Source organism: Janthinobacterium aquaticum, from assembly GCF_009208565.1.
Lineage (GTDB): Bacteria > Pseudomonadota > Gammaproteobacteria > Burkholderiales > Burkholderiaceae_D > Janthinobacterium.
Genome location: NZ_WFLK01000011.1, coordinates 1 through 57,671 on the forward strand (window position 1 = coordinate 1; position 57,671 = coordinate 57,671).

At 62.6% G+C, this 57,671-nt stretch carries 51 protein-coding genes (1 of these 51 running past the window's edge); 29 read left to right on the forward strand and 22 right to left on the reverse strand.

Annotation, left to right across the window (positions count from 1 at the left end; genetic code table 11):
- The coding region (locus GCM43_RS25855) for a transketolase-like TK C-terminal-containing protein (RefSeq protein WP_193315653.1) at positions 1-963 on the forward strand (963 nt) is incomplete at its 5' end.
- Here GCM43_RS25855 and GCM43_RS16985 read toward each other — a convergent pair.
- Positions 960-1,424, reverse strand: coding sequence for a MarR family winged helix-turn-helix transcriptional regulator (locus GCM43_RS16985; RefSeq protein ID WP_152246413.1), 465 nt, complete (start codon positions 1,422-1,424; stop codon positions 960-962). The two genes, GCM43_RS25855 and GCM43_RS16985, sit on opposite strands and share 4 nt — an antisense overlap.
- Before the next feature lie 134 nt (positions 1,425-1,558).
- Here GCM43_RS16985 and aceE point away from each other — a divergent pair, with 134 nt between their 5' ends.
- Together aceE and gstA are read left to right on the forward strand one after the other, a co-directional pair.
- Positions 1,559-4,225: a pyruvate dehydrogenase (acetyl-transferring), homodimeric type gene (gene aceE / locus GCM43_RS16990; protein WP_152246415.1), complete on the forward strand. Its 2,667-nt coding sequence runs from the start codon at positions 1,559-1,561 to the stop codon at positions 4,223-4,225.
- A gap of 18 nt (positions 4,226-4,243) precedes the next feature.
- Positions 4,244-4,870: a glutathione transferase GstA gene (gene gstA, locus GCM43_RS16995; protein WP_152246417.1), complete on the forward strand. Its 627-nt coding sequence runs from the start codon at positions 4,244-4,246 to the stop codon at positions 4,868-4,870.
- A 341-nt stretch (positions 4,871-5,211) separates the two neighbouring features.
- Here the strand turns inward: gstA and metE are convergent, their stop codons facing one another.
- Positions 5,212-7,497 carry a 5-methyltetrahydropteroyltriglutamate--homocysteine S-methyltransferase gene (gene metE / locus GCM43_RS17000; protein ID WP_152246419.1) on the reverse strand — a complete coding sequence of 762 codons (2,286 nt, stop codon included), beginning with the start codon at positions 7,495-7,497 and terminating at the stop codon, positions 5,212-5,214.
- A gap of 98 nt (positions 7,498-7,595) precedes the next feature.
- On the opposite strand from metE, the gene GCM43_RS17005 reads away from it, so the two are divergent.
- From GCM43_RS17005 to GCM43_RS17030, 6 genes are all read left to right on the forward strand, one after another.
- On the forward strand, positions 7,596-8,492 hold the full coding sequence (locus GCM43_RS17005; RefSeq protein ID WP_152246421.1) for a LysR family transcriptional regulator: 897 nt from the start codon (positions 7,596-7,598) through the stop codon (positions 8,490-8,492).
- Positions 8,493-8,674: 182 nt separating this feature from the next.
- Complete coding sequence (locus tag GCM43_RS17010) at positions 8,675-9,103, forward strand: DUF2061 domain-containing protein (RefSeq protein WP_152246423.1); 429 nt, start codon at positions 8,675-8,677, stop codon at positions 9,101-9,103.
- Positions 9,104-9,268: 165 nt separating this feature from the next.
- Positions 9,269-10,402 (forward strand): catalase family protein, encoded by a 1,134-nt coding sequence (locus GCM43_RS17015; protein ID WP_152246425.1) that lies wholly within the window; start codon positions 9,269-9,271, stop codon positions 10,400-10,402.
- 54 nt (positions 10,403-10,456) lie between these two features.
- The gene (locus GCM43_RS17020) at positions 10,457-11,152 is read left to right on the forward strand and encodes an SMI1/KNR4 family protein (RefSeq protein ID WP_152246427.1); all 696 of its coding nucleotides are present in this window, start codon (positions 10,457-10,459) and stop codon (positions 11,150-11,152) included.
- 71 nt (positions 11,153-11,223) lie between these two features.
- The gene (locus tag GCM43_RS17025; protein ID WP_152246429.1) at positions 11,224-11,775 is read left to right on the forward strand and encodes a DUF4142 domain-containing protein; all 552 of its coding nucleotides are present in this window, start codon (positions 11,224-11,226) and stop codon (positions 11,773-11,775) included.
- 100 nt (positions 11,776-11,875) lie between these two features.
- The gene (locus GCM43_RS17030) at positions 11,876-12,253 is read left to right on the forward strand and encodes a hypothetical protein (RefSeq protein ID WP_152246431.1); all 378 of its coding nucleotides are present in this window, start codon (positions 11,876-11,878) and stop codon (positions 12,251-12,253) included.
- A gap of 15 nt (positions 12,254-12,268) precedes the next feature.
- Here GCM43_RS17030 and cadR read toward each other — a convergent pair whose 3' ends face one another.
- Positions 12,269-12,700 carry a Cd(II)/Pb(II)-responsive transcriptional regulator gene (gene cadR / locus GCM43_RS17035; protein WP_152246433.1) on the reverse strand — a complete coding sequence of 144 codons (432 nt, stop codon included), beginning with the start codon at positions 12,698-12,700 and terminating at the stop codon, positions 12,269-12,271.
- Between the two features lie 89 nt (positions 12,701-12,789).
- Here cadR and GCM43_RS17040 point away from each other — a divergent pair, with 89 nt between their 5' ends.
- Positions 12,790-15,057: a heavy metal translocating P-type ATPase gene (locus tag GCM43_RS17040; protein ID WP_152246435.1), complete on the forward strand. Its 2,268-nt coding sequence runs from the start codon at positions 12,790-12,792 to the stop codon at positions 15,055-15,057.
- A 77-nt stretch (positions 15,058-15,134) separates the two neighbouring features.
- Positions 15,135-16,568: an alpha/beta hydrolase gene (locus GCM43_RS17045; protein WP_152246437.1), complete on the forward strand. Its 1,434-nt coding sequence runs from the start codon at positions 15,135-15,137 to the stop codon at positions 16,566-16,568.
- Between the two features lie 32 nt (positions 16,569-16,600).
- Here the strand turns inward: GCM43_RS17045 and GCM43_RS17050 are convergent, their stop codons facing one another.
- Entirely contained in the window at positions 16,601-18,097 is a 1,497-nt protein-coding gene (locus GCM43_RS17050) for an MFS transporter (RefSeq protein WP_152246439.1), read from the reverse strand.
- A 47-nt stretch (positions 18,098-18,144) separates the two neighbouring features.
- Positions 18,145-18,693 (reverse strand): GNAT family N-acetyltransferase, encoded by a 549-nt coding sequence (locus GCM43_RS17055; protein ID WP_152246441.1) that lies wholly within the window; start codon positions 18,691-18,693, stop codon positions 18,145-18,147.
- A 98-nt stretch (positions 18,694-18,791) separates the two neighbouring features.
- Here GCM43_RS17055 and GCM43_RS17060 point away from each other — a divergent pair, with 98 nt between their 5' ends.
- Entirely contained in the window at positions 18,792-19,670 is an 879-nt protein-coding gene (locus GCM43_RS17060) for a LysR family transcriptional regulator (protein WP_152246443.1), read from the forward strand.
- A 92-nt stretch (positions 19,671-19,762) separates the two neighbouring features.
- Positions 19,763-20,296: a hypothetical protein gene (locus tag GCM43_RS17065; protein ID WP_152246446.1), complete on the forward strand. Its 534-nt coding sequence runs from the start codon at positions 19,763-19,765 to the stop codon at positions 20,294-20,296.
- Positions 20,297-20,372: 76 nt separating this feature from the next.
- On the opposite strand, the gene GCM43_RS26190 is transcribed toward GCM43_RS17065, so the two are convergent.
- The 4 genes from GCM43_RS26190 to GCM43_RS25860 form a co-directional block, all read right to left on the reverse strand.
- On the reverse strand, positions 20,373-20,897 hold the full coding sequence (locus GCM43_RS26190; protein WP_226929529.1) for a hypothetical protein: 525 nt from the start codon (positions 20,895-20,897) through the stop codon (positions 20,373-20,375).
- Positions 20,898-20,988: 91 nt separating this feature from the next.
- Positions 20,989-21,753, reverse strand: coding sequence for an alpha/beta fold hydrolase (locus tag GCM43_RS17075; RefSeq protein ID WP_152246448.1), 765 nt, complete (start codon positions 21,751-21,753; stop codon positions 20,989-20,991).
- Positions 21,754-21,815: 62 nt separating this feature from the next.
- Positions 21,816-22,247 (reverse strand): ACT domain-containing protein, encoded by a 432-nt coding sequence (locus tag GCM43_RS17080; RefSeq protein WP_152246450.1) that lies wholly within the window; start codon positions 22,245-22,247, stop codon positions 21,816-21,818.
- Between the two features lie 7 nt (positions 22,248-22,254).
- Positions 22,255-22,452 carry a hypothetical protein gene (locus tag GCM43_RS25860; protein ID WP_193315654.1) on the reverse strand — a complete coding sequence of 66 codons (198 nt, stop codon included), beginning with the start codon at positions 22,450-22,452 and terminating at the stop codon, positions 22,255-22,257.
- Between GCM43_RS25860 and GCM43_RS17090 the strand changes: the two genes are divergently transcribed.
- Positions 22,438-23,349 (forward strand): LysR family transcriptional regulator ArgP, encoded by a 912-nt coding sequence (locus tag GCM43_RS17090; RefSeq protein WP_152246452.1) that lies wholly within the window; start codon positions 22,438-22,440, stop codon positions 23,347-23,349. The genes GCM43_RS25860 and GCM43_RS17090 overlap by 15 nt on opposite strands.
- Positions 23,350-23,433: 84 nt before the next feature.
- Positions 23,434-24,537 (forward strand): hypothetical protein, encoded by a 1,104-nt coding sequence (locus GCM43_RS17095; protein ID WP_226929530.1) that lies wholly within the window; start codon positions 23,434-23,436, stop codon positions 24,535-24,537.
- A gap of 91 nt (positions 24,538-24,628) precedes the next feature.
- Here the strand turns inward: GCM43_RS17095 and GCM43_RS17100 are convergent, their stop codons facing one another.
- The gene (locus GCM43_RS17100; protein ID WP_226929531.1) at positions 24,629-25,654 is read right to left on the reverse strand and encodes a site-specific integrase; all 1,026 of its coding nucleotides are present in this window, start codon (positions 25,652-25,654) and stop codon (positions 24,629-24,631) included.
- Between the two features lie 220 nt (positions 25,655-25,874).
- On the opposite strand from GCM43_RS17100, the gene GCM43_RS17105 reads away from it, so the two are divergent.
- Entirely contained in the window at positions 25,875-26,912 is a 1,038-nt protein-coding gene (locus GCM43_RS17105; RefSeq protein ID WP_193315655.1) for a DNA-binding protein, read from the forward strand.
- Between the two features lie 217 nt (positions 26,913-27,129).
- Positions 27,130-28,485, forward strand: a complete 1,356-nt coding sequence (locus GCM43_RS17110; protein WP_152246456.1) for a serine hydrolase — start codon at positions 27,130-27,132, stop codon at positions 28,483-28,485.
- Here the strand turns inward: GCM43_RS17110 and GCM43_RS17115 are convergent.
- From GCM43_RS17115 to GCM43_RS17130, 4 genes are all read right to left on the reverse strand, one after another.
- Entirely contained in the window at positions 28,482-28,841 is a 360-nt protein-coding gene (locus GCM43_RS17115) for a hypothetical protein (RefSeq protein ID WP_152246458.1), read from the reverse strand. The genes GCM43_RS17110 and GCM43_RS17115 overlap by 4 nt on opposite strands.
- 9 nt (positions 28,842-28,850) lie before the next feature.
- A complete protein-coding gene (locus GCM43_RS17120) occupies positions 28,851-30,041 on the reverse strand; it encodes a low temperature requirement protein A (RefSeq protein ID WP_152246460.1) in 1,191 nt (396 codons plus the stop codon).
- Positions 30,042-30,102: 61 nt separating this feature from the next.
- Entirely contained in the window at positions 30,103-31,065 is a 963-nt protein-coding gene (locus tag GCM43_RS17125) for a 2-hydroxyacid dehydrogenase (RefSeq protein ID WP_152246462.1), read from the reverse strand.
- Between the two features lie 91 nt (positions 31,066-31,156).
- On the reverse strand, positions 31,157-31,819 hold the full coding sequence (locus tag GCM43_RS17130; RefSeq protein ID WP_152246464.1) for a hypothetical protein: 663 nt from the start codon (positions 31,817-31,819) through the stop codon (positions 31,157-31,159).
- 242 nt (positions 31,820-32,061) lie between these two features.
- On the opposite strand from GCM43_RS17130, the gene GCM43_RS17135 reads away from it, so the two are divergent.
- The 7 genes from GCM43_RS17135 (at position 32,062) to GCM43_RS17165 (ending at position 40,798) form a co-directional block, all read left to right on the forward strand.
- Positions 32,062-34,269, forward strand: a complete 2,208-nt coding sequence (locus tag GCM43_RS17135) for a TonB-dependent receptor (RefSeq protein WP_152246466.1) — start codon at positions 32,062-32,064, stop codon at positions 34,267-34,269.
- A 332-nt stretch (positions 34,270-34,601) separates the two neighbouring features.
- Complete coding sequence (locus GCM43_RS17140) at positions 34,602-36,050, forward strand: circularly permuted type 2 ATP-grasp protein (RefSeq protein WP_152246468.1); 1,449 nt, start codon at positions 34,602-34,604, stop codon at positions 36,048-36,050.
- Positions 36,051-36,995 (forward strand): alpha-E domain-containing protein, encoded by a 945-nt coding sequence (locus GCM43_RS17145; protein ID WP_152246470.1) that lies wholly within the window; start codon positions 36,051-36,053, stop codon positions 36,993-36,995. It begins immediately after the preceding gene.
- The gene (locus GCM43_RS17150; RefSeq protein WP_152246472.1) at positions 36,995-37,804 is read left to right on the forward strand and encodes a transglutaminase family protein; all 810 of its coding nucleotides are present in this window, start codon (positions 36,995-36,997) and stop codon (positions 37,802-37,804) included. The genes GCM43_RS17145 and GCM43_RS17150 overlap by 1 nt, the downstream gene beginning before the upstream one ends.
- A 58-nt stretch (positions 37,805-37,862) precedes the next feature.
- Positions 37,863-38,741, forward strand: a complete 879-nt coding sequence (locus tag GCM43_RS17155) for a proteasome-type protease (RefSeq protein ID WP_152246474.1) — start codon at positions 37,863-37,865, stop codon at positions 38,739-38,741.
- A gap of 117 nt (positions 38,742-38,858) precedes the next feature.
- Positions 38,859-40,244, forward strand: a complete 1,386-nt coding sequence (locus GCM43_RS17160) for an alpha/beta hydrolase (protein ID WP_152246476.1) — start codon at positions 38,859-38,861, stop codon at positions 40,242-40,244.
- A gap of 131 nt (positions 40,245-40,375) precedes the next feature.
- Positions 40,376-40,798 (forward strand): Fur family transcriptional regulator, encoded by a 423-nt coding sequence (locus tag GCM43_RS17165; RefSeq protein ID WP_152246478.1) that lies wholly within the window; start codon positions 40,376-40,378, stop codon positions 40,796-40,798.
- Here the strand turns inward: GCM43_RS17165 and GCM43_RS17170 are convergent.
- On the reverse strand, positions 40,770-41,816 hold the full coding sequence (locus GCM43_RS17170; protein ID WP_152246480.1) for a CobW family GTP-binding protein: 1,047 nt from the start codon (positions 41,814-41,816) through the stop codon (positions 40,770-40,772). The two genes, GCM43_RS17165 and GCM43_RS17170, sit on opposite strands and share 29 nt — an antisense overlap.
- Positions 41,813-43,063, reverse strand: coding sequence for a zinc metallochaperone GTPase ZigA (zigA, locus tag GCM43_RS17175; protein ID WP_152246482.1), 1,251 nt, complete (start codon positions 43,061-43,063; stop codon positions 41,813-41,815). The genes GCM43_RS17170 and zigA overlap by 4 nt, the downstream gene beginning before the upstream one ends.
- Positions 43,064-43,366: 303 nt before the next feature.
- Between zigA and GCM43_RS17180 the strand changes: the two genes are divergently transcribed.
- Both GCM43_RS17180 and GCM43_RS17185 read left to right on the forward strand, forming a co-directional pair.
- On the forward strand, positions 43,367-44,068 hold the full coding sequence (locus tag GCM43_RS17180) for a tetratricopeptide repeat protein (RefSeq protein WP_152246484.1): 702 nt from the start codon (positions 43,367-43,369) through the stop codon (positions 44,066-44,068).
- A gap of 302 nt (positions 44,069-44,370) precedes the next feature.
- Positions 44,371-45,807: a catalase gene (locus GCM43_RS17185; RefSeq protein WP_152246486.1), complete on the forward strand. Its 1,437-nt coding sequence runs from the start codon at positions 44,371-44,373 to the stop codon at positions 45,805-45,807.
- Between the two features lie 75 nt (positions 45,808-45,882).
- Here the strand turns inward: GCM43_RS17185 and GCM43_RS17190 are convergent, their stop codons facing one another.
- The 4 genes from GCM43_RS17190 to GCM43_RS17205 form a co-directional block, all read right to left on the reverse strand.
- Positions 45,883-46,203, reverse strand: a complete 321-nt coding sequence (locus GCM43_RS17190; RefSeq protein WP_152246488.1) for a hypothetical protein — start codon at positions 46,201-46,203, stop codon at positions 45,883-45,885.
- 186 nt (positions 46,204-46,389) lie between these two features.
- Positions 46,390-47,568: a chymotrypsin family serine protease gene (locus GCM43_RS17195; protein ID WP_152246490.1), complete on the reverse strand. Its 1,179-nt coding sequence runs from the start codon at positions 47,566-47,568 to the stop codon at positions 46,390-46,392.
- A 46-nt stretch (positions 47,569-47,614) separates the two neighbouring features.
- Entirely contained in the window at positions 47,615-48,709 is a 1,095-nt protein-coding gene (locus GCM43_RS17200; RefSeq protein WP_152246492.1) for an NAD-dependent epimerase/dehydratase family protein, read from the reverse strand.
- Positions 48,706-49,992 carry a nucleotide sugar dehydrogenase gene (locus GCM43_RS17205; RefSeq protein WP_152246494.1) on the reverse strand — a complete coding sequence of 429 codons (1,287 nt, stop codon included), beginning with the start codon at positions 49,990-49,992 and terminating at the stop codon, positions 48,706-48,708. The genes GCM43_RS17200 and GCM43_RS17205 overlap by 4 nt, the downstream gene beginning before the upstream one ends.
- Before the next feature lie 185 nt (positions 49,993-50,177).
- On the opposite strand from GCM43_RS17205, the gene prsT reads away from it, so the two are divergent.
- Together prsT and GCM43_RS17215 are read left to right on the forward strand one after the other, a co-directional pair.
- Entirely contained in the window at positions 50,178-52,943 is a 2,766-nt protein-coding gene (prsT, locus tag GCM43_RS17210) for an XrtA/PEP-CTERM system TPR-repeat protein PrsT (protein ID WP_152246496.1), read from the forward strand.
- 3 nt (positions 52,944-52,946) lie between these two features.
- Positions 52,947-55,520 (forward strand): hypothetical protein, encoded by a 2,574-nt coding sequence (locus tag GCM43_RS17215; protein WP_152246498.1) that lies wholly within the window; start codon positions 52,947-52,949, stop codon positions 55,518-55,520.
- Here GCM43_RS17215 and GCM43_RS17220 read toward each other — a convergent pair.
- Together GCM43_RS17220 and GCM43_RS17225 are read right to left on the reverse strand one after the other, a co-directional pair.
- On the reverse strand, positions 55,451-56,140 hold the full coding sequence (locus GCM43_RS17220) for an N-acyl amino acid synthase FeeM domain-containing protein (RefSeq protein WP_226929532.1): 690 nt from the start codon (positions 56,138-56,140) through the stop codon (positions 55,451-55,453). The two genes, GCM43_RS17215 and GCM43_RS17220, sit on opposite strands and share 70 nt — an antisense overlap.
- Positions 56,141-56,399: 259 nt before the next feature.
- Entirely contained in the window at positions 56,400-57,029 is a 630-nt protein-coding gene (locus tag GCM43_RS17225) for an XrtA/PEP-CTERM system exopolysaccharide export protein (protein ID WP_152246502.1), read from the reverse strand.
- Between the two features lie 191 nt (positions 57,030-57,220).
- Between GCM43_RS17225 and GCM43_RS17230 the strand changes: the two genes are divergently transcribed.
- On the forward strand, positions 57,221-57,671 hold the start of the coding sequence (locus tag GCM43_RS17230) for an XrtA system polysaccharide chain length determinant (protein WP_152246504.1). It continues 1,079 nt past the right edge of the window; 451 of the gene's 1,530 nt are visible here — the first part of the coding sequence; its start codon is at positions 57,221-57,223; its stop codon lies beyond the right edge, outside the window.

Below are 57,671 nucleotides of genomic sequence, written 5' to 3' on the forward strand. Positions count from 1 at the left end.
CTGGGCGCCATGGCGGGCCGCCTGAAGCAGGACGGCGCCTTTGTGGCACGCAGCACGGGCGCGGCGGCCGCGCCCGTAGCGGACGGCGACGCGTGGGAAGTGGGCGCGTCGGCGGGCGCCTGGGCTAGGCGCTACCGCGAAGGCGCCAGGAAGGCGGAAAGACCGCTACTCTATCTGTGCAACCCCGTCTCGCTCCCGGCCCTGCGCGGTGTGCTGGTCGACTCCGGCGAGCGCGGCATCGTCTGCAATGATGCGGAAACGCAAGCCTCGCGCTGGCCGAAAGGCGTGCAGCCGAGCCTGCCCGCCTGGCTGGCGGCCCAGCACAATTGCACGCCCTTCGATCCCGCGACGGCCGGGGAAGTGCGTGCCATCCTGCGCGTGGCGCTGGAAACGCTGTATGTGCAGCAGCAGCCAGGTTATTTCTACCTGGCCACGCATGATGAAGAGGCGGTGGCGGCGCCCCTGTCGGCCGACGATGCAGCCGCGGCCGGCCTGGGCATGTACCGCTTGCCGTCGCCGGGCCATGCGCCATACCGGGTGCGCTTGTGCGGGGCAGGGCGGATGCTGGCCGTCGTCGCCGATGCCGCCCGCCTGCTGCAGGAAGACTGGGATATTGCCGCGCAAGTGTGGAGTTGTCCCAGCTATACGCGCCTGGCGCGCGATGCCCAGTCTGCCGAGCAGCAGAACCTGCGCCACCCACGCGCCGTCCCGAAACTGGCCCATGTGCGGCGTTGCCTCGACGACAGCACCACGCCCCTCATCGCTGTCACCGGTTATGGGCAGCACATTGCGGGCCAGATCGGCGGCTATGTGCGCGGGCGTTTCATCGCCGTCGGCGCCGATGCCGGGAGGGAAGTCACCGCGCCGTGGCTGGCCGTCACCGCGCTGAAAGCCCTGGCCGACAACGGTGCGCTGCCGGCGCAGTTCATCGATGACGCGCTGCGGCGCTATGCCTTGCTCTAGGCGCCGCGCGCTGCCTCGGCGGCGCGCACGAGGGCGGCGCTGAAGTCGCGCTGCTGGCCGCCGTCAAATTGTGCGAGGAACAGGTCGGCTACCGTGGACTGGTAGACGGCCCACATTTGCCTGCGCAGGATTTTTCCGTCTTCCGTGATGGAGACAAAGGCGGCGCGCCCGTCTTCCATCGAACGCGTGCGCGTCACCAGGCGGTCGGTTTCCAGCTTGTCCACCAGGCGCGTGAGGTTGTAGCGTTCGATGGCCAGCGCGTCGGCCAGTTCGTGCATGCGGCGCGAACCGTCCTGGCCGCTTTCCAGGCCCCACAGTACGTCATACCACGCATACACGGGCAGGTCGGCCGCCGCCAGGCGACGTTCAATCTCCCGGATCATCACACGGTGCGTGCGTACGAACGAAAACCACAGGTCGGGCGCGGATGCCGATCCAGTTTCAGGCGCAGTTTCAGACATCGGTATTCCTCCAAATCGATCACAGTTGCAAATGCAATTATAGCGCTATACAATGGCCGATGTAACGATTGCAAATGCAACTATTGTATTTGCAATCGATCACGACGATGTATGCCCACCCTCAGGAGACTGCCATGACCCCACCCTTCGCCATAACCGATATCGATCCGCAGGAAACACAAGAATGGCTGGACGCGATGCACGCCGTCACCGCCGTGGAAGGTCGGCGGCGCACCCATTACCTGATCGACCAGCTCGTCGATTCCGATGCGGCGCAGTACGGCGGCATGCCCGGCCGCGTCACCACCGCCTATACCAACAGCATCTCCACGGCGCGCCAGCCCGCCTATCCGGGCGACCTGGCCATCGAGCGCCGCCTGAACGCCTACATCCGCTGGAACGCCATGGTGATGGTGCTGCGCGCGGCAAAACACTCGAACGTGGGAGGCCACATCGCCACCTACCAGTCAGCGGCCGTGCTGTACGACGTAGGATTCAGCCATTTCTTCCGCGGCCAAACCGAGCAGTTCGCCGGCGACCTGGTCTACATCCAGGGCCATTCCGCACCCGGCATCTATGGCCGCGCCTACCTGGAAGGGCGCATCTCGGAAGCACAGCTGGACAATTACCGCCGCGAAGCAGGCCGCGAGGGTCTGTCTTCCTACCCGCACCCCCGCCTGATGCCCGATTTCTGGCAATTTCCCACGGTATCGATGGGACTGGGGCCGCTGACCGCCGCCTACCAGGCCCGTTTCATGCGCTACCTCGAGTATCGCGACTTGAAACCGCATCAGGGCCGCAAGGTGTGGGCTTTCCTCGGCGATGGCGAGATGGACCAGCCGGAATCGTTGGCCGCCATTTCCCTGGGCGGCCGCGAGCGCCTGGACAACCTGATTTTCGTGGTGAACTGCAACCTGCAGCGCCTCGACGGTCCCGTGCGCGGTAACAGCAAGGTCATCCAGGAGCTGGAAGGCAATTTCCGCGCGGCGGGCTGGCATGTCATCAAGGTCATCTGGGGTAGCGGCTGGGACGCTTTGCTGCAAAGCGACACGAGCGGCTTGTTGCGCCAGCGCATGATGGAATGCGTGGACGGCGATTACCAGACCTTCAAATCGCATAACGGCGCGTATGTGCGCGAGCATTTCTTCGGCAAGTACCCGGAACTACTGGCAATGGTGGCGCACATGACGGATGACGATCTCTGGCAGTTGACGCGCGGCGGACACGACCCAGAGAAAGTCCATGCAGCCTATGCGGAAGCCGTGCGCACGACGGGCCGTCCCACCGTGATCCTGGCAAAGACCGTCAAGGGCTTCGGCATGGGCGAGGCGGGCGAAGGGCAGAATATCAACCACCAGCTGAAAAAGATGAGCGCTGACGCCGTGCGCGCCTTCCGCGACCGCTTCGCGCTGCCCGTCAGCGACGCGCAACTGGAAGAGATGCCCTATTTGAAGCCGGCGCCGGACAGCGAGGAAGGGCGCTACTTCGCTGCGCGCCGGGCCCAGCTGGGCGGTTATATTCCGGCCCGCGTCGGCAAGGTGGCTCCCTTGGCAATACCGGCGCTGTCCGCATTCGCCACCCAGCTCAAGGACAGCGGTGAGCGTGCCTCGTCGACGACGATGGCCTTCGTGCGCATTCTTGGCACGCTGCTGAAAGATCCCGCCTTGAGCAAGGTCATCGTGCCCATCGTGCCGGACGAATCGCGTACCTTCGGCATGGAAGGGTTGTTCCGCCAGATCGGCATCCATTCCTACCTGGGCCAGCTGTACACGCCTCAGGATGCGGGCCAGCTCAGCTATTACAAGGAAGCGAAGGATGGGCAGATCTTGCAGGAGGGAATCAACGAATCTGGCGCGATTGCCTCCTGGATCGCCGCCGGCACGTCCTACAGCAATCATGGCCTGGCCACGATCCCGTTCTACATCTTCTATTCGATGTTCGGTTTGCAACGCGTAGGCGACCTGGCGTGGGCTGCGGCCGATGCCCGCACGCGGGGCTTCCTGCTGGGTGCCACTTCGGGACGCACAACGCTGATGGGGGAGGGCTTGCAGCATGACGATGGCCACAGCCACGTGCTGTCGTCCGTGATTCCCAACTGCATCTCCTACGATCCCACCTATGCCTATGAGCTGGCCGTGATCATCCACGACGGCATGCGCCGCATGTTTACCGAGCAGGAAGATATTTTTTACTACATCACCTTGCTCAACGAAAATTATCCGCACCCGGCCATGCCAGAGGGGGCCGAAGCGGGCATCCTGAAGGGCCTGTACCTGCTGCAGGCAAGCCCGGAAGGCGCCGCGCCGCGCGTGCAGCTGATGGGCAGCGGTTCCATTCTGCGCGAAGTGCTTGCCGCCAGCGTGCTGCTGCAGCAAGATTTCGGCGTGGCGGCCGATGTGTGGAGCGCCACCAGCCTGACGGAATTACGGCGTGACGGCCTGGCCGCGCAGCGCTGGAACATGCTGCACCCGGACAGCGCGCCCCGCGTGCCGTACATCGAGCAATGCCTGGATGGCCGGCAAGGGCCACTGGTGGTGGCAACCGACTACATGAAAATCGTCGGCGACCAGATCCGCCCCTTCGTGCTTGACCGGCGCCTCATCACCCTGGGCACGGATGGCTTTGGCCGCTCCGACACGCGTGAATCGCTGCGTATTTTCTTTGAAGTGGACCGCCATTTCATCGTGCTGGCGGCGCTGACGGCGCTGGCGGATGCAGGGCAGGTGCAGCGCAGCAAGGTCGGCGAGGCTATTGCCAAATATGGCATCGATGTGGAAAAACTCGACCCCGCGTCCGTCTGAACTTTTAAGGAGCCCACCATGAAACTGTATTACGCAACGGGAACGTGTTCCTTGTCTCCGCACATCGTGGCCATCGAGGCGGGCATCGCGCTGGCGCTCGAACGCGTCGATATCCGCAAGATCCCCCGCGTCACGGAAACGGGCGCCGATTATGCGCGTATCAATCCGAATCTGTACGTGCCCGCGCTGGAACTCGACGACGGCACCATCTTGCTCGAAGGCACGGCCATCGTGCAATACCTGGCCGATCTGGCGCCGGACAGCGGCCTGGCGCCGCCGCCCGGCACGCTGGCGCGCGTGCAGTTGCAGTCGTGGCTGGGTTTCATTGCCACCGAGCTGCACAAGGTGTTCAGCCCATGGCTGTTTCATCCGGAATACGGCACGCAGGCGCAGGACGTAGCCCGTTCGCGCCTGGCTGCGCGGCTCGACTATGTGGAACGGCAACTGGCGGCCGGTGGGCCGTACCTGCTGGGTGCGCGCTACTCCATTGCGGACGCCTATCTATATACCATCCTCAGCTGGTCGGCGCCCACCGGGGTGGATCTTTCGGCCTTCCCGCAAGTGAGGAATCTGATCGATCGCGTCGGCGCACGCCCCGCTGTGCATCAGGCATTGCGCATGGAGGGCGGGCGGCAAGTAGGCTGAGCGGGGGCCGCCGAACTCGGAGGAAATAGTTTCAGCCCGCTCCCGCAGCGGGCTTTTTTTGTACTTCACGGTTTTTCGGGAGGGCCTTTTAAAGACAAGAAAGCGGAAGAGACGAGTGCGACCAACAACAAACAGACGGCCTTTGATTCTTAACTGTTTTAGCTATTTTACATAATATAAATTATGCGAAGTTTTATCTGAAATGGAAAAATTCTCATTTTTGCCAATAAGCCATTCGCATATGCGATTTTGCCGCTTCAACCAAACGGCCAGCCATGCCAGCATTACCGCTTGCCTGGCTGGCCCGTTTCCACCAGCTTTTCATCGACTGTTGCCCGAGCTTACGCCTGCTGCGCACTGCGCAAGGTTTTTGCTGCCGCCACCATATTGGCCAGCGCCGGAATCACCTCCTGCCAGCCGCGCGTTTTCAGGCCGCAGTCAGGGTTGACCCACAGGCGCTCTGGCGGGATGCGCTCTGCGGCTTTTTGCATCAGCTGCACGATCTGTTGCTGGCTCGGGATATTTGGCGAGTGGATGTCGTAGACGCCGGGGCCGATCTGGTTCGGGTAGTTGAAGCTGTCGAAGGCGTCCAGCAGCTCCATGTCGGAGCGCGAGGTTTCGATGGTGATCACGTCGGCGTCCATGCCGGCGATGTCGGCGATGATGTCGTTGAACTCCGAATAGCACATATGGGTGTGGATCTGGGTCTCGTCGGCCACGCCGTTGGCGGTAATACGGAACGATTCGATGGCCCAGTGCAGGTATTGTGCCCATTGGGCTTTGCGCAGCGGCAAGCCTTCGCGCAGTGCCGCTTCGTCGATCTGGATGATGCGGATGCCGGCTTGTTCCAGGTCAAGCACTTCGGCGCGGATCGCCAGGGCCAGTTGATAGCATGACACCGAGCGCGGCTGGTCGTCGCGTACAAACGACCAGTTCAGGATGGTGACCGGGCCGGTCAGCATGCCTTTCATCGGTTTGGCGGTCAGCGATTGCGCATAGGTGCTCCATTCGACTGTCATGGCGCGTGGCCGGCTGATGTCGCCAAACAGGATGGGCGGCTTGACGCAGCGTGAGCCGTATGACTGGACCCAGCCGAACTGGCTGAAGGCGTAGCCGTCGAGCTGCTCGCCAAAATACTCGACCATGTCGTTGCGTTCGGCTTCGCCATGCACCAGCACATCGAGGCCCAGGGCTTCCTGTTCAGTGACGCAACGGGCAATTTCCGCCTGCATCAGTTGCCTGTAGGCCGCTTCGTCGAGCGCGCCGCTGCGCAACTGGCTGCGCGCCTGGCGGATGTGCGCCGTTTGCGGGAACGAGCCGATGGTGGTGGTCGGATACGCCGGCAGGTTCAGCAGCGCAGCCTGCTTGATGGCGCGCTCGGCATAGTTGCCGGTGCGCTGGCCCAGACTTGCTTCGATACCTTCGACGGCCGCCTTGAGCTGCTGGTTATGCACGCGCGGCGACTGGCGGCGCGCATTGATGGCGGCCTGGTTGGCGTCAAGCGCGGCCTGGACCGAGGCGCGGCCATGGTTCAGGGCACTGGCCAGCAGCTGGACTTCGTCGAGTTTCTGGCGCGCAAAGGCCAGCCAGGACAGGATTTCCGGGTCCAGCTTTTGCTCGCTGGCCAGGTCGACCGGCACGTGCAGCAACGAGCACGATGGCGCGATCCACAGGCGCGACTGCAGCTGGGCATGGATGGGTTCGAGCCAGTCCAGCGTGGCGTTCAGGTCGGCTTTCCAGATATTGCGTCCGTTGACTACCCCCAGCGACAGCACGCTCGACGCTGGCAGCGCGGCGATGACCTGCCCTGCTTCGTCGCGGGCGTTGATGGCGTCCAAGTGCAGGCCCTGCACTGGCAGGCTGCAGGCCAGCGGCAGGTTGTCTTGCAACTGGCCGAAATATGTTGCCAGCAGCAGCTTGGCATGGCCGCCCTGGCCCAGTGCTTCGTAGGCGGTGCGCAGGGCTTGCTGCCAGGCGCTGTCGAGTTCGGTTACCAGGATGGGTTCGTCGATCTGCACCCACTCCACGCCCTGCCCGGCCAGTTGCTGCAGCAGCTGCACATAGACCGGCAGCAGGCGGCTTAACAGGGACAGCTTATCGGAATCGTCCTTGGCCTTGCCCAGCCACAGATAAGTAACCGGGCCGATCAGCACCGGTTTGGCTTTGACGCCCAGCTGACGGGCCTGGGCCAACTGGGCCAGCAGGCGCGTGCTGTCGAGCTTGAACTGGGTTTCGGCGGAAAATTCGGGAACGATATAGTGATAATTGGTGTCAAACCATTTGGTCATTTCGCCGGCATGCACGCAGCTGCAATCGCTGTCGCTGGCCGAACGGCCGCGGGCCACGCGGAAATAGTTGTCCAGCGCTTCGCCGGCCAGGTCGCGCACGCGCTCGGGCAAGTTGCCCAGCGTAAAGCTCAGATCCAGCACCTGGTCGTAGAAAGAAAAGTCGCCCACCGGCACCAGGTCGAGCGCGCTTTGATCCTGCCAGTTGCACTGGCGCAGTTCGGCGCCCTGGCCTTCCAGTTGGGCCAGCGAACTCTGGCCTTTCCAGTACTCTTCCAGAGCAAATTTCAGTTCGCGTTTGGCGCCGATGCGCGGATATCCCAGATTATGTGTGATTGCCATGGCCTGCTCCTTGTTGATGAAGTTGCCATGATAGTCAGTTCAATCCATAAAAAATAATGGTAAAATCTGATGCATCCATTATTTATATTTATAAGAACATGCTTGAACGTATACATTTGTCCGTTTTGCGCGAAGTCGACCGCCTCGGTTCCCTGACGGCCGCCGCTGAAGCGCTGTTTCTGACCCAGCCCGCGCTCAGTCATACGGTCAAGAAACTCGAACAACAAATGGGCACGCCGGTCTGGCTGCGCGAGGGCCGGCAATTGCGACTGACGCAAGCCGGGCAATTCCTGCTGTCGGTGGCCAACCGCGTGCTGCCGCAACTGGAAAACGCGGAAAACGTGCTGGAACAGTATCGCGACGGACAACGCGGCGTGCTGCGCATCGGCATGGAGTGCCACCCGTGCTACCAGTGGCTGCTGCGCGTGGTGTCGCCCTACCTGGCGCGCTGGAGCGATGTGGATGTCGATGTGAAGCAAAAATTCCAGTTTGGCGGTATCGGCGCGTTGATCAATTACGAGATCGATATGCTGGTCACGCCTGACCCGCTGCCGAGCCAGGCGCTGCATTTCGAGCCGGTATTTGCCTACGAACAAGTGCTGGTGGTGCATGCGGAACACAAGCTGGCGCAGCTTGAAGTGATAGCGCCTGAGCAACTGACCGGCGAAACGCTGATTACCTACCCGGTACCGCTCGAGCGGCTCGATATCTATAACCAGTTTCTGCTGCCTGCGCGCGCCATGCCACGCCAGCACAAGACCATCGAGACAACCGATATCATGCTGCAAATGGTGGCCAGCGGACGCGGCGTCACGGCGCTGCCCAAGTGGCTGGTCACCGACTACGCCCCCCATCTGCAACTGCGCACGCTGCGGCTCGGTAGCGACGGCATCCAGAAACATATTTATCTGGGCCGGCGCGAGACCGATCTCGGCATCGACTACCTGGAGTCGTTTGTGGACATGGCGCGTCAGGCTGATCGCTATACTGCCTGAGGTGGGTGGCAGGGAAGATGGCGACTGGCACTTCCCTGCCCCGCCCCGTCCAATAAGCTACCAAATTTCCACAATCAATAGTTTTAAACTATTTAATCCTTTAGTATATTTTACTTCCAATCGAAAATGAGAATCGTTACTATCTGAATCAAGGATCAGTTTGATCAGAAAAGGAGCGCATCTTGTTTACTGCGATAAAAACATTCAGCCAGGTCATTACGCATATGTCGATTGCGTTTGGTCTCGCTTATTTGCTGACAGGGTCGCTGGCATTGGGTGGGCTGGCCGCCATTATCGAGCCGGTCATTAACGTGGCGCTGCTGCCGCTGCATGAAAAAGCCTGGCACGCCATACGCCGTCGCCATGCCGCTAGCCGTCTGGGCCTGGCAGCTGTGGCCGGGGAAAAGCTGAGCCAGACCGGCATGCATATGGGCGTGGCGTTTGCCGTCATCTACGGCGCCACCGGGTCGATGGCCTTTGGCGGCCTGCTGGCCGTGCTCGAGCCGATCTGCAACGTGATCGTACTGCCCTTGCATGACGGTCTGTGGGAGCGCCTGCGCGGCAAATTCCAGGGCCACGGCGCCAGCCTGGGCAAGTTGGCCCCTCTTTAAACGCCATCCACCGCTCTGAGCCCGCCCGCTACAATTGCCAGCCGGGATCGGCGGATGGCGCAGTCCTGCAAGGCGCAGACCAATTGCGCGCACTGTACGCCAGCATACGGTGAGTCTTGTCGCGAGCGATCATCATGGTGTTTTCTCCATTGATAAGGAAAAGCCATGTCCGCCATTCCGCGTCCTCCCCTGCCCTACGACCCACGTTTTGAATATGAAGAGGAAGGCGAACTGGAAACCCGTGCCGAGCTGATGCAGACGCTGCACAGCATTTCCAGCACCACTTATCAGGACAACGGCCACGCCATGCGCAGTGTGCACGCCAAAAGCCACGGCTTGCTGCGCGGCCAGTTGCAGGTGCTCGATGGGCTACCAGCTGAACTGGCGCAGGGACTGTTTGCCCGGCCGGCCACTTATCCGGTGGTCATGCGCTTGTCCACCATCCCTGGCGATATCCTCGACGACAAGGTGTCCGTGCCACGCGGCATGGCGGTCAAGGTAGTCGGTGTGCCGGGCACGCAATTGGCCAGCCTGGAGCCCGATTTCCTGCCTGATGAGGCAGCCACCACGCAGGACTTTGTCATGGTCAACGGACCCGCTTTCCTGGCGCCGACCGCAAAGAAATTTCTCGGCAGCCTGAAACTGCTGGCCGGCACCACCGACAAAGTGCCGCGCCTGAAGCAGGCGTTGTCGAGCGTGCTGCAGGGAGCGGAAAAAGCGCTCGAAGCGGTGGGCGGCGAAAGCGATACCCTGAAAAGCCTGGGCGGCCATCCCGAAACGCATATTCTAGGTGAAACCTTCTATAGCCAGGCGCCGATACTGTATGGGCGCTACATGGCCAAGGTGGCGCTGGTGCCGGTATCGAACGAGCTGACAGCGCTGACCGATGCGCCAGTCGACCTGACCGACAAGCCTAATGGCCTGCGCGAGGCAGTCATCGACTTTTTTGCCAGCCACGGCGCCACCTGGGAGCTGCGCGTACAGCTGTGCCGCGATATCAACAGCATGCCGCTGGAAAACGCCGCCATGGAATGGCCGCAGGAAGACAGCCCGTATCTGCCGGTCGCGCGTATTACAGCGCTGCCGCAGGCAGGCTGGAGCGAGGCGCTGTCGCGCGCCATCGATGACGGCATGGCCTTCAACCCCTGGCATGGCGTGCTCGAGCATCGTCCGCTGGGCTCGATCATGCGCGTGCGCAAGGCTGCCTATGCGATGTCGGCGCGCTTTCGCTTCGAGCGCACGGGCAAGGTCTTGCGCGAGCCGCGCGATCTCGACCATCTGCCGATGGCCGGCGTGTGAGGCTCAGGCGGCAAAGCTTGGTAAGCTGGCGTTTTTCCGTCAGGGAATACTTGCATGACCAGCTATTACCACAGCTATCGCCATCTGGCGTTTGAACCGGCCCTGCCGGCCCCTGCGCCGGCCGATATTGCCGCCATCGAGGCAGAGCTGGGTGCTGCCCTGCCGGCCGCCTTGCTGGACTTCCTGCAAGCTGCCAATGGCGCCGTGATCGAGTATAGCTGCAACGTAGCGCTGCCCGGCGGCGGTAGCGAGCAGCTGAGTTTTGCCAGCTGGTTTGCCGCTGGCGACCCGGACACCGCGACGCCGGGTGATGAAACGCTGCTCGGTGAGCTGCGCCTGGCGCGCCAGGATCTTGAATTTCCAGCGCTGATGCTGCCACTGGCACGCGATGGCGGCGACTCCATGCTGTATCTCGACCTGAGTGCCGAAGGTGACGGACGGGTGCTGGCCTGGGTGCGCGAACTGCCAGCCTGGACAGGACGGCGCGCGCAGGGACTGCACCAGCTGGCGCCCTCCCTGGATACCTATCTGAACCAGCTGTATATCGACCGCGCAAGCGTGCTGGATGATCTGGCGCATTCGGTGCGCCAGCCGTGGCATCTGGAAGCAACAGCGCAGTGGCTCGATATCGGCCTGCCGCGCTGGCGCAGCGACCCGGAAATAGTGTCCCTGTTCAAACGCCGGCAACAGCAATTGTGCGCTGGCGTACAGGACCAATCCTACCCAGCGATTCGCGAGCGTCCTATATAGCCCTTGGCACGGATGGCTTAACATTTCATTCAGCTTGACTAAAAATTATTCAACAAATGAAAGGAACTGCCATGCACGCCATTCCCACTACCCGTAGCCGCCTGCCGTCGATGAAAAGCATCGCTATCGGTGCTGCCGTTGCCCTGCTCAGCAGTGTTGCCATCACCAGCATGGCCGCTGCGCCAGCAGCGTATGACAAGACTTTCCTGATCAAGGCAGCCGACTCGGGCAGCACCGAAATTGCCGCCAGCAAAGTGGCGCAGTCGAAAAGCAGCAATCCGGAGGTGAAGAAGTTTGCCGATTCGATGGTAACCGACCATACCAAGGTGGCCGAAGAGCTCAAACAGCTGGCCAGCAGCAAGCAAGTTGACGTGTCCGACCAGCCCAGCGCACCGCATAAAGCGCAAATCGACAAGCTGAGCAAGCTCGAAGGCAAGCAGTTCGATGCGCAGTATGCGGCGAAAATCGGCGTGGCAGCGCACAAGGACGCAGTCAAGCTGTTTACCGAGGCCAGCCAGAAGGCCACCGATCCGGACATCAAGGCCTTTGCTGCCAAGACGCTGCCAGCGCTGCAGCACCATCTGGACATGGCCAACAGCCTGCATGACTCGCTGCCGAAATAAAGGCAACACGGCTGCGTGCCGCTGGCGTACGCCACCAGGCACGCGGCTGTCTTACAATGCTGGTCTTTTTCAGGCTTACTGAAGACTTCCTGACGCTGTCATGTTATTGAAAAAAATAAGCGTGGTGGCCGGCATGGTGCTATTGACTGCGCTGCTTGCCGGATGGCTGATTATCAAGGTGAACGCCGCGCGCCACGCCAAGCTCTATACGCAGCAGTGGAGCGACAATGGCGCCTGCGTGATCAATACTTATATTCCTGTGTATGGCACGGGTGTACCGGCAAATATCGTGCGCGCACTGAGCACCAACAGTTTTTTCCGCGTCTATCACAAGGATGGCACCCTGCTTGAAAGCACCGAATGGGTGCTCGACGTGCATGAGGACGGCATACTCGACCATGCGCGCTGGTGCAACAATCGCGCCATTTACCCTACCGATATGGGCTATGAAGGCTGGACGCTGGCGCAATGCGCGTAAGCGGTATCTGAACCTTTAATGCAGTTCGGTGTGGCAGGCGCAATCATGGCCGCTGGCCGCCTCAGACAGATTTTGCAAAATGGCACAGTCCTGTGACGGCTTGGGCTGGTCGCACTGGTGGCGCAAGGCCACCAGTTGCTGCTGCAAGGTTTGCAGCGTTGCCATCTGTTCGGCAATGCGCTCGATATGGTGGTCGAGCAACTGGTTGACGCTCTGGCAACCATCGACCGGGTTATTCTTAAACTCCAGCAAGGCGCGTATATCGGAAAGGCCGATCTGCAGCGAGCGGCAGTGGCGGATAAACTGCAGGCGCTCCTGGTGCTCGTCGCGGTACTCGCGATAGCCGGCGCTGTTACGCCCCGGTTCCTGCAGCAGCCCGGCTTTTTCATAGTAACGCACGGTTTCCACATCGCAATCCGTGCGTTTGGCCAGTTCCCCGATACGCATTGTTTGATCCTCCGGCAAATTGTGCTTGACCCTGTAGCGGCTACAGGGTTTTTAATGCAAGCATACACGAATCCCACAAGGACGATGCGATGCCACATGATGGACACCACCACGAACACGAACCGGCCAAGCCCCATGCGCACGGCGGATGCTGCGGCCACCAGCACGCGGCGCCGCTGGAAACATCTGCCACGCCCCTGCCGATTGCGCCTGTCGATGGCGCACAGACGGCGCGCTACCGCATTGCCAATATGGATTGTCCGGTCGAAGAGCGGCTGATCCGCAACAAGCTCTCGAATATGGCTGGCGTCGTGGGGCTCGATTTCAATCTGATGAGCCGGGTGCTCGATGTGCATCATACGCTGCCCTCGCTTGCCGCTGTGGAAACGGCGCTGCACGGTATCGGCATGCAGGCCGAGCCACTGGCTGCCGGCGTGGCGCCGGTACGCGATATGCAGGAGGGAAAACTATCGGGCTTGCAAAAAGCCGCGCTGGTGGTGTCCGGTCTGGCGGCAGCGGGCGCCGAAGCGCTGGCCTGGTCGGGCCAGGGCGACCATAGCGCGCCGGTGATTGCGCTGGCCCTGCTGTCGATTGCGACTGGTGGCTGGCCTACCTTGAAAAAAGGCTGGATCGCGCTCAAAAGTTTCACGCTCAATATCAACTTCCTCATGACGCTGGCTGTACTGGGCGCGGTCGCCATCGGCCAGTGGCCGGAAGCGGCGATGGTGATTTTCCTGTTTGCCATTGCCGAGCTGATCGAAGGCATGTCGCTCAACCGCGCGCGCAATGCCGTACAGAGCCTGATGCAGCTGGCGCCCGACGTGGCCAGCGTCAGCGATGGCCATGGCGGCTGGAACCAGTTGCCGGTGGCCGAAGTGACCCTCGGCGCGCTGGTGCGCGTCAAGCCGGGTGAGCGCATCGCGCTCGATGGCACGGTAGAGAGCGGCGCCTCGGCGGTCGACCAGGCGCCGATCACCGGCGAAAGCATGCCGGTGGAAAAGCGCACTGGCGATATCGTGTATGCCGGCACCATCAACCAGCACGGCGTGCTCGATGTGCTGGTCACCAGCAACAGCGGCAACAGCACGCTGGCGCGTATCGTCAGGGTCATCGAAGAAACCCAGGGCCAGCAGGCGCCGACGCAGCGCTTTGTCGACCAGTTTGCCCGCTATTACACACCGGTGGTGGTGCTGTGCGCGCTGCTGGTCGCCGTATTACCGCCGCTGCTGACCGGCGCGCCGCTGCTGGACTGGGTCTACAAGGCGCTGGTGATGCTGGTGATCGCCTGCCCTTGCGCGCTGGTCATTTCCACGCCGGTCACCGTGGTCAGCGGCCTGACGGCGGCGGCGCGGCGCGGCATTCTGATCAAAGGCGGGCAATTTCTCGAAACTGGCCACCGCCTGCGTGCCATTGCACTCGACAAGACCGGCACGCTGACCATGGGTCAGCCTACCGTGACGGACGTGGTGGCGCTGGCCGCCAGCGAGCAGATCGTGCTGCTGCGCGCAGCCAGTCTCGATGCCAACTCGGCCCATCCGCTGGCCGCAGCCATCGTGCGCGCCGGGCCACCGGCCGCGCAACACCTGCCGGTGCGCCAGTTTTCCGCGCTGCACGGCCTGGGTGTGCAAGGCGAATTGGACGGCCAGATGCATTGGCTGGGCAATGCCCGATTGATGCAGCAGTTGCAACTGCTCACGCCCGAGCTGCAGGCGGCACTGACGCGCCTGGAGCAGCAGGGTCAGAGCGCGATGGTGCTGGCGACCAGCCAGGCAGCACTGGGCGTGATTGCCGTGGCCGATGTGTTGCGCCCGTCGGCGGCGGCAGCCATTGCCAGTTTGCAGCAATTGGGCGTGGCCAGCGTGATGCTGACCGGCGACAACCGCCTGACGGCCGAGCGCATCGGCCAGCAAGTGGGCGTCAGCCTGGTCAAAGCCGAGCTGCTGCCAGAAGACAAGCTGGCCGAGATCAAGGCGCTGCAGCAGCAGTTTGGCGTGGTGGCCATGCTGGGCGACGGCGTCAACGACGCGCCGGCGCTGGCGCAGGCCGATATCGGCTTTGCCATGGGCGCAGCCGGCAGCGATACGGCGATTGAAACGGCTGACGTGGCGCTGATGGACGATGAATTGGGCAAGCTGCCTGAATTTATCAGGCTCAGCCGGCGCACCCGCAGCATCCTGTTGCAAAATATTAGCTTTGCCATCGGCATCAAGCTGGTCTTCTTTGCGCTGGCGCTGGGTGGCCTGGCGACCTTGTGGATGGCGGTGTTTGCCGATGTGGGCGCGAGCCTGCTGGTGGTGGCCAATGGCCTGCGGCTGCTGCGTGGCAACGCTGGCAGTCGGGCCGGTGCGAACCAGTAGGCCGGATTGCATGATCGGCGTTGACAGTTTCCTGGAAGAACGTTACTTTGCGTTACTTCCTTGATAACCATGACGTCATGATCACTCCGTTGCGCGTTTCACTGTTTGCCGCCTTCGCCTTCACCTTGCCGCTTACCTTGCAGGCCGCGCCGCTGGCATGGTCGCCCTGTACCGATGGCGTATTGCCAGGCAGCCTGTGTGCAACCAGCATGGTCCCCGCCAGTTATGAGCAGAACGCCGGCAGTGACACCTTGGCCTTATTCGTGCGCAAGATTGCAGCCGATGTGCCCGCTGGCAGCGCGCCCAAAGGCACGCTCTGGCTGGTCGCCGGAGGCCCGGGCGAATCCGGCGCCTCGTTTTACGCGCTGATGCCAACCCTGCGCCGCAGCTTTCCCGGCTTTCAGTTCCTGCTGCCAGACCACCGCGGCACCGGCAATTCGGCGCGCGTCTGCCCGGCAGAGGAAGCCGCAGACAGCCCTGGCGGCCGGGCTTTGGCCGGTGCGGAATGGGCCAGCTGCTTTGCCAGCCTGAACAAACATCCGCAACTGGCCAGTCAGTTTTCCATCACCAATGCGGCGCGCGACCTGCGCACGCTGGTCAAAGGCGAAGCTGGCGTCTCGGCGCAGCCGGTCTATCTGTATGGCGTGTCTTACGGCACGCAACTGGTGCTACGCAGCCTGCAGCTGGGGCCGCTGGCCGTCAAGGGCGTGCTGCTCGACTCGCTGGTGCCGCCGCAGACCGATCCCCGCTGGGACCTGAGCCAGCGCTCGCAGGTGGTCAACCAGGTTGGCCTGCAGGTCCTGGCCGATTGCGACGCTGACGCCGCCTGCCAGGCTGTAGCCGGTGAACCGGCGCAGGCGCTGCTGCGCCGGGTGCTGGCCAAGGTCCAGGCCGACCCGGCCTTGCTGGCCAAAATTCCCGGCAAGAATCTTAAAAACTTCCTGGGCAGCATGCTGGACGTGCCGTCGGCGCGCGCCAGGCTGATTGCGCTGCTGCGCGATCTCGAGCATGGCGGCGACACCGAACTGGCTGCCGTGCGTGCCAGCCTGGTGGCGGCAGCCGCCTCGCTGGGCAGCAGCGCGCAGTCGCCGCTGTCGATCCCGCTGGTCAGCATGATCAGCAATTCGGAAAACAATCTGCAGCCCACGCTGCGCCCGGCATGGACTACTGCCGAGCTGGACCAGGAGGAATCGGCGTTATTGTTTACCAGCCCGCTGCCGCGCATGCTGGCCGGCGGCGGCTTGCCCACGTATCCACGCGACGCGTATTTCGGCCAGCTGCCGGCCAACGTGCCGCCGATGCTGGTGCTGCAAGGCACGCACGATCCGAAAACACCGCATGCCGGCGCGCTGGCCCAGGTGCAGTCACTGCAAGCGACATCGTCGAACCGGCCTGCCTTGGTCAGCGTGCAGCAGGCGCCGCACTTTATCCTGTGGACGGCGCCAGCCTGCTTCGAACAGGCCAGCCTGCGTTTTATTGCCGGCCAGCCTGCGCAGGATTGCGTCCTTTAAGCGCATCGCGTCCGGCCAGCTCTCGCCCGCCACTACTTGGCCGCCAGCAGCGCGCGCCCGGCCCGCTGCAGCTGGCGCAGCGCCAGTGCAGTGAGCAGCAGCATGGATGCAGCAGTTGCCAGCACTGCCACAAAGGCACGATCAAAAGCGGCGCGCGCCAGTTGCGCCACTTCAATACCCAGTTTGCCCGACAACTGGCCCGCCGCCAGCAGCGCCGCGTCCAGCGTGTCATACGCGTCCGGCAACGCACCCGCAGCAGCGGGCAGCAGCAGGCTGGCGCCATAAACGGCTGACATAATGGTGCCGAGGATGGTCACGCCCAGCACCGCGCCCAGTTCATACGCCACCTCCTCGATCGAGGCCGCCATGCCGGCCTGCTGCGGCGCCACGTTCAGCATCACGGCGCTCGAGGCCGTCGTCATCACGGCGCCCAGCCCCAGGCCCAGTACGGCCAGGCTGGCGATCTGCGCCGGTAAAGCCGCATCATGCCATAACAGATAGGCGGCCATGCCCAGGCCAGAGACCAGCAACGAAGCCCACAGCACCATGGCCTTGTCGGCGTGCGGCAAGATCAGGCCGGTCAGCGGTCCGGCAAACACGGAAGCGAGCGGCAGCGGCAGCAGCATCAGGCCGGCGTCCAGCGGCGACATGGCGCGCACCAGCTGCAGATGCTGGCTCAGCGCCAGTTCCATGCCGATCAGCGCGGCCGAGGCCACCATGGCGGCGGCCACGGCGCTGGAGAACGGCAAGGCGCGAAACAGCGTGAAGTCGATCAGCGGCGCTGGCCGCTTGCGCTGGCGTCGTACAAACAGCACGGCAAAAACGGCGCCCGTGGCCAGCGCGGCGGCGGCGACAGCGTACGATGGCGCCGCCTTGCCCAGTTCCTTGATCGCATACACGCCGCCCAGCAGGGCCAGCATGATATGCAGCGACCCGGCCAGGTCCCACGGCTGGCTGTTCTGGCCGGCGCGGCGCGGCAGCAGCAAGGCGGCCGCCAGCAGTGTCAGCAGCACGATCGGCACATTGATCAGGAAGACCGAACCCCACCAGTAATGCTCCAGCAAGAAGCCGCCGAGGATGGGGCCGAAGGCGGCGCCGCCCGAGGCGATCGCGGCCCATACGCCGATGGCAAACGAGCGCTCGCGCTGGTCGGCAAAGGTCAAACGGATCAGCGACAGTGTGGCCGGCATCATCATGGCGGCGCCCACCGCCAGCACGATGCGCGCGCCGATCAGCGCTGCCGGCGTGGGTGCAAACGCAGCGCCCAGCGACGCGGCGCCGAATACGGCCAAGCCGCCAAGAAACACCGGTTTGTGGCCGAGCCGGTCGCCAAGCGTACCCAGACCAGGCAACAGGCCGCACACGACCAGCGAATAGATATTGATCATCCACAGTTTCTGCGATGCCGAGGCATGCAGTTCGCGCGTCAGCGCGGGCAAGGCGGTATACAGCACGGTCATGTCAACCACGATCAGGAACAGGGCGCTGGAGATAATGGCCAGCGTCAGCCATTTTTTAAAGGCGTGCATAAAATTTTCTATATTGTCGTTGGGGCGGGCGGGTCGGGGACACGGTTTCAGGCATAGTCGGCCCCACCGGCACCATCAAGTTCGCGCAGCATGACCACCGACACCTGTTCGAAACCGCGCCCCTTGAAAAACTGCTGTGCGGCCAGGTTGTGTACGCCGCACTCGAGAAACAGGCGCGCAATGCCGTGGCTGCGCAGCTCGCTGGCGACCCACTCCACCAGCGCGCTGCCGGTGCCGCTGCCGCGCACCGCCGGTAGCAGCACCAGGTCGTCCAGCGCGGCAAACGACCTGGCGGCGCGCTGGCGCGTGTCGATCGACACCAGCGCCATGCCCACCAGCAGTTCGCCGTGGCGGGCAACGGCCAGCAGACTCGAGTCGCCATGTGCCCAGTCGTGCGACAGCGCCGCGCGGATCTCGCCGCGGATCACCTGCGGCAGGTCGGCGCGCCACTTGCCCGGCGCATCGGCGCGCTCGCCCTGCAGCTCGGAATGGGAAATATAATCGGCGCTGACATGATCGAGGTACAGCGCGCACAGCGCGTCTTCCAGGCTGGCGTCGTGGCACCAGCTGAAGCTGGCAGTGGCAGGGGTCGTCATGGTGTTCTACTCACTCCTCAATATGAATCAGCGAGTTTATGTCGGCTGAAAAGGGTATTCAAGTTAAAATCCATCTGTAAATCAGATGGGAGAGCCGTATGCAATGGACGCTGGAACAACTGCGCTACTTTGAAGCGGCCGTGGCGGCCGGCTCGTTTTCGGGTGCGGCGCGCCGGCTGGGACGGGCGCAGTCGGTGATCAGCACGGCCGTCGGCTTGCTCGAAGCCGAGCTGGGCGTGCTGCTATTCGACCGCTCGCGGCGCAATGCGGTGCTGACGGAGGCTGGCCAGGTCATGCACCTGGAAGCATGCGAGCTGCTGCGCCAGGCCGAACGGCTGCAGCTGCGCGCGCAACTGCTGGGCGCCGCGCCCGAAGCACGACTGACGCTGGCGCTCGATGAAGCGCTGCCGTATCTGGTGGTGCGCACGCTGTGCAAGGAGCTGGCCGTGCGCTATCCGGCGCTGGAACTGGTGGTGCTCAACGCCACCGACAAGGAGGTGGCGCAGTATATCGAGCAGCAGCAGGCCGACCTGGCGTTTCATTTCGACCGCGGCCCGGTGTCGTCGATCCTCGAACAGCAGCATATCGGCAGCGTGGCGCAAGGCGTATTCGTGGCCAGGGGCCATGCCATGGCGCACGGCGGCGACGTCACGCGCAACGAGCTGACGCGCCATCGCCAGCTGATCATGGATTCGGCCCTGAACCGCGCCCTGGCCTTCAGTCCCGCCGTATGGATTTCCGACAGCTTTTACAGCATCGCCGAGATGGTGGCCGACGGCCTGGGCTGGGCCATTTTGCCGCTCAATATCGCCCGCTACGAGAACAACCGCGGCTATCTGCAGGAAGTGCCGTGCCCTGCCCTGGCGCTGCCGCGCCTGCCGGTGCGGCGCCTGGCCCTGCACGGCAAAAAACTCAGCGACACCTGCCAGTGGCTGACGGCGCGCCTGACTGAGCTGCTGCAGGACGGTCCACGCTGATTGCAGTTATTACGCATGCGTACACCAGCCTGTGGCAATGCTTCAGGCAGTGGCTGCTATTGGCCCCAGCTTGCACAAAACGCAGTAAGATAATGGATCGACAACTTGTTGCGATAAAGGAAAATATGAAAAGCCTGAGACTGATTGCCATCGCCCTGTTTATCACCAGCTCTGTCGCGTCAGCTCAGGATGTGCTGCTTGCTGGCCACGTCCAAAAAGTCATTTTGCAACCACTAGGCACCGAAAATTGCCCGCCGGCCTGCCCTGCTCCGGATACGAGCCGTGCCGACGGTACGCAAACAGTCTGTTTATCGAACATGGGCGGCTGCCAGACAATGGAGGTTACGGTTGACCGGGTCTATCGCGGAGCCGATCCGGGGAAAACGCGGCTATTCTGGTCACGCTTTGGTGAGTGGGGGCCGAGTTTTCCGGTGACGGCAAAACAGATAGTCGTGAGCGAAGAAAATGGCGATGTATCCTGGTCGCCTATAACAGAAAAGGATGGCAAGATTTTTATCGATCCGAAACGTCTGCGCAAAATCGGCGGTGTTCCTGCATCGGATAAGGGCGATAGCGGCCTGGTAGCACTGGATGAGGTGCTTGCAGGTAGCAGCAGCGCGCGCTGACGCTTGGTCGAATTGATGGCGAGCGTTTGCAATCGGCCAGGAGCCGCCGGTCGATTTGAAATCTAGTAGAACGATGTTAGTACGATATGTTAGCCATGGCTTTGTATCGCGGAGGTAATGCAGCATTTAATGCAAGAACTTTTTCCAAAATATCCGCTGTAGGCGTACCTTTGGAGCGTTCAGCCTGAACTAATTCGGTACGTGCTGTCGACGCCATCTTGGCAATATCTGAGAAGTATGCTTCGGATTCCGGAGTTTGTAGCTCTCCGGATACCGAGTAACGGACAGTGGGCCAATTTGAAATATCGATGAGGGGGAACGCACCACTATTGGGGGCAATGTTGTACGCAAGTAATTTCTCTGCCTCCATTGCATCTGATTTTGCACTATTGATCAGATGATTGCGATAATCGCTGCTAGTAGAAGCAGGATTTCCATCTTGCTTTATTGCCGAATCAGATGATGCTGGAGTTGAATTTTTGACAGATGCGAATACCTCGGCGAACGTTTTGTTACTGCTATTGTTCACAGGCTGAGTCGATAATTTTCTGGGCTGTTGATTGACTGAAAAGACACTGACAAAGTTGCTATCGACGGACATTTGTTTCTCCAGATAATTGGTGTTATTGGTATTATAATCAGCCAGAAGCAGTCTTAATCAAAGAAAGAGGATGGGAAGCAGCCCGTTGTTTTTACTTTCTCTGCTTTGTTTCGCTGTGGCGTATCTCATTCATGATTGAGTCTTTAGCAAGTGATGCCACACGTGACAAGCGCCTTCCTGCCTTTTTGACTGGCTGCTTTGGGACGGAAGCGGCCTGTCGCGATTCCGACCTTACCGCCTTGACGGCGTTTGAAGGTGATTGAAGGTGATGGTCGATGAGTGCCGCAACCTTTGTAGCGTGTGTGAAGCCCAGATCGTGATCTGCATCGGCAAGAATGTGCAGCGCGGCTTGTGGAAGGAGCGCAGCTAGCTTTTCACCAACCGCCACCGGACTGACAGGATCGCGGTCACCCCAGAGAAGCAATACTGGGATTTTGATATCAGGAAGGCGCTCTGACAGATCTTCGTGATAATCGATAAACCAGTGCGGCAGCCCTGGATGGTCGCTTCGCACGAACGGTCGCCAGTCTTGCGCACCTAATTGCTTGATATCCATGCCCCCCGACGTTGCTGTAAGGATCAGGTGAGTCACAAGGTCCGGCCGGGCCAACGCCACCCGGATCGCAATGATGCCACCCATCGATTGCGCGACGAGCGCCGACTGCGCATCCAATTTAGAAACGACCTTTCTGACCAGGTCATCGATACCTTTTACATCTTGCTCAGGCGCAGTGGGACCGAATCCGGGCCAACCGAAGTGAATTTTTTCTGCAGGATATTGAACGAGTTCGGCAGCGGGAACCCAATAATCCATTCGTCCAATGGCGCCAGGGAGAAAATACAGTTTTGAGGGCATAGCGAAATCTTAGTTTGCTGAAGATTGATTGTGGTGAGGGCTCGGTTCCGGGCCAGGCTATATTAAAGCCCTTGCTGTGAAGCGAGGGAATCACCATTGATCGGCATGAGTTCATGGCCCGCTTGCTTTAACAAAGAAACTGCTTTTGGCATGTCGCCTTCTTTGAGCAGCAGATGGTCGCCGTCGAAAGTCGATACGACGAATACGCCCAATCCCCCCTCTGACAACGGCCGCACCACCGAAAGCACTATGCCGGTGGCGCCAAAGGCGAATGGGCCGACGAACCGCAGGCAAGTCCAGCCACATTCTTTCTGCGTATTCTCCGGTACCCGTTCAGCCAAGCAGACAATCGACAGTTCGTGCGCCGAGCGGCTGATGGTCACGAAACCGGGACCATCGGCCCAGGTGGGAATCACTTCGTTCGGTGCCAGACGGCAAACAGCATATTCGCCGTGAGCCTGTTCCAGTTTGATTTGATGAATCACTGTTTGCATAAAGCCTCTAAAAGGTAATTAATAAATGAAAAGGGAGGCGACCAGCGGCCAGCAGAAAAGCGTTTTGTGCACCGATGGCGACGATCAAACCACCGCCCATTGCCATGCCTTTAAGAAAAGCGCTATTGAACATTTTTGTGCCGCTGATGGCAGAAAGCCGAAGCTTAGTGCCTGGGCATAGATTAGTATAATGAATGCTATTCATATCTTATTCGCGAGACTAATCATGTGGGACTATCGTGGCCTTGCTGCACTGACGGCTATCGTCGAGGAAGGCAACTTCGAGCGCGCCGCGGCGGCCTTGTCCATCAGCCAGCCGGCGGTCTCGCACCGGTTGCGTGCGCTGGAAGAATGGGCTGGCGAGTTGCTGGTGATACGCAGTCAGCCGCCGCAGGCGACCGTACGAGGCCAGGGGCTGATTGCGCATTTCCGGAAGGTGAAACTGTTGGAGTCCAGCATGGAGATAGAATCGAAAGCGCACAGCTCGCTGCTGCGGGTGGCGATTGCCGTCAATGCGGACAGCGCCGCGACGTGGCTGCTGCAAGCACTGGTGCCGCTGCTCGCTGCGCCCGCGTGCTTGGTTGATATACGAATTGACGATCAGGATGAGACGCTGCGGTATCTGCGTGAAGGCCAGGTGATCGGTTGCGTTACCAGTTCCGGCGATGCGGTCGCAGGAACGACAGTGCAAGCATTGGGAGTCATGTCTTATCTTTGCGTGGCGACGCCGGAATTTGTGAGGCGTTGGTTCCCTGACGGCGTGACCGCATCCGCAACTGCAGTCGCGCCAGCCCTGGCCTACAACCGCAGCGACCGACTGCATGAACGCTATCTAGAACAGGCCCGATTGCCTCCCGACGTGCCGAAGAACTTTTTCCCGAGCGCAGAGGGTTTTGTGTCGTTCATCAAGGCTGGCTTCGGTTACGGCATGGTGCCCGCGATCCAGGTTCGCCATGAACTGGAGTCTGGCTCCCTCGTAGAGCTTGCGCCGCGAGAATCGCTGAGTGTGCCGCTTTATTGGCACCAATGGAATATACAAACGCCTGTTACCCGGACGCTGAATATGGCCATTGTAGACGCTGCACAGCGTTTGCTGGCATAGCACACTGCATCACTGTCGGCACGCTGCCCTTCTACCAGTGAGCCGTGTCTGCTATGGGGCAAGATCGGCCCTTTGTGACCTTTCGTGAATTTTTCCGCCGAGCAACCTACTATACTGTGCCAGACGATCCGGTTCGGCCAAGACCTGACCGTGGGATCAATCGAAAAACCGAACATGGTCTATTTGGAGATGCAAGATGAGGAGTTTTTTGTGTTGAAGCGAGCTATGGTCACACGGGCACGGTTCGGGATGGCGATCGCGCTGGCGACTGCCGTCGCAGGGGCAACAGCCCAAAACCTCAAACAGTTCGAGTTTTCAAGCAGCGACATGGCATCGGCGACATGCGCGTTCACGGCGCCACTGCCAGCCGACTTTACGGTTCTCGCTGCGGGCGAATACGGCGGTCGTCCTACCGATTTCCAGATCGATCAGTCCGGGCACGAAGCCACACGCATCGATGCGGTGGTCAATTCAAGCAACAAACCTGTCATCCTGATGTTGGGGGCATACGAGCCCACCGTATGGAATATCGGGTGGACCCGCGGGACCGACATTATCGGCGTTCTCGTGAGCGGCTACCACCGGCAAGCGGTGGCTGGCCTGCCCAAGGGTACGCCAATCATCAACAGCACCTACGACAACCGGGGGCCATGCGGTTATTTTTATATAAACGCCGATCAATTGGAGGGACTCAATCCACTGGCCCGGCGCGTGTTCGGGCGGGCTGTCGACAAGGTCTATTTGTCGAGAAAGGGTAAAGTCGTGATCGGCGAGCCTTTTGCTGATCAAACTGCACTGCTCACATCGGCCGATGTGACACCGGAGTCGTTTCGCGATCAAAAGGCAGGCCTGGCCGGACCTGCCGCACTGGCGGATGCGGTACGCAAAGGCATCCTGCGGGTGGCGACAGCGGCCGATGTCCGTGCCTGGGACGCGGCCATGATGAAGGCGGCGTCTGCCGACACACCGCCAGTCGCTGGCGCAAACGTACGTGCAACGCACGAAATGTATAACGGTTACGTTGTATTGAAAGAATTTGCGCTGCCAGCCGGCCTGTACGGTGCACACTCGGCGACTTTTATTGTGCCGAAGGGCGTGCCAGTTCCAACAGGGAAACTGGGTCATTCCAGGGTGCTTGACTACAATACCATGCAGTGCACCGGCGCTGTATGTCGGGCCGACCGATAACGTCGAACTTCAGCCGCGCATAGCCGGTCGGTGAACCAGCACTCGGAGCAATGCCGGGCTGGTCCGACTTCAGCGTCAGGGCGTCCCTGACTTACCCGGCACCCGGCTTGCGCGCACGCAGCAAGCTGCCAGCCGCATTTTCCTCGAAGCGCCCCGCCTCCTCTATATAGCCATGCACGGTGCCGTCATGGCGCCAGCCGCCCTGGCGCTTGATGGCCTGGAAATCGGCGCCGGCGCGGTGGGCACTGGTGGCCATGCCGCGCCGCAGGCTATGGCTGGACAGCTCGGGTACATAGTCGAGGCTGGCCAGCCTGGCGCAGCTTTCCAGGATGGTATTGATACTGCTGGCGTGCAACGCATTCTGTCCCACCTGGCCCCACTGATTGACGGTGCGCAGCAGCGGCCCGGCCGTAATGGCCGCCGCGTCCAGCCAGGCGCGTAACGCCGTTGCAGGGCAACACACGCCCTGCCCCAGCGGTATGGCTTTCACGATACCCTCGCCCGACTGATCGGTTTTCGAGCGTGGCAGGGTAATCACCAGCCCCTCTCGCTGCCAGCTGATATCGGCCAGCGTCAGCGACGCCAGTTCGCTGCGGCGGAAACCGCCGAAAAACCCCAATTGCAGCAAGGCGCTGTCGCGCAGCGACTTGAGCGTGCCCACGGCCGCCAGCTGCGCCACGATCACCTCCAGATCCTCCAGCGGCAGCGCGCGCGCCTTTTTCTTCGGCTGCCCGTGCAGGCGGGCCATGCCGGCCAGCGTCTTGCGCACCGTCGGCGTGCCGGCCGGGTCGCCAAAGCCCTGGTACACATGCCACTGCGACAGGGCGGTCAGGCGCAGCGCCAGGGTGCGGATATTGAGGCTGTCCGCATGGGCCAGCAGGTAGCGGATCACCGTGGACTCGTCCGCCGGCAGCGCGCCGCCCCAGGCTTGGAAGTGGCGGATGGCCGAACGGTAGGCGCGGCGCGTGTTGTCAGACGTGGCGGCAGCCAGGAAGGCCTGGTGGCGGGCAGCGAGCTCAGCGTCGACCAGCGCGCCCTCGCCCTGTAACGGGATGGCGACCGTGCCAGCCATGGTTTTGGCAGCTTTGCCACGTTTTGAAAAGACAAGATCAGGCATGGAATCGGCAAAAACAGGGTTTCGTAACGGCAAAACGCCAGCATAGCATGCAAAATCGCTCCTTAACACGCGATAATTGAACTTATCGCGTTCTATATTTTTAAATTTATTTCAAATCTATATCGTAATATTATGCCGTATTACGTATCATGTAATACGTTACTAAATTTCGCTCATAGGTGATTTGATGGCCCGCACAGGCATTTTGTACTCCGACGTTATGAAAGCAGCCCAAATCGTGGCTGCCGATGGCCGTAATCCCACCGTCGACAGCGTGCGCGAGGCGCTGGGCAGCACCGGCAGCAAGAGCACCATTGCGCCGCTGTTAAAGCGCTGGAAGGAAGAGCAGCAGCGCGACGGCGTCGTGAAGACGGAAGCGGGCCTGCCGGCCGAACTGATGGAGGCGATGCGCGGTGTGTATGACAAGCAGCAGCGCGACCTGGCGCAGCAGCTCGATAGCGCGATGCAGGAACATCGCACTGCCCTGGCGGCGACGCAGGAACAGCTGAAAAAAACCGAGACGGAGCGCTTGAAGCTGGTCGAAGTGCGCACCGCCCTGACGCAGGAACTGCGCGCCACCCAGCAGGCGCTGGCGCAACTGAAGGAAGAACACCATCACCGCGCCGTCACGCTGGCCACCTTGCACAGCGATAACGCCGGCCTGAGCCAGCGGCTGGCCGACCGCGGCGAAGAGGTTGCCGCATTGAACCGCCAACTGGCGCAGGTGCGCTCGCAGTTCGATCACTACCAGGAGGCATCGGCGCGCCAGCGCCAGGAAGAGCGCCAGGTTGAACAGCAGCGCGCCAGCCGGCTCGAGCACGACAACGCCCAGCTGCAGCAGCGATTGCAGGGCCAGCAGGCCACGCTGGCGCAGCAGGAAATGCGTCTGGCGCAGTTGCAGCAGGCGCAGGAACAGGCCGCAGCAGAGGCCGCCGCCAGCCGCGACACGCTGGCCGTGCTGCGCCCCGAGCGCGACCAGTTCGAGTATCAGTATCTGCAAGCGGCCGCTTCCGCCGACGCGCTGCTGGCCAAACTGGAAACGGCGGTCCAGGCGCTGGGCGACAGCAAGATAGCGCTGGCTGCGCAGGACCGCCAGATGAGCTTACAGGAGCAGCATGCGGCCAGCGCACAACAGCGCAGCGAGGCACTGACGCAGGAGCGCGACCAGTTGCTGCGTGAGCATGCGCAACTGGCGGCGCGGCTGGCGCGGCTGGAAAGCGCACCGTCGACACGGGCAGCATCATCGGCGCCGGACTGAGGTTCAGCGCGCCGCAACCAGGCCTAGTTCAGTTTGCCCGGACGGTTCCGGTGGGCCCAAGTTGATCGTTTCAATGACAATCGCTGCGCGCGCCAGGCCATATCAGTGTCGACCTGACGGCAAAACTTGTAAAAAAATAAAATCTTTGCCAAGATAACAAACGGCAAAGTTGCTCAAAAAGAATTGCCTTCTTTTTCCTTCCTGATAGAAAGTGGACATGACCCGACGCCCCGCCCTGCTGCCTGCCCTTTTCACTCTGGCCTTTTCCAGCGCCACGGCCGCTTCCGCGCCCGTGCTCGATCCTGCCGTGCGCGAACGCGCCGAAGCGCTGGTGCGCGCCAATGAGCACACCAGCCTGGTGATTGCCGTGATCGATGGCCCGGACAGTACCGTGACGGGCTTCGGCACTGTTGCCGATGGCAAAGCACAGTTGCCCGATGCCGACACCGTCTATGAGATCGGTTCGGCCACCAAGACCATGACCGGCCTGCTGCTGGCGGATGCGGTAGTGGCCGGCAAGGCCAGGCTGGGCCAGCCGGTAGCCGAGCTGCTGCCCGATTTTTCCATTCCGGCCTCGGGCCAGCGGCGCATTACGCTGCTGGACCTGGCTACCCATTATTCGGGACTGCCACGCCTGCCTGGCAATCTGGCGCCGGCCGATGCAGGCAATCCCTACGCCGATTACAGCGCGGACAAGCTGCGCAGCTACCTGGCCGGGCACCAGCTGACGCGCGCGCCCGGCGACGGTTTTGAATACTCCAACCTTGCTTACGGCCTGCTGGGCACGGCGCTGGCCAGCCAGGCCGGCGCGTCTTATGAAATCCTGCTGCAGCAGCGCATTGCCCAGCCGCTGGGCATGAAATCAACTTCATCGGTGCTGTCGCCGGCGCTGCGGGCACGGCTGGCACAAGGCCATGGCACCGACGGCAAGCCGGCCCGCAACTGGGATTTCCAGGCAATTGCCGGCGCCGGCGCCGTGCTGTCGAGCGCGCGCGACCTGGTGGCGTATGTGCAGTCGTATATGCTCAAGCCCGATGCGGCGCATGTGCTGGCGGTAAAAAAACAGGCCGAGCTGGGCGGTGGCAAGGGTATCGCGCTGGCCTGGATCGTGGACCAGGCCAAAGGCCAGCCTTTTACCTGGCATAACGGCCAGACCGGCGGCTACGCCAGCTTTATCGGTTTTACGGCCGATGGCAGGAAAGGCGTGGTGGTGCTGAGCAGCACCTCGCGCCAGGTCGATGCGCTGGGCGTGGCCAGCCTGGTGCCGGGCACCTTGCCGCCTTTGCAGGCAGTGCCGAAGGAAGTGGCAATAAGTGCGGCAGACCTGGTGCAATACGAGGGTCGCTATGCGCTGGCGCCGCAGTTCATCCTCAGCGTGCGCCAGGGGCCGGACGGCCTGCTGGCGGGCGCCACCGGGCAACCGGAAGTGCCGGTGTATGCCAGTGGCAAGGATCGTTTTTTCTACAAGGTGGTCGATGCGCAGCTCGAATTCAAGCGCGATGACCAGGGCGCCATCACCAGCCTGGTGCTGTATCAGAATGGGCAGGCATTGCCGGGCAAGCGTCTGCCCTAGTGCCCTGGCGCAAGCATGAACTGCTCGACCCATGCGACAAACTGCGCCCTGCTGCGCGTGCGCCGCTCTTCGAGCAGCGTGTCGCTGACCTTGACGGCCTTGCCGTTACGGTCTAGCTCCACGCGCGCCAGCTCCAGCACGAATTGACCTTGCGGGTCATCTTCCGGCTCGAAATGCGAGTTGAAACAATAGCCGCTGGCGCTGCAGTGGCCCCACAGCAGCAGCGCGCTGCTGAACCACTGCATGGTGTCCGGGCCCGGGTCGACTTCGAACAAGGTATTGACCGTGATCTGCCAGCCGGCAGGCACCCGCAGCGGTTGCAATGGATAGGGAAACGCCGGTGCGCGCCTGCTCATCGGCACACCTCAGGGGTCGAGTTCCGGCGGTGGGCGGCGCAGCGCGATATGCTCGCCGGCCGCCACCAGGATCAGCACCACCGTGGTCATGCAGGCGATCGTGACCGGGCTGTAGATGCGTCCGTAAGACAACGGAATCAGGCCGATAATAAGCAGCAGGCCCAGGATATGCGACAGCGGCGGCATGCGGCGGTCGCTGCTGACCCACTTGAACAGCGCATTGCCGACCAGATACAGGGCCGGTCCGCCCAGCAAGGCGCTGATGCCGGCAAAGCTGGTTTCGTCCGGATGCATCATCGACAGCTCGTCGGCCACCGCGCTGACGATCACGCCGGCCACGATCAGCATATGAATATAGGTGTAGGCGCGGCGCGCAATGCGGCCAGGATCTTTCGACTGCGCAATGCGAACGTGACCCATTTCGGCGCCCTGGTCAAAATACAGCCACCACATGGCGATGCTGCCCAGCAGCGCCGACAAAAAGCCGAGCCAGTTGCTGGCATTCCACTCCATGGCCGAGAAGTTGGCGCCGGTGACCAGCAGCGACTCGCCCAACGCGATAATCACGAACAGGCCGCAGCGCTCGGAAATGTGGTTGCCGTCCACATCCCAGTCGGTGGTGCTCGAACGGCCCAGTCCCGGCACGGCAAACATCAGCCACGGGCCGGCCAGGTCGATCAGCAACGCACCGCCCCACCACGCCAGGCGCTCTTCGGCCGGACGGGCGCCGCCGATCAGCCAGAAAGCGCCCGACAGCACGGCCCAAACGGTGATGCGCTGGAAGTTGCGACGCCGCGCCAGCGTATCGCTGCGCACGGCCCATAGCGCAAACAGCGGCCGGCCCACCTGCATCGCCACATAGGCGCCGGCAAAACCAAGACCATGTGCGGCGAACGCTTCCGGTATCGACGACGACATCAAGAGGCCGCCCAGCATCAGCACGAACAGGCAGATGCGTACCGGCATGCGCTCGGGGTCGAGCCAGTTGGTAATCCACGAGGTAAAAATCCAGACCCACCAGACGGCCATCAGCAGCAGGCCCGTCTGCAGCCAGCCGACACCGTGCAGGTGTTCAAGCAGCGTATGCGACAGCTGCGTGACGGCAAACACAAATACCAGATCGAAAAACAGCTCGATCATGCTGACCTTGCCGCTGTCCTGCTGCCCGCGCGTGCGCAGCAGTGTTGCTTTCAATTCCATGCTTCTTTCTTTCTACAAATAGTTCCGTGCTGGCGACAGGCGGACGGCTCGATGATCGGTGTCAGTTTTTTACCGGCGTGGGCAATGGCAAGCCGGCAAAATGCGCGTGCAGATTGTCGACCACCAGCTGGCCCATCGCCTGGCGCGTCTCCACCGTCAGGCTGCCGATATGCGGCGTCAGCACGGTATTGGGCAGCGCGCGCAGGGCTTCCGGCACGCGCGGCTCGTCGCAAAACACATCCAGGCCGGCGCTGCCGAGCACGCCGTCGCGCAGGGCGGCGATCAGCGCTTCTTCATCGACCAGCGCACCGCGCGCGATATTGATCAATGTCCCTTGCGGCCCCAGCGCGGCCAGCACGTCGGCATTGATCGCCTTGCGCGTGGCTGGCGTGCCGGGCGCGCAGACGATCAGGAAGTCGCTCTCGCGCGCCAGGTCCAGCAAGGAGTCGCTGCGCGGCACGTCGCTGCCGGCAATCGCGCGCGGCTGGTAGTAGCGCAGCTTGAGGCCGAACGCCGCCAGGCGCAGCGCAATCGCCTGGCCGATCTGGCCGAAGCCGAAAATGCCGGCGGTCTTGCCGCGCAGGCTCAGGGCCGGCTTGATCGGCTCGCGCCGTTCCCAGGCGCCGTCGCGCACGAAATGGTCGAGCGCGACAATCCGGCGCGCGCTGGCCAGCAGCAGGCCCACGGCCACGTCGGCCACGTCGTCGGTCAGCACATTGGGGGTGGTGGTGACGGCAATGCCGCGCTGTTTTGCCACGTCAAGCGCCACTGCATCCAGGCCGACGCCGTTGACGGCAATGATTTCGAGCTTGGGCAGCAACGCCATGTCGGCCGCACCCAGGCCCAGCACGCCGGTGGTGGCCACGGCGCGGATGCGCGGACCGACTTCGGCCAGCCAGGCGGCGCGCTGTTCGGGCGCCACTTGCCAGGCGCGGTGGCAGGTATAGGCCTGCTCCAGTTGTTCATTGACGACAGCCGCAGGGCTCGGTGCGAGCACCAGGAGATCGGGAAGTTCAGTGTGCATGGGCGTCCAGGTTAGTCTGCAGGATATTTCAGCAGACGCAACTTAGCATATTTGACGCTGCAGCGCATATGCCCATGGGCCGCGGCTGGCGCTAACAGGGTACCGGTTTGAGCTTGCCGCCGGTATTGAACGGGTCGGCGCCGGAGCCCGGATTGGCGGGCATGGCATAGCACTTGCTGCCGGTGGCCGTCACAATGCGGGTCGCAACGCGCCCGTCCGGCGTCAGGTACTCTTCCATTTTGATCATCGGTCCGCCCTGATAGGCCGCAGCGACCAGTTTTTCAAAGCGCGCCTGGCGCGCCGATTGCATCGGTTCCGGTGTTGCAAGCCATGGCTTGTCCTGTTTCAATTCGGCGCGCAGGGCCTTGTCGGCAGCGCCGGCGGCCAGCCGGGCGCGCGTGCGCAGGTCTGCCGTGGGTGCCTCCTGCGCCGGTTCGATGGCCAAGTCGGATTCGGCCGCAGGCAGTGGCAGGCCCGGCAGCGTGATGGCTGGCAATGGCGCAACGGCTGGCTTGCCGACGGCGCGCGCCGGGGCGGATGGCATCGGCATCGGCAAAGGCATGGGCGGCGTGCGTGGCAGCGGACGCGGCGGCATCAGCGTCATAAACGCGATCTCCGTCACCTGTTTCAATTTCTTAGCCGGCAGCAACAGAAAGTACAGGCCCAGGCCATGCATGGCCAGTATCAGCGCAACAGCTGCGCCCTGCCAGTAGCGGCGCGGTTCCGGTGCGGCCGGACGATCCCAGTGTTTCATAAGCCATGTTGGTATGCCCTGCGGGCGACACACTGATCTTAACGTCAGTTGCTGCGCGCCATTAATTAATCTGCAAGGTACTGTCCGACGCTACTTTTTTCGCCGCCGGCTGCGCCTTTCCAGGCGGCTGTTGCGCCATTGCGCCTTATTTCAAGCATGCGCTGCCGGGCGCTTGCCCATCGCGCGTCAGACTATTCTATAATGATAATCATTCTCATTAATATTCAAACAAGAGCTTCCATATGTCGACCTTCCGTCTCGCCCCCACTCCCTTTGCGCTGGCCGCTTTTCTGCTGGCCAGCGGTGCCCATGCACAGACCGCGCAGAGCGCCCCGGCCTCTGATGCGCCCGTTATGCCAACCGTCACCGTCAGCGCCTCGGCAGACGCGTCGGTCGAAGGCCTGTCGCGCCCGTACGCCGGCGGCCAGGTGGCGCGCGGCGGCCGCGTGGGCATTTTCGGCGCGGTCGACATGATGGATTCGGCATTCTCGGGCACCAGCTATACGCAGCAGTTCATTGCCGACCAGCAAGCGCGCAGCGTGGGCGACCTGCTGCAAAGCGATCCGGCCGTGCGCATGTCGCGCGGTTACGGCAACTTCCAGGAAGTGTATGTGATACGCGGCTTTGCGCTCGATTCCGACGACGTGGCCTATAACGGCCTGTACGGCGTGCTGCCGCGCCAGTATGTCTCGCCCGAATTACTTGAGCGCGTGGAAGTGTTGCGCGGCGCCAGCGCTTTTCTGAACGGTGCGGCCCCTGGCGGCAGCGGCATCGGTGGCGCGGTCAACCTGATGCCCAAGCGTGCCGGCAACACCCCACTGACCGAAGTGACGGTGGGCGTGGAAAGCGGCGGCCACAGCTATGCAGCCATCGATGTGGCGCGCCGCTTCGGCGAGCAGCAGGAGTTCGGCGTGCGCATCAACGCTGCCAAGCGCCAGGGCGAAACGAGCATCAAGCATGAAGACCACGATGTGAGCATGTTTTCGGTCGGCCTCGATTACCGTGGCCGCGACTTTCGCGTGTCGGCCGACGCCGGCTACCAGAATTTCGACCTGACCGCGCCGCGTCCTTCCGTCGCCACTTCCGGCGTAGCGGTGCTGCCATCGGCGCCGGACGCGTCGCGCAACTTTGCCCAGCCCTGGAGCTTTTCCAAGGAACGCGATGTGTTCGGCACCGCGCGCGCCGAATACGACCTGACCCGCAACATCGTGGCCTGGGCCGCATTCGGCACCCGCGCCACCAAGGAATCCAACAGCCTGGCCAATCCATCACTGACCTCGACCAATGGCGACGCCAGCGTGTACCGCTTCGACAATGCCCGTAAGCAAGATATTCGCACCGGCGAAGTGGGCGTGCGCGCCAAGCTGCAGACCGGCGCCGTCAAACATACGCTGGTAGCGAGCTGGTCGGGCCACTGGAACGAAGCCAAGAACGCCTACGCCATCAGCGACTACGCCGGCCTGCCGACCAATATCTATGCACCGGTCGACCGCTTGATGCCACCGACGCTGGCGGCCAACTCGGGCGGCGTCATGAGCGACCCGCGCCTGACGCAGAAAACCATCCTGACCAGCTACGCCTTGGCCGACACCATGGCCTTCCTCGACGATACCGTGCTGGTCACGGTGGGTGCACGCCGCCAGCAGATCCGCGACGCCGCGTACGCCTATGGCACGGCCGTGCAGTACGCCTACTATGACAAGAGCGCCACCACGCCGGTGGCCGGCATCGTCTACAAGGCCAGCAAAGCGGTGTCGCTGTACGCCAACTATATCGAAGCGCTGGTCAAGGGACCGGTGGCCAGCGGTACCTATGGCACGCCGCCGCAGCTGGTGAGCAATAATGGGGAAGTATTCGCGCCGTACAAGTCCAGACAGAAGGAAGTCGGCGTCAAGTATGACGGCGGCCGCCTGGGCGTGACGGCCGCGCTGTTTACCATCGACCAGCCGCTGCTGGCCGTGCGCGGCACCGAAGCCGGTCTGTTCGGCCAACAGCGCAACCGTGGCCTGGAATTGTCGGTATTTGGTGCGCCCGTGACCGGCGTGCGCCTGCTGGGCGGCCTGACCTGGCTCGATACCGAGCAAAGCGGCACCGACGTGGCCGCCAATAACGGCAAGAAAGTGATCGGCGCGCCCGAAACCCAGCTGAGCCTGGGCGCCGAATGGGATGTGCCGGGATTATCGGGCCTGAGCCTGAACGCGCGCACCGTCTATACCTCGACCCAGTATGCCGACCTGGCCAATACCAAGCAGCTGCCATCTTGGACCCGCGTCGACATCGGCGCGCGCTACCTGACGCAGGTGGCGGGCCGCGACGTCACCTTGCGTGCGCGCGTCGACAACCTGTTTGATCGCAACTACTGGGCTTCGGCTGTCTCGTCGTTTGGCGCCGGCAGCCTGGTGCTGGCGTCGCCGCGCACCGTCGCCGTTTCGGCCAGCGTCGCGTTCTAAGCCTGGAGCGCCGCGTGCGCGCATGATCCACTACGGCCCGGAACAGGTGAGCGAGCAATACCAGATCTTGCTCCGGGCTGTAGCCTGCCCTTCTTGCAAACCGTGGCCGAAAGCCATGGCGGCAACATGACGCTCGGCAGCGCTGCCGACCTCGGCACCATTTCTACCATCGGCCTGCCGTCCGCCTGATCCTGTCTTCCCCACAACGGCGCCCGCCTTGCACCAATCAGGTGCGCGTCACTCTGCCTTGCCACAAAACTGGTCAAATTTATCACATTAAACTGGCACGCTTCCTGCTGTAAGCAAGGTAGACCAGCTTGGGGAGTGCAATCATGGCCAATTTTTTCAATGAAATGACTGAGCACGAGACGGACACGCCAGCCGGCGTGCGCGAACACTACCGTGATTTCCACCAGTGGCTGCAGCAGCAGCCGGCCGACACCATGGCGCGCAAGCGGGCTGAAGCCGACCTGATGTTCCGCCGCGTCGGCATTACCTTTGCCGTCTACGGCGACCACGCGGGCACCGAACGGCTGATCCCGTTCGACACTATCCCGCGCATTATTCCCGCCGCCGAATGGGCGCAGATGCAGACCGGGCTGGTACAGCGGGTCAAGGCGCTCAATATGTTTATCCATGATATTTATCATGAGCAAAACATCATCAAGGCCGGCATTATTCCAGCCGAACAGATCTTCCGCAATGCCCAGTACCGGCCGGAAATGCAGGGCATCGCTGTTGCCTCGGACATTTACGCGCATATTGCCGGGGTCGATATCGTGCGCGCCGGCCAGGGCGAGTTCTATGTGCTGGAAGATAATCTGCGCGTGCCCTCGGGCGTGTCGTATATGCTGGAAGACCGCAAGATGATGATGCGGCTGTTTCCGGAACTGTTTGCACGCAACAAGATCGCGCCGGTCGACCATTATCCCGATATGCTGCTCGATAACCTCCGTTCGGTGGCGCCACTGGGCGTCGACGATCCGACCGTGGTAGTGATGACGCCAGGCATGTACAACTCGGCGTATTTCGAGCACGCCTTTCTGGCCCAGCAGATGGGCGTCGAGCTGGTCGAGGGCAAGGATTTGTTTGTCAACGATAACCTGGTGTATATGCGCACCACGCGCGGACCGAAAAGGGTCGATGTGATCTACCGCCGCGTCGACGACGATTTCCTCGATCCGCTGGCGTTTCGCGCCGATTCGTCGCTCGGCGTGGCCGGCCTGCTGTCGGTGTATCGCGCCGGGCGCGTCACGCTGGCCAACGCCATCGGCACCGGCGTGGCCGACGACAAGTCGGTCTATCCGTATGTACCGGACATGATCGAATTTTATCTGTCGGAGTCGCCCATCCTCAACAATGTGCCCACCTATCAGTGCCGCAAGCCGGCCGATCTGTCCTATGTGCTGGCCAACCTGGCCAAACTGGTGGTCAAGGAGGTGCACGGCGCCGGCGGCTACGGCATGTTGGTGGGGCCGGCCTCAAACCAGGCGCAGATCGAGGATTTCCGCCGGCGCTTGCTGGCCAATCCGGGCGGCTATATTGCTCAGCCCACGCTGGCCCTGTCGGCCTGCCCTACTTATGTCGAGTCGGGCATCGCGCCGCGCCATATCGATCTGCGCCCGTTCGTGCTGTCGGGCAAACATATTTCCATGGTGCCGGGCGGCCTGACCCGCGTGGCGCTGGGCGATGGCTCGCTGGTGGTCAATTCGTCGCAGGGCGGCGGCACCAAGGACACCTGGGTACTGGAAAAAACCGATGCTTTTGGAGGAGACCAATAAATGTTGAGCCGCACTGCCGATCATCTGTACTGGATGGCGCGCTACACCGAACGCGCCGAAAACACGGCCCGCATGCTCGATGTGACGTTGCAGACCTCGATGCTGCCGCAGTCGCAGCGCGAAGCCGAACGTGGCTGGCGCGCCACGCTGGGCATTTCCGAACTGCAAAACGCCTATGACGAGAAACACGCGCGCATCGCCACCCACGATGTGCTCGACTTCATGGTGCGCGATCCGAACAATCCGTCCTCGATCGCCGCCTGCCTGACCGGGGCGCGTGAAAATGCGCGCGCCGTGCGCGGCACCCTGACCACGGAAATGTGGGAAATCCAGAACGCCACCTGGCTCGGCATGCAAAAGCGCCTGGACGGCCAGCTGCTCGATAGCGACCCCAGCGCGTTTTTCGAATGGGTCAAATACCGCTCGCACCTGTCGCGCGGCGTCACGCTGGGCACCATGCTCAAGGACGAAGCGATCCACTTCATCCGCCTGGGTACTTTCCTGGAGCGGGCCGACAATACGGCGCGCATACTGGACGTCAAGTTCCATGGCATGCGCGACCAGCCGGGCGACCTTTCCCAGCGCGACTTCTATTACTGGGCGGCTCTGCTGCGTTCGGTATCGGGCTTCGAGATCTACCGCAAGGTCTACCGCGACGTCATTACACCGGCGCGCGTGGCCGAATTGCTGATGTTGCGCGGCGACATGCCGCGCTCGCTGCTGGCCTGCATGGACGATGTGGTGGAGAATTTGCGCCACATCCGCAACGATGTGTCCGCCGATACCGAGCGCTTTGCCGGCAAGCTGCATGCGCAGCTGAAATTCGGCCGCATTGACGACATCATGCAGGCCGGCCTGCATCAGAGCCTGACCGATTTCCTGGAAAGCATCTATGAGCTGGGTAACCGTGTCAGCCGTGACTTCCTCGTTCCCCTGGCGGCCTGATGATACTGACTATCCGACATGAAACGCGCTACACCTACAGTTTGCCACTGGCCTACACCATCCAGCAACTGCACCTGACGCCGCGCCGTGAACCGCAGCAGCACGCGTTGTCGTGGCAGATTGCCACGCCCGGCCAGTGCCATGCCTTTACCGATGCCTATGGCAATCTTTCGCATATGCTTACCATCAGCGGCAGGCACCAGTCACTCGATCTGGTCGCCCACGGCGTGGTGGAAACCATCTACCCCTACCAGGGCCGGCTGAACCTGCAAGATCACCTGTCGCCGCTGTTGTTTACCCTGCCAACCAGGCTCACGCAGGCAGACCAGGCAGTCGAAGCGCTGGCCGCCAGCAGCCTGCCCGAGCGCAACAAACCGGCCAATACGGCGCAATTGCTGCGCCTTGCCGAGCAGATCGTTGGCAAGGTCGCCTATGAAAGCGGGGCCACCGAGGTGACCACCACTGCCGGCGACGCCCTGGCGCTGGGCCGCGGCGTATGCCAGGACCATGCGCATCTGTACCTGGCCTGCTGCCATGCCTGGGGCATTCCGGCGCGCTATGTGTCGGGCTATATCGATCCGGGCGCCACCGGTCACGCGGCCAGTCATGCCTGGATCGACGCCTGGGCCGAAGACAGCGACTTTACCGGCTGGGTCAGCATCGACGTGACCCATGCGCGGCTGATGACGGACGCCTATTGCCGGCTGGCCATTGGCCGCGACTATGAGTCGGCAGCGCCGGTGCGCGGCATGCGCCAGGGCGGCGGCGACGAAACGCTGCAGGTCGATGTGCAGATTGCTGTCGCCTGAGCCGGGGCCTGCTGTAAAATGACTTCCCTTTGATTTTTTGCCGGACGGCCTGACAACGATGACTTACTGCATAGGCATGCGCCTGAACCAGGGCCTGGTGTTTTTATCGGACAGCCGCACCAATGCCGGCGTGGACCAGGTGGGCACTTTCCGCAAGATGAGCGTGTTTGAAAACCCGGGCGAGCGCATGCTGGTGCTGATGACGGCCGGCAATCTGTCGATTTCGCAAGCGATCCGCCAGATCGTGGCCGAACATATCGACAGCAACGGCCTGAGCATCTGGAACGTTGCCAGCATGTATGATGCGGCGCGCATCGTGGGCGAAGCGGTGCGCACCGTGCACCAGCGCGAAGCGAAGGCGCTGGCCGACTGTGGCATCGACTTCAATGTCAGCATCATCGTGGGCGGGCAGATCGGCGCCGAGCGCTGCCGCCTGTTCCAGGTCTATTCGGCCGGCAACTTCATCGAGTCGCACGATGAAACCACCTACTTCCAGATCGGCGAGGCCAAGTACGGCAAGCCGATTATCGATCGCGTGATCACGCCGGCCAGCACCCTGGACGAGGCGGCCAAGTGCGCGCTGATCTCGATGGACTCCACCTTGAAATCAAATATCTCGGTCGGCCTGCCGCTCGACTTGCTGGTGTATGAAGCCGGTAGCCTGGCCGTCACGCGCTTTGTCACCATCGACGAGAAAAACCGCTATTTCCGCATGATCCGCGACACCTGGGGCGAGCAGCTCAAAAGCGTGTTTGAAAACATGGATAACCCGGTATGGGATGTGGCGCCTGGTACAGACGGCAGATCCTTGGCTTCCTGCAGCACCGCCGGCAAACCTGTGCGCATGACCATGCCGGCGCAGCTGGGCAACACCGCACAGCCGACCACGCCGATGCAGTCGCTGGCGCAGCAGGTACATAACGGTCGCCAGCACTGAAACAAGGCGAGCTTGATGCGGCGCGCACGCAACACGTGCGCCGCTGGACAACTGGCGCTGTACGTGTTTTCATGACAATATAAATAACAGTATTTATATTGCATGAAAGGTTGCGCCATGGACCTGATTTCATCCGCTCTTGTTGTCGCCATTGCCCATGGTGCGCCGGCACGCGTACCGCGCCCTGTTGCCGAACGCTATGCGCAGCTAAAGTCGGCTATCGCCCGCTTCCCTAACGCTGAGCAGATACTGGCCATCGTGGCCGAAATGGAAGCCGAAGGCGGCCGGCAGCAGCAAGAACCGTTGCGCCTGGCGCTGGCGCGAGCGCTGTCGGTGGCCAAGGTGCCCGACGATATGGCCACGCTGTTTGCCGCGCAGGCGCTGCTGGACTTGCTTGAACGCACCACTGACGCGGCCTCGGCCGATTCGGCAGCAGCATCGGAAGCATCAGCGGCACCACAGATGCAGGCCACGGGCGAAGCCGACCAGGCTGGCGTGGTGTCGAACTATGCCGTGGTGCGCACCTATTTCGCCACCGACCGTCGGCGCGAGATCGGCCAGCCGCCGGCGCAGCGCTTTTCCAGCGCACGCTCGGGCGACGTGGCCGGCCCGGTGATCAGCTATGGCGTGTGCGATATCAGCATTCCGCGCGATCATCGCATGGGCCAGCTGGAGTCGCCTTCGCTGTGGCGGCTGGAACTGCGTGAAAATCCGGCCCGCCATGTGGTGCTGCTGACGGCCGAAGTGCAGCAGCGCGACCAGTTTTTCAGCAGCCTGGCCGCCACCATCGCCGCCTCCAAGCGCCGCAGCGCCTTTGTTTTCGTGCCCGGCTACAACGTCACGTTCGAGGATGCAGCGCGCCGCACGGGCCAGATGGCCTACGATCTGGGCTTCGACGGCGCGCCGGTGTTCTACAGCTGGCCGTCGCAGGGCGAACTGGCCGACTACACGGTCGATGAAAACAATATCGATTGGAGCACGCCGCACCTGACGGCGTTCCTGGCCGACTTCCTGCAAAAAACCGACGCCGCCTGCATCTACCTGATTGCGCACAGCATAGGCAGCCGCGGCCTGGCGCGGGCCGTGGCCGAACTGCACGCTACCGAGCCGGCGCTGGCGCAAAAGATCACCGAAATCATCCTGACCGCGCCCGATATCGACGCCGACGTGTTTCGCCATGATATTGCACCGCGCCTGCGCAGCAGCGGACGTCCGCTGACGCTGTATGCCTCGTCGGAAGACCTGGCGCTGGCCGCCTCGAAAGCCGTGCATGGCCATGCGCGCGCCGGCGACAGCGGCGCCGGCATGCTGATACTGCCAGGCATGGAAACGGTCGACGCAACCGGCGTCGATACCGGCTTCGTCAAGCATGCCTACTTTGCCGAGCAGCGCTCGACCCTGTCCGATATCTATTACCTGATCCACAATAATGCGCGCGCCGACCAGCGTTTCCTTGACGCCGTCGATGGCCCCGGCGGGCGCTACTGGACGTTCAGGCGTTAGCGCTTCGTCGCACGTCACGCCCGGGCGGCGCGTGCGTGGTAAGATACGACAAACTACGGCATGGCGCCGAAACGGCGAAACGGTCGCCAGTGCCTTTGTGCCATCTGTGCCGGCCCTCTGCAAGCAATATTATGTTGACAACTACTTCCCCGCAAGCCGAAACGCTGATCCGCAGTACCAACGCCCGCGTCACCAAGACCCGCGTCAAAGTGCTCGACTTCCTGATGGCGCACAGCCAGTCGCTGACGCACCATGAAATCCAGCAGGCGCTGTCGCAGGACAGCGATATCGATTCCGTCACGCTGTACCGCGTGCTTGAATGGCTGACCGAAAACGAGCTCGTGCATCGCATTGCCGGCGCCGACCAGGTGTGGCGCTTCAGCGCCGGCGCCGGCCACCAGGCGCACGAGCACGCGCATTTCCAGTGCAACAAGTGTGCAACCGTCACCTGCTTCAACGAAGTCAAGCTGCCGCCGCCGGTCGCCTTGCCGGAAGGCTTCAGCGGCGGCGACGTCGACTACCTGATCAAGGGACTCTGCCCACGCTGTAAATAAATTCAGCGCTGGCCCGTTCATGCGGTGTGACACCGGCCACGCAGCGGTCGAGTCCGCGTGTGAGCATCTCGCGCGGCAAATTGCGGCCGATAAACACCATGGTGCTGGCACGCGTTTCGCCTTCGCCCCAGTCAGCCCCCAATTCGCTGCCCATCAGCATATGCACGCCCTGGAACACGGCGCGGCACGGTGCATCGGCAATGTACAGGATGCCTTTGTAACGCATCAGGCTGCTACCGTACAGCTGCACCACGGCGTCGAGAAAATTTTCCACCTGATACAGGTCCAGCGGCTGCGGCTGGTGATAGACAAACGACTGCACCCCGTCGCCGTGGCGGTGCCCCATATCCCCAAGGAAGTCGGGTTCCAGTGCCAGCCGCGCATCGAGATCAAAGCCTTTGACGTCAAGGATATCGCGCAGCGGCACATTGCCAAAACTGACCTTTTGCATGCTGGCGCGGCAGTTGATGGCCAGCAGGCGCTGGCGCAGCGCCGCCAGCGCCTCCTTGCCGACCAGGTCGGTCTTGGACAGCAGCAGCCGGTCTGCATAGCCAACCTGCTCCTGCGCTTCGCGGTGCGCATCGAGCTGCTGCTGGGCGTGGCAGGCGTCGATCACGGTCAGGATGGCATCGAGGCGATACCACGCGCTGACGGACGGTTCGGCAAAGAAAGTCTGCGCCACCGGCCCGGGCGCCGCCAGTCCGGTCGTTTCAATCAGCAGATAGTCAAAGGCGATCTCGCCGGCGCGACGCGCCTGCAGCCGCCCCAGGCTGCGGATCAGGTCGCCGCGCACGCTGCAGCAGATGCAGCCGTTGTTCATCTCGACGATCTGCTCCTCGTCCTGTTGCACCAGCAAGGCCTGGTCGATGCCGGTGGCCGCGTACTCGTTTTCAATCACCGCCATGCGGTAACCATGCTTGCCTTGCAATATGCGCTTGAGCAAGGTGGTCTTGCCGCTGCCGAGAAAGCCGGTAATGATGGTGACCGGTATGCGCTCGTCGGCCAGCGGCGCGCTCATGGCAGCACCGCCAGCTCATTCTCGTCTTCATCGATGCGCTGCCACTGCGGGAAAGGATCGGGCAGCTTGCGCCAGGCGCCCTGCTCCTGCTGCAGTTCCGCCTCGCTCAGCAGGCAGTGCTGCAGCGCCGCTTCGATGGCACGCTGGTCCATTTGCTGGCCGATCAGCACGATCTCCTGGTAGCGGTCGCCATATTGCGCGTGCCAGTTGGCCTTGATATCGGCCAGCGCGGCGCGTTCGGCGGGCCAGCGCTCGCCCGGCACGGCCGCCCACCACATGCCGACCGGTTCGAACTGCATCAACTGGCCGGCGCCGGACAGGCTCGCGACCCACTCGGGGCGGCTGGCCAGCCAGAAATAACCCTTGCTGCGCAGCACGCCAGCGATGGGCTGCGTCAGGTAATCGTACAGCCGCTGCGGATGGAATGGGCTTCTGGCGCGGTAGACAAAGCTGGCGATGTCGTAGGTTTGCGTCTCCGACGTGTGCTCGCCGGCCAGCGCCTGGGCCCAGCCCGGCATGTCGACAGCTTGCTGCAGGTCGAACAGGCCGGTGTCCAGGATGGCATCGAGCGGCACTTGCGATTGATTGGTTTCCAGCACGCGCGCGCCGGGGTTGAGCGCCTGCAACAAGGCGCGCACGCGCGCCAGTTCGGCCGCATCGACCATATCGACCTTGTTGAGCACGATCACATTGGCAAACTCGATCTGTTCGGTCAGCAGGCTGGCCAGTTGCCGGTCGTCGCCCTCGCCTGCCGTCTCGCCGCGCTCGGCCAGGCTGTCTTCGCTGTGAAAGTCGTGCAGCAAATTGGCGCAGTCGACCACGGTCACCATGCAGTCGATGCGGGCCACGTCGTTCAGACTGTCGCCATGTTCGTCCGTGAAGTCGAAGGTGGCCGCGACCGGCATTGGTTCGCCCACGCCGGTCGACTCGATCAGCAGGCAGTCGAAGCGATCTTCGGCTGCCAGCCGGCGCACCTCCTGCAGCAGGTCGTCGCGCAGGGTGCAGCAGATGCAGCCGTTCGACATTTCCACCAGTTTTTCTTCCGTGCGCGACAGCGCCGCACCGGCAGCGGCAGCGCCTTCGCGCACCAGGCTGGCATCGATATTGACTTCGCTCATGTCGTTGACGATTACGGCCACGCGCTTGCCGTTGCGATTGCGCAGTATGTGGTTCAGCAAGGTGGTCTTGCCGGCCCCGAGAAAGCCGGACAGGACGGTGACGGGGAGCTTGCGCTGTTGCTGGTGCATGGAAAATCCTTTCAAGACGACTAAGTATCAAGTTATATGCAACTCGATTGCATTTAATAATTATAATGCAGTACAGTTGCATTTGTCTGGAGAGATTTCTTGCGCTTGCGGCATCGTGCCAGGCAGGTCACACGCGCTGGCAAAAGCAGCGGGATTGCCAATATGGCGGGATGCTTTGCCTTGTATGCGATCAACCTCAGTAAATAAGCTGACTAGATAAGCAGTCATCAAGACGTAGCAAATGGTGGCCATACTGGACTGGCAAAATCCTGCCGGCATGACCACCTTGATGGAGCACACATCATGAAACGCGCTGCTTATCTCCCTGCCCTGCTGCTGGCCATGCTGGCCTCGACACTGGCGGCCTGCCAGTCTTCGCCGCCGCCGACTGCCGCCGAGATCGAGGCGACTGCCACGCAGGCGCGCCAGGCCGGCGACCAGCAGGCCGAGCGGCGCGTGCGCAACTGGGCCGCCAAGGGCATGCCGGTGGCCGAGCGTGAGCTGGCGCTGGTCTACCAGCCGCGTCCCGAGCGGCGCGACGACGCACTGCGCCTGTTCGAGCAGGCGGCGCGCACCGGTGACGCCGAAGCCGCCTTTGAACTGGGCCAGATGCTGCGCCCTGGTGCGCCGGAGCAAGCCTGGTCGTGGTACCGCCTGGCCGCACAGCAACAACACGCCAGGGCCGCCTTGATGATGGGCCTGCTGGCCGCCAATGGCGAAGGCGTCAGCAAGGACGCCACCACGGCCGCGCACTGGCTGGAAGTATCGAGCAAACTGGGCAACCCGCAGGCCATGTTTCTGCTGTATGACGCCTACCGCGAAGGCCGCGGCGTGGAGCAGGACGCGGCCCGCAGCCAGCAGTTGCTGGAAGAAGCGGCGCATCGTCACTATCCGCCTGCTGTCGAGGAACTGGCCATGACGGTGCAAATTGACGACGCCACCCACGCCAGCCATCTGCTCAAGCAAGTCAGCGAGCACCGTCACAATCACTGGAACCGTTTCTAAGCGACCGCTCTGCACCACCGGCTTACTGGCCGAAAGCCCAGTGGCGCGCAGGCGACTTGCTTTTATATACTGACGGCCAGCCTGGTGTGTTGGGCTGTTGCCGCACGCTGCGCTATGATCGCGCAGCAGTTGACAACAGCTGGCAGGCTGGCAGGCGCTTGCCTGCAAAAAAAGCTACACTACTTTTGCTATTTGGAAATTTTTATTCTGGACCAGCCTCGGTGAGTTCCTGCTCAGCCCAGCCAGTGTTTGGATACACGCCAGGCTCGTCCGTTGACCTCCCCCTTACAAGAAAGAGTCCGATGAATAAGCTGACGACAGCCTTTGGCGCCCCGGTACCAGACAATCAGAACATCCAGAGCGCCGGCCCGCGCGGCCCGGCCCTGCTGCAGGACGTCTGGTTCCTGGAGAAACTGGCCCACTTCGACCGCGAAGTCATTCCCGAGCGCCGCATGCACGCCAAGGGTTCGGGCGCCTACGGCACCTTTACCGTCACGCACGACATCACGCGCTACACGCGCGCGAAAATCTTTTCCGAAATCGGCAAGAAAACCGAACTGTTTACCCGTTTCTCGACCGTCGCCGGCGAGCGCGGCGCGGCTGACGCCGAGCGCGATATCCGCGGCTTTGCCATGAAATTCTATACGGAAGAAGGCAACTGGGATCTGGTGGGCAACAATACGCCCGTGTTTTTCCTGCGCGATCCGCTCAAGTTTCCCGACCTGAACCATGCCATCAAGCGCGATCCGCGCAGCGGCCTGCGCAGTGCCAACAGCAACTGGGACTTCTGGACCTCGCTGCCCGAAGCGTTGCACCAGATCACGGTGGTGATGAGCGACCGCGGCCTGCCGCGCAGCTTCCGCCATATGCACGGCTTCGGCAGCCACACCTTCAGCTTCCTGAACGCGCAAAACGAGCGCTTCTGGGTCAAGTTCACCTTCAAGACCCAGCAAGGCATACAGAACCTGACCGACGCCGAAGCGCAGGACCTGGTCGGCCGCGACCGCGAAAGCTCGCACCGCGACCTGTACGAAAGCATCGAAAACAAGGACTTCCCGCGCTGGACCATGTATGTGCAGGTGATGCCCGAAAACCAGGCTGGCAGCTACCATCTCAACCCGTTCGACCTGACCAAGGTGTGGCCACACGGCGACTATCCGCTGATCGAAGTGGGCGTGCTCGAACTGAACCGCAATGCCGACAACCACTTTGCGGAAGTGGAACAGGCCGCCTTCAATCCCGCCAGCGTGGTGCCTGGCATCAGCTTTTCGCCAGACAAGATGTTGCAAGGTCGCCTGTTTTCCTACGGCGATGCGCAGCGCTACCGTCTGGGCGTCAACCACAGCCTGATCCCGGTCAACGCGCCGCGCTGCCCCGTGCACAGCTATCACCGCGACGGCCAGATGCGCACCGACGGCAATATGGGCGGCGCCACGCCGTACGAACCAAACAGCTACCAGGAATGGGTCGAACAGCCGGACTTCCGCGAGCCGCCTTTGAGCCTGGAAGGCGCCGCCGACCACTGGAACCACCGCGTCGACGATGACTATCACTCGCAGCCGCGCGCGCTGTTCCGCCTGATGACGCCGGCCCAGCAGCAGGTACTGTTTGACAACACGGCGCGCGCCATCTCGGGTGCCTCGCAGCTGGTCAAGGACCGCCATATCGCCAACTGCACCGCCTGTGATCCGGCCTATGGTGCCGGTGTTGCCGAAGCGATCGGGCGCTTGAGCAGCTAATCCAATACGCTCAGCACCACAGCGGCGGCACGGCAATCGCGCCGGGCCGCTGCCAGTTCACACAGATCAAACAGTTCACAAGATATCGATCTGGCCCGTCACGCTGGCGATTACGGGAAAGCCTTCCACCAGGCGCGGCACGCGCTGGCGCACGCCGGCATCGTGCACATACAGCATAATGGCCGGCCGGCCGTCGGCATGGCGCCCGAGAGCCACGCCCTCCACGCCATCGATGGCCATCAGGGCGCGCTCGTTGCGTCGCCTTGCCGCCTCCAGGCGGCTGGCCTGGCGCTGCACTTCGCCGGCATCGCCAGCACCAGGTAAATCGGGCAAATACGGCATGGCGGCGTCTTCCTGCACCGCATCAGGTGTATGGATAAATTTACGGTCAGACATGATTTTCTCCTTCCACGGCCATCCCGTGGCGCAAGCTGGTGCGCCCGGCCCCGCCTGCTGCATCATCCGAAGGTGATGACGGGCAGCCCGCTGGACATGCAGAACAGCCCATTCATGATCGTGCAAACGAGGCCGCCGTGCAAGCGCGCCACGTGCGTTCCTTGACACCGGTTGAGCCGTTGCAGTTCAGGTATAGAGCCTGATATCGAGCGCCGTGACCACGCGCCGCATCTGGTTGGCGAATGTGACATTGCCGCCGCCGGCAAACAGCAGTCCGACCGGATTGCGCTGCTGATCCCAGGTCCAGATCGAGGATCCGGAGTCGCCGCCGGCGCTAAAGGGGCCGTTGAGCCCTTCGATGGCAATCTGGTCGCGAAACAGTGCAAGGCGGCCGCCGCCATAATTGACCGTGATGGTGGCGCCCAAACCGGTAATACGGCCCTGGGTCAGCTGCGTGGTACGCCCGGATTTACCGACCAGCATGCCCAGCGTGGGCGTGACCAGCGCATTGCTGATGCGAAAATAGGCAGGCACGCCATTGTTCAGGTAGACCAGTTCGCGCCGCACGCGCTCGGGCCAGGCCCAGCCGGTCGCGCAATCGACATAATTGGTGGCACCGCCAAACGCAATCGGCACAAAACGCTCGAGCGTAGCGACCTGGTCCTGCGGACACTTGCCGCCGTCGACCGGTCCAGGCTGCACGATGCAGTCGCCAAATGCGCCGGCATTGGAGTTGGCCAGCACATGGTTATTGCTGAGGATCATCAGGCGACTGTTGCGCGGTGCGCTACGGCCCACTGCCAGGCAACCGATGCTGCCGGCGGTAATGCGAAAATGGCCGACTGACACGCCGCCGGGCGCCGGGCGCAGCCGGAAACGGTGCGGCTGCGCATCGATCAGCCCAGTCACCACGATCTGCACGGGCACGTCGTCGCTGGCCAGCGCCTGCAATCCCATGCTGCCGATAATGGCGGCCTTGGCCTGGTCGACCGAAGTGGGCTCGGCCACATACAGCGTCAGCGCCGGCAGGCCGGGCTCGCCCGACGAACCGGGGCCGCCCGCGCCCAGGCTGATGGCCACGCCCTGGATATTGCCGCCATCGCTGAAAGCGTCGGCAGAACGCACCCCGACCGACTGCGCCAACGCCGCCTGCATGCCGTCCTCGATGCCGCGCTTGATCTCCAGCAAGCGCATGTCGATGCCGCCCAGCGACTCCGGCACGGCCGACATCGACGCCGCTTCCATCAATTCGCCCGTATCGCCAGGGGCGGCAAACTGGTCGACCGCCTCTTCATCGTCAGCGCTTTGCCCCTGGCCGCTGGCCGCACCGGGCGGCGAGCTGAAACCGTTCTGATCGTTCATCATGGCATGCTCCCTCAAGGTTGATGATGCAAAGGCCAGTGTGGAACGATCAGCGCAGGCGATATTGATCTGCATCGATGTGCGCGCCCTTGCAATGCACCGCCGGGATGCTTGCCTGCTGCAGGTGCCACGCCACTGTTTCTCGCAGGCCACGGTGCAGGTCATGGCTGGGCGCAAAGCCAAGCCAGCGCACCGCCTTGCCGATATCGGCCTGCGAGTGGCGCACATCGCCGGCGCGCGATGCGCCATGCAGCGGCGGCAAGCGCGGCAATTGCGGACAAGCCCCGGCAAGCAGGTCCTGCAGCTGCGCATGCAGTTCAAGCAAGGTGGTGCGTGCATTGAGCGCCACGTTACAAATCCGGCCCAGCGCCTCGGTATTGCCGGTAGTGGCCGCCAGCAAATTGGCCTGCACTGCATTGCTGACATAGCAAAAGTCACGGCTGGTGGCGCCATCGCCGTGGATGGTCACGGGCCGGCCGTCAAGCATGGCGGCCAGCCAGCGCGGGATCACGGCGGCATAATCGCCGTGCGGGTCCTGGCGTGGCCCGAATACATTGAAGTAGCGCAGGCCGATGGTTTCCACGCCAAAGCAGCGCCCGTACACGGCTGCCGTCAGCTCGTTGACATATTTGCTCAGCGCATACGGCGACAAGGGCGCGCCGATCTGCTCTTCTACCTTGGGCAAGCCCGGATGGTCACCGTAGACGGCGCTGGAGGCGGCGTAGACCAGGCGCGCCACGCCTGCCGCGCGGGCAGCGCCCAGCATCTGGACAAAGCCGGTAACGTTGACGTCATGGCACAGTTGCGGCTCGGCCAGCGAGCGCGGCACCGACCCCAGCGCTGCCTGGTGCAGCACGATCCCGACACCTTCGCAGGCGCGCGCACAGGCTTGCGCATCGCGGATATCGGCTTCATGAAACTCGCAGCGCCGCCAGGCCGCCTCGCCCACCGCGGCACGCACCAGGGCCAGGTTAGATTGTTTTCCGGTAGAAAAATTGTCGAGTCCGCGCACCTGCTGGCCCAGCAGCAATAGTGTTTCCAGCAGATGCGAGCCGATAAAACCGGCCGCGCCCGTGACCAGCCAGCGCCGTGGCGCTTGCTGCAGTTGCCGGCATGCCAGAGCATACGCACTGTGCTCGCTCATAAGCGCCAGACATGCAGACCGCCGGCGGCCAGCGCGGCGGCGTCGAAATGCGATTTGATATCAATAAAACAGCCTTGTGTAACCACTTTGGCGCGCAGTTCGTCCAGCGAGCGCGCCAGCAGCGGTCGGTGCGATACGGCGCTGACGATGGCTTCGGCCTGCGGCAACTGCTGCCAGCTTTCCAGTATCAAGCCGTATTCATCGAAGGCTTCGCGCGCGTCGGCTACCGGATCATGCACATGCACCTGCACGCCATAGGACTGCAGCTCGTGGATCATGTCGACCACCTTGGAATTGCGCAGGTCCGGGCAGTCTTCCTTGAAGGTCAGGCCCAGCACATTGACATGCGCGCCCTTGAGCTTGAAACCGGCCCGCACCATTTCCTTGATGGTTTTTTCCGCCACGAACTTGGCCATGCCATCGTTGATGCGGCGCCCGGCCAGGATCACATGCGGATGATAGCCAAGCATTTCTGCCTTGTGCGTCAGATAATAAGGATCGACGCCGATGCAGTGGCCGCCCACCAGCCCGGGCCGGAAAGGCAGAAAATTCCACTTGGTGCCGGCCGCCTGCAGCACTTCGAGCGTATCGATGCCCATGCGGTCGAAGATAATCGCCAGCTCGTTCATCAAGGCAATATTGAGGTCGCGCTGGGTATTTTCTATCACTTTGGCTGCCTCGGCCACCCGGATGCTCGAGGCGCGGTGCACTCCGGCCGGCACTACCGCCTGGTACAGCGCGGCCACCTGCTCGAGCGTGGCCGCATCGTCACCCGAGACCACCTTGCGGATGCTGCCCAGCACGTGTTCCTTGTCGCCAGGATTGATGCGTTCGGGCGAGAAACCCACATGAAAGCCGTCCTTCCAGCGCAGTCCCGAATGTTTTTCAAGCAAGGGAATACAGATATCTTCGGTGGCGCCCGGATACACGGTCGACTCAAACACCACGATGGCGCCGCGTTTGAGTTGCCGGCCAACGGCCGCGCTGGCGCCAGCCAGGGCCGAGAAATCGGGATTGTGCGCGCTGTCGACAGGCGTGGGCACGGCCACGATAATATAGTCGGCCTGGCGCAATTCGGTCGGATCGCAGCCCACGCTCAACCATTGTGCAGCGCGCAGTTGCTCGTAGCTGACTTCTCCCGTGGGGTCTTCGCAGCGCCGGTAGCTTTCGATCTTGCGTTCGGATAAGTCAAAGCCGATCGTGCGCTGTCGCGCGCCAAAGGCTACCGCCAATTGCAGCCCGACATAACCGAGTCCCACCACCGCCACCACGCCGCTGTTCATGGTCTGCTCCCTGTCAGGTCGGCCGTTAGCCGGATTGGCCGATTCTACGGTTGCCGCCAGCGACATCATTGAGCCGGAACAAACAAGCATCACACCGCAAGCCTGTTTGAGCATGATCAAGACGTTGTGACGGCTGCCTTACTACCCTGTAGTGTGCCTTGCCCAAGCCTCTACCGGAGCCATCCATGCATCGTCTATGCCACCGCTGCCTGTTTCTTCTGACGCTGTGCCTGCTACTGCCCGCCCTCGGCGGCTGCCACGGTGCGAAAGGCAGCGCCGATCTGCTGGCCGGCGCCCGCCAGTACCATCAGCAGGGCCAGCCGCGTGCGGCCATTATCGAATTGAAGAACCTGCTGCAACGGGAACCGGCCCATATTCAGGCGCGCCTGTTGCTGGGCACCATCTACAGCGAGACCGGCGAAGCGCTGTCGGCGGAAAAGGAACTGCGCAAAGCCCAGGCTTTGGGTGCGCCAGCGCCGCAAGTGTTGCCGCTGCTGGCCAGAACCTGGCTGATGCTGGGCCAGTTCGAGCAGGTACTCAAGGAGCTGCCTGACGATGCTGACGGCGCCGTGGCGGTGCAGGCCATGCGCGGCGACGCGCTGCTGGCGCTCGGACGCACGGCCGACGCGCGCGCCGTATTTGCCGCATTGCTGGCGCGCCACAATGAACAGCCCGAGGCGCTGCTGGGCCTGGCGCGCATTGCTGCGCTCGAACAGCAACTGCCCAGCGCCGAACTGCTGGTGGAGCAGGCGCTGCGGGTGCAACCGGACAGCCTGGAAGGGCTGCGCCTGCAGGGCGACCTGCAGCGCATGCAGGCGCGCCAGGGCGATGCGCAGCAAAGCTACCGGAAAATCCTCGCCCTTGCCCCCGACAATACCCAGGCCCATATCGACCTGGCCAACCTGGCGCTGCAGGAAAACCGCTTTGACGAAGCGGCTGCGCAACTGGCCAGTGCGCGCAAGACGGCGCCCAACAACCTGGGCGTGCTGCAAACGCAGGCCCTGCTCGACTTTCGCCAGGGCCGGCCCAAGGCCGCATTGGCGGCCTTGCAACTGGTGCTCAAGGCGGCGCCCGAGCATATGCCGGCGCTGCTGCTGAGCGGCGCGGTGCAACTGGCGCTCGGTTCGCCGCAACTGGCGGAAAATGCGCTGCAACCTTTCCTGGCCGCCCATCCGTCCCACCTGTACGCCAACAAGATGATGGCCTCGATTCTGCTGCTGCGCGGCAAGAACGATGCGGCCATCGAACTGCTGCTGCCGCTACTGCAGGCCGCGCCCGACGACGTCGAGCTGCTGTCGCTGGCCGGCGAAGCCCATCTGCGTGCGCGCCGCTACGCCGTGGCCGGCAGCTACTTTGAAAAGGCCAGCGCCCTGACGCCCGACACGCCAAGACTCCACGCCGCGCTCGGCATCAGCCGCCTTGGGCTGGGCGAGACGGCGCGCGCTGTCAACGAACTTGAACGGGCAAGCGTACTGGACAACAAAACGCCGCAGACCGGCACCATGCTGGTGATGACCTTGCTGCGCAACAAGGACAACGCCAGGGCGCTGGCCGCGGTGCAGGCCATGGAGCAGCAGCACAGTGCCAATCCCTTGCTGCACAACTTGAAAGGCGGTGTCTACCTGGCGCTGCACGACGTGCGCGCGGCGCGCGCCAGTTTCGAGCAGGCACTGCGCCTGGACGCCGTCTACCTGCCCGCGTTGACCAACCTGGCCACGCTCGACCAGGCCGAAAACCAGCCGCAACAGGCGCAGCGCCGCTACCTGGCGGCGCTGGCAAAGTCGCCGAAGAATGCGCAACTGCAGGCCGCGCTGGCCAGGCTGGCCGCTGCGCAAGGGCAAGTCGTCGAAGCGCAACGCTGGCTGGAGTTGGCGTACAAGGAACATCCCGATGAGGTAGCGCCGGCCAGCCTGCTGTGCAATTTCTATCTGCAAACCGGCGCGCCGGACAAGGCGCTGGCGCTGGTGCGCAGCCTGCAAAGCGGTCATCCGGATAATCCCGAAGCGCTGGCCCTGCGCGCCCAGGTCGAGTACAGCGCCGGCCTGGCCAGGGAGGCGCTCGACAGCTATGCGCGCCTGGCTACCGTGCAGACCGGCTCGGCTCCCTTACAGATGCGTATTTCCAGCCTGCACCTGGCGCTCGATGACCACCAGGGCGCCTTGCAGGCGGCTCGGCGCGCGCTGGCGCTCGACCCGTCCCTGCTCGAAGCACAGGTGGTGGAAGTGGCCATGCAGTTGGCGCTCAAGCGCCCGCGCGAAGCGCTGGCTGCTGCGCGCCGCGTGCAACAGCAGCAGCCGCGCCTGGCCGCCGGCTACAAGCTCGAGGGCGATGTGCTGCTGGCGCAAAAGCAGCCACACGAGGCGCTGGCCCTGTACGAGCGGGCGTTCCAGCTCGACAAGGTCGGCCCGCTGCAAGTGCAGGTCTACCGCGCGCTGCTGGCCGCCGGCCAGGAACGCCAGGCCGACAGCCGCATTGAAGCCTGGCTCAAGGCGAATCCGGGTGACCTGGCAACGCGCCTCTATCTGGCTGGCAGCAAGCTGGCCAGCGGCCAGTACCGGCCGGCAATCGTCCACTATGAATATATCGTGGCAAAACAACCTGACAACGTGGTCGCCCTCAATGACCTGGCCTGGGCGTATCTGCAGGCAGGCGATGGCCGTGCGCTCGACACGGCCGAGCGCGCCCGGCAACTGGCCCCAGGCAACCCTGCCGTGCTCGACACCGTCGGCTGGATCGCCCTGCAGCAAGGCGACAGTGCGCGCGCGCTGGCGCTGTTGCAAAAAGCTGCCGGGCTGGCGCCGGCTTCGCCCGAGATCGCCTACCATCTGGGCGCCGCCCTGCTCAAGGCTGGCGACAAAGCGGCGGCGCGGCGGCAACTGGAGCAGTCGCTGGCCGGCAGCCAGCCGTTTGCCCAGCGCGTCGAAGCCCAAGCCATGCTGAGCAGCCTGTAGACCATGGTCACGCTGGCGGCGCGCCTGCTGGCTGTCCTGGCGGCACTGGCCCTGGCGACAACGCTGCGCTTTTATCCCTTCGGCCATGGCTGGCCCGGCATGCTGCTGGCCGTCTTGCTGCCAGCGTGCCTGCTGTGGCTATGGCGACAACCGGCGGCCTGGCTGTTTTACCTGCCCTGCCTGCTGCCGGTACTCGATATCGCGCCCTGGACCGGCTGGTTCTTTATCGAAGAGACCGACCTGCTGCTGATGCAAACTGTTGCCTGCAGCTACGCCCGCTGGCCACACCGGACTGTACCGTTGCCTGCCAGCGGCGCGCACCATCAAACAGCCCAACCAGCCCAACCAGCTCAGCTCAGCCAACCAAGCCAACTGGCCGGCAGGCTTGTCCCGGCAGCGCGCGTATGCCTGTGGCTGCTCACGCTGGCCTGGCTGGCAGCCATGCTGCGCGGCCTGCTGCCGCTGGCCTGGCCCGCCACTGGCGAATCTGGCTGGCATAATTATCTGTCGTCCTATCTGAGTCCGCTAAACAGCCTGCGGCTGGGCAAGGCGTGGTGCTGGGCCCTGCTGCTGTTGCCACTGCTGCGGCGCGATGCCAACCCTGACAATCTGCGCCGCCTGGCATTGCCGGGCCTACTGTGCGGCCTGGCGCTGGTGTCGCTGTGCGCGCTGTGGGAGCGGGCCGTGTTTCCCGGCTTGAGCAACCTGTCCAGCGACTACCGCATTACGGCGCCGTTTTCCGCCATGCATACGGGCGGCGCCGCGCTGGACGGCTATCTGGCGCTGGCCTTGCCGTTTGCGGTGCTGTGGCTGGCAAGGGCACACTCGCCCTGGCGCATGGGGGCGGCACTGGTGCTGCTGGCACTGGCGCTGCACGCAGCGTTGGTCACGTTTTCACGCGGATTGTATGCCGCGCTGGTGGTTGCCGGCGCCGTAGCGCTGATTTGCCTGCTGCGCTCCCAGAGTGCGAAGCGTCCGTCCGTGCGCTATCTGGTGCCAGGCCTGCTGCTGATGGCGGCCTGTGTGCTATTGCTGACGCTGGTGTTTGGCACGGCAGGCTACCGTGGCCTGGCTGCCGCCCTGTTGCTGCTGTCCGGCGCCTTTCTTCTATCTACCCAGCCGTTGCCATGGCGCCTGTTGCCAGCGGGCGCAGTATGCGCTGTTGCATTGCAACTGGCGTTCGCCATTTTGTGGCCGGTGCAGGATGGCGGCCCCGGCATTTTGAAAGCCCCTTATTTTCTGATGATGCTGTCGTGCCTGCTATTGATCGGCGCCTTGTGGCGCGCCCATGTCCATGGAACCAGCAACAGCAGCGCTCGCCAAAGTGCACTGTGCGTGGCCGTGATGGCCTGGACCACCATGGCTTGCAATACCGCCTGGATATGCTGGCACTGGGCCGGTGCCGGCGCGCTGCCCATGGCGGCGCTGGTGATCGTTGCCGCAGGCGCGCTGCTGGCACACGCTGCCATGCGCCAGCCGTTGTGGCGGCTGGGACGCACCAGCGTCGGCACGGCGGGCGCCGCGGCAATGCTGTGCCTGCTGGCCATTCCCGTTTCAGCCAGCTATTACGCGGGCGAACGGCTGACCAGCACTGCTGGCGACTGGCAGGGCCGCTTGCGCCACTGGCGGCAGGCACTGTCCATGTTTCAGGGCAACAGCACCGGGGGCGCCAGCGCCGCCAACATACTGTTCGGCATGGGGGTCGGCACCTTTCCCGCCACCTATTTCTGGCATAACCGCCTGGACGAAACGCCGGCGCGCCTCAACTATGCCGAGGAAAACGGCGAACGCTATCTGCGTCTGTCCAGCCCCGCGTACCGGGCCGGTTACGGCGAGCTGCTGCGCCTGCTGCAGCGGGTCGAGCTTGAACCCGACACGCCTTACACGCTGTCGCTGTCGGTACGCCGACATGGTGCCTTGCCAGTATTGCAAATGCGCCTGTGCCAGCGGCAACTGCTGTACGCACAGCAATGCGTGGGCGTGCCGCTGCGTCTGTCGGCCGCCACGCTGCCGCCGTCCTGGCAACGCTACAGTGTGACGCTCGACAGCGCCTGGCTCGGGCGCGGCCATGGCCTGCTGCGCGCGCCGGTGCAGCTGGAACTGGCGGTCAGCAGCGGCCGGCAACCGGCGCTGATCGATGTCGACAAGCTGAGCCTGCGCGACCCCGACGGACGCGAACTGCTGGCCAACGGCGATTTTTCAGCCGGCCATAATTACTGGTTTTTCAGCAGCGACCATCACCACCTGCCGTGGCATATCAAGAACATCTGGCTGCACCTGCTGATCGAATCGGGTCTGTGCAGCGTGCTGGCAATGGCCAGCCTGCTGGTGGTGGCTGGCCGGCAATTGTGGCGCAATGTCGCCGTACCGGCCCGGCAGGCTGGCGCCACGGCCACGCTGGCGGCGCTGTGCGGCTTCCTGATGGTGGGCGTATTCGACAGCCTGCTTGACGTGCCCCGGCTGGCGCTGCTGTTTTATCTGATGTTGCTGTGCACGCTGCAGCAGTATCAGTTGCGTCCCTGTACCAACCGGCAGGTAATGCCGGCTTCATCCGATATAGGGAAAAAGAAGGGATAGAAGGAACGCTCGCCGCCATGCTGCTCCATCATGCCGCCGTATTGGCGGATCCGTTCGCCCATATAGGCCAGGTCCAGCCGCAGCAGCACCGCCGGCGCACCCACGCGCGTGCATTCGCGCTCGCCGCCAAAGTCGCGAAAACCCAGCATGCGCTTGTAGAACACCACATGGCGCGGATTGACTTCGATTACATAGTCGGTGTAGCCATGGATATTGTGGGCATAGATGTAGGAAATATGGATCAGCGCCGCAAACACGCGTTTGCTGACGCCCTTGTCGATGGCCAGGCGCGACGGCTCGCACAAACGCCGGCCCTGGGCACGCAGCAGATCGAGTTTATCGCGGAAATTTTCATCGGCAGGCAAGCCTGTCTCGTCGTTGTCCAGGCACAGCGTCATGGTGCCGACGGTGGTGCCGGCCGTTTCGGCAAACAGCGTGATCTTGTTCATGGCATGTTGTATGCCGGGGTCGACGGCGTAGCCGCGCCAGCCATACATCTTGCGGATCAGCAAGCTGGCCGACTCGCGCCGGCCGCGCGAGTCGGCCATGCGGATATGAAAGCGCTGCAGGTCGATTTCATGCTCCATGGCAGGATCGAGCTTGCCTTCGCCGACTACCATATCGCTCAATGCAGCAGTGTCAGAAGTTATATCAAAAGAAATAATGGGTTCATCCGTAAACATCATTTTGTCCTTATGGTCACTGGCCGCCTACCCGCTAGACAGACTGAAGCCAATGCCTTGTGACAAGCCGCCAACTGAAGAAGTTCCCCATCAAGAGCAAAAAAACAGAAGATATTACTTACTTAAAAGGAAATTGACGCCATAAATTTGCTTATTTTTACTATCATTCAAATAAGCTGCGCCAGCGCAGCATCGGCTAAAAGAAGCTTTCCGGTATCAGCAGCACATCGCCAGGGCGCATGGTGACATTGGCCGAGATATCGCCGTCCTTGAGCAGATCGTCGAGCCGCACGCGCAACTGCTGCTGGCTGCCCTCGCGCACGCGGATAATGCTGGCCTTGTTGCCGGCGGCAAAATCGGTCACGCCGCCCACGGCAATAAGCACATCCATCAGCGACATGCCCTGCCGATACGGCAACGCCTGTGGCCTCGCCGCCGCACCGATGACACGGATCTGCTCGGCATACGGACCGACAAAGCCGGTCACGATCACCGTCACCACCGGCTGTTGGATATATTTGCCCAGCGCCTGTTCGATATCGCGCGCCAGCTGGGTCGAAGTCTTGCCGCTGGCCTGCAGGTCTTCCACCAGCGGCGTGGTGATCTTGCCGTCGGGACGCACCGCCACCGTCAGCGAGACATCGGGATTGCGCCAGACCAGGATATTGACGGCGTCGCCCGGCCCGATCAGATAATCGTGCAACGGCGCCGGCTCCTCGGCCGGCGCCAGCGCATACGGCGTGCGGCAGCCCGCCAGGCTGGCCAGCACGAGCAGGCATCCGGCCAGCATTGTCCCAATTTTTTTCCCCACAGCAGTTCCCGGCATGCCGGCCTCCCTGAACAGAATCATTGCGCTGGCCGCAAGCTGGGCCGCAAGTTTCCCATGATCGTAAAACACGCCAAGTGTTTCTTGAGGCGCATCAACAAGCAGGCATCTTGCACAAATTTGCGTACAGCCCGCCCTATACTTTGCTGACACTTTGCTAGCTCCGGCATGCTCTGACAGGAAGGCGCAATATGGAAGATCTGATACGGCAAGTGCTGTCGAGCCTGAAAGGCATCTGGAAATACCGCTGGCACGCCGTCGTCGTGGCCTGGCTCGTCGCTGTGGTTGGCTTTATCAAGGTCATCACCTTGCCCGATGAATACCAGACCTCGGCGCGCGTGTTTGTCGATACGCAAACCATCTTGAAGCCTTTGCTGGCGGGCATGACCAGCGTACCCAATACCGAGCAGCAGGTTGCCATCATGAGCCGCACGCTGCTGAGCCGGCCCAATGTCGAGCGCGTGATGCGCATGGTCGACCTCGACCTCGGTACCCGCACCGTGCGCGAGCACGAAACCGAGCTCGACGAACTGATGCGCCGCATCAAGATCAGCGGCACCAGCGCCTACGATATCTATACCATCAGCTATACCGGAGGCCAGCCGAAAATGGCGCGCGACGTGGTGCAAAGCCTGCTGACCA

Coding starts and splice junctions, on each gene's coding strand:
- GCM43_RS17215 (WP_152246498.1), top strand. CDS start 52,947: ATGGTCACGCTGGCGGCGCGCCTGCTGGCTGTCCTGGCGGCACTGGCC.
- GCM43_RS17005 (WP_152246421.1), top strand. CDS start 7,596: ATGCTTGAACGTATACATTTGTCCGTTTTGCGCGAAGTCGACCGCCTC.
- GCM43_RS17225 (WP_152246502.1), bottom strand. CDS start 57,029: ATGCCGGGAACTGCTGTGGGGAAAAAAATTGGGACAATGCTGGCCGGA.
- GCM43_RS17155 (WP_152246474.1), top strand. CDS start 37,863: ATGACTTACTGCATAGGCATGCGCCTGAACCAGGGCCTGGTGTTTTTA.
- GCM43_RS17185 (WP_152246486.1), top strand. CDS start 44,371: ATGAATAAGCTGACGACAGCCTTTGGCGCCCCGGTACCAGACAATCAG.
- GCM43_RS26190 (WP_226929529.1), bottom strand. CDS start 20,897: ATGTCCGTCGATAGCAACTTTGTCAGTGTCTTTTCAGTCAATCAACAG.
- GCM43_RS17030 (WP_152246431.1), top strand. CDS start 11,876: ATGTTATTGAAAAAAATAAGCGTGGTGGCCGGCATGGTGCTATTGACT.
- GCM43_RS17100 (WP_226929531.1), bottom strand. CDS start 25,654: ATGCCTGATCTTGTCTTTTCAAAACGTGGCAAAGCTGCCAAAACCATG.
- GCM43_RS17145 (WP_152246470.1), top strand. CDS start 36,051: ATGTTGAGCCGCACTGCCGATCATCTGTACTGGATGGCGCGCTACACC.
- GCM43_RS17025 (WP_152246429.1), top strand. CDS start 11,224: ATGCACGCCATTCCCACTACCCGTAGCCGCCTGCCGTCGATGAAAAGC.
- GCM43_RS17055 (WP_152246441.1), bottom strand. CDS start 18,693: ATGACGACCCCTGCCACTGCCAGCTTCAGCTGGTGCCACGACGCCAGC.
- GCM43_RS17020 (WP_152246427.1), top strand. CDS start 10,457: ATGACCAGCTATTACCACAGCTATCGCCATCTGGCGTTTGAACCGGCC.
- GCM43_RS17135 (WP_152246466.1), top strand. CDS start 32,062: ATGTCGACCTTCCGTCTCGCCCCCACTCCCTTTGCGCTGGCCGCTTTT.
- GCM43_RS17160 (WP_152246476.1), top strand. CDS start 38,859: ATGGACCTGATTTCATCCGCTCTTGTTGTCGCCATTGCCCATGGTGCG.
- GCM43_RS17110 (WP_152246456.1), top strand. CDS start 27,130: ATGACCCGACGCCCCGCCCTGCTGCCTGCCCTTTTCACTCTGGCCTTT.
- GCM43_RS17115 (WP_152246458.1), bottom strand. CDS start 28,841: ATGAGCAGGCGCGCACCGGCGTTTCCCTATCCATTGCAACCGCTGCGG.
- GCM43_RS17140 (WP_152246468.1), top strand. CDS start 34,602: ATGGCCAATTTTTTCAATGAAATGACTGAGCACGAGACGGACACGCCA.
- GCM43_RS17180 (WP_152246484.1), top strand. CDS start 43,367: ATGAAACGCGCTGCTTATCTCCCTGCCCTGCTGCTGGCCATGCTGGCC.
- GCM43_RS17045 (WP_152246437.1), top strand. CDS start 15,135: ATGATCACTCCGTTGCGCGTTTCACTGTTTGCCGCCTTCGCCTTCACC.
- GCM43_RS17125 (WP_152246462.1), bottom strand. CDS start 31,065: ATGCACACTGAACTTCCCGATCTCCTGGTGCTCGCACCGAGCCCTGCG.
- GCM43_RS17200 (WP_152246492.1), bottom strand. CDS start 48,709: ATGAGCGAGCACAGTGCGTATGCTCTGGCATGCCGGCAACTGCAGCAA.
- GCM43_RS17050 (WP_152246439.1), bottom strand. CDS start 18,097: ATGCACGCCTTTAAAAAATGGCTGACGCTGGCCATTATCTCCAGCGCC.
- GCM43_RS17080 (WP_152246450.1), bottom strand. CDS start 22,247: ATGCAAACAGTGATTCATCAAATCAAACTGGAACAGGCTCACGGCGAA.
- GCM43_RS17075 (WP_152246448.1), bottom strand. CDS start 21,753: ATGCCCTCAAAACTGTATTTTCTCCCTGGCGCCATTGGACGAATGGAT.
- gstA (WP_152246417.1), top strand. CDS start 4,244: ATGAAACTGTATTACGCAACGGGAACGTGTTCCTTGTCTCCGCACATC.
- GCM43_RS17220 (WP_226929532.1), bottom strand. CDS start 56,140: ATGGTAGTCGGCGAAGGCAAGCTCGATCCTGCCATGGAGCATGAAATC.
- GCM43_RS17165 (WP_152246478.1), top strand. CDS start 40,376: ATGTTGACAACTACTTCCCCGCAAGCCGAAACGCTGATCCGCAGTACC.
- GCM43_RS17170 (WP_152246480.1), bottom strand. CDS start 41,816: ATGAGCGCGCCGCTGGCCGACGAGCGCATACCGGTCACCATCATTACC.
- zigA (WP_152246482.1), bottom strand. CDS start 43,063: ATGCACCAGCAACAGCGCAAGCTCCCCGTCACCGTCCTGTCCGGCTTT.
- GCM43_RS17120 (WP_152246460.1), bottom strand. CDS start 30,041: ATGGAATTGAAAGCAACACTGCTGCGCACGCGCGGGCAGCAGGACAGC.
- GCM43_RS17205 (WP_152246494.1), bottom strand. CDS start 49,992: ATGAACAGCGGCGTGGTGGCGGTGGTGGGACTCGGTTATGTCGGGCTG.
- GCM43_RS17040 (WP_152246435.1), top strand. CDS start 12,790: ATGCCACATGATGGACACCACCACGAACACGAACCGGCCAAGCCCCAT.
- GCM43_RS17090 (WP_152246452.1), top strand. CDS start 22,438: ATGAATGCTATTCATATCTTATTCGCGAGACTAATCATGTGGGACTAT.
- cadR (WP_152246433.1), bottom strand. CDS start 12,700: ATGCGTATCGGGGAACTGGCCAAACGCACGGATTGCGATGTGGAAACC.
- GCM43_RS17150 (WP_152246472.1), top strand. CDS start 36,995: ATGATACTGACTATCCGACATGAAACGCGCTACACCTACAGTTTGCCA.
- GCM43_RS17060 (WP_152246443.1), top strand. CDS start 18,792: ATGCAATGGACGCTGGAACAACTGCGCTACTTTGAAGCGGCCGTGGCG.
- GCM43_RS25860 (WP_193315654.1), bottom strand. CDS start 22,452: ATGAATAGCATTCATTATACTAATCTATGCCCAGGCACTAAGCTTCGG.
- GCM43_RS17105 (WP_193315655.1), top strand. CDS start 25,875: ATGAAAGCAGCCCAAATCGTGGCTGCCGATGGCCGTAATCCCACCGTC.
- GCM43_RS17130 (WP_152246464.1), bottom strand. CDS start 31,819: ATGAAACACTGGGATCGTCCGGCCGCACCGGAACCGCGCCGCTACTGG.
- metE (WP_152246419.1), bottom strand. CDS start 7,497: ATGGCAATCACACATAATCTGGGATATCCGCGCATCGGCGCCAAACGC.
- GCM43_RS17190 (WP_152246488.1), bottom strand. CDS start 46,203: ATGTCTGACCGTAAATTTATCCATACACCTGATGCGGTGCAGGAAGAC.
- aceE (WP_152246415.1), top strand. CDS start 1,559: ATGACCCCACCCTTCGCCATAACCGATATCGATCCGCAGGAAACACAA.
- prsT (WP_152246496.1), top strand. CDS start 50,178: ATGCATCGTCTATGCCACCGCTGCCTGTTTCTTCTGACGCTGTGCCTG.
- GCM43_RS17065 (WP_152246446.1), top strand. CDS start 19,763: ATGGATCGACAACTTGTTGCGATAAAGGAAAATATGAAAAGCCTGAGA.
- GCM43_RS17195 (WP_152246490.1), bottom strand. CDS start 47,568: ATGATGAACGATCAGAACGGTTTCAGCTCGCCGCCCGGTGCGGCCAGC.
- GCM43_RS17015 (WP_152246425.1), top strand. CDS start 9,269: ATGTCCGCCATTCCGCGTCCTCCCCTGCCCTACGACCCACGTTTTGAA.
- GCM43_RS16985 (WP_152246413.1), bottom strand. CDS start 1,424: ATGTCTGAAACTGCGCCTGAAACTGGATCGGCATCCGCGCCCGACCTG.